The 57,671-nt window shown below is 47.0% G+C and carries 50 protein-coding genes, 1 tRNA gene and 3 pseudogenes (2 of these 54 cut by a window edge); 22 read left to right on the forward strand and 32 right to left on the reverse strand.

Annotated features, from left to right (window positions below):
* Both H5336_RS22105 and H5336_RS22110 read left to right on the forward strand, forming a co-directional pair.
* On the forward strand, positions 1 to 2,295 hold the 3' portion of the coding sequence (locus H5336_RS22105; RefSeq protein WP_185236612.1) for an ATP-binding protein. Its footprint begins 1,344 nt before the window's first position; the window shows 2,295 of its 3,639 coding nt (coding positions 1,345-3,639); its start codon lies off the left edge, out of view; its stop codon occupies positions 2,293 to 2,295.
* 155 nt (positions 2,296 to 2,450) lie between these two features.
* Positions 2,451 to 3,611, forward strand: coding sequence for a Wadjet anti-phage system protein JetD domain-containing protein (locus tag H5336_RS22110; RefSeq protein WP_185236613.1), 1,161 nt, complete (start codon positions 2,451 to 2,453; stop codon positions 3,609 to 3,611).
* Between the two features lie 490 nt (positions 3,612 to 4,101).
* Here H5336_RS22110 and H5336_RS22115 read toward each other — a convergent pair.
* The 7 genes from H5336_RS22115 to H5336_RS22145 all read right to left on the reverse strand — a co-directional run bounded on the left by H5336_RS22115 (position 4,102) and on the right by H5336_RS22145 (position 10,383).
* Positions 4,102 to 4,191, reverse strand: a tRNA-Ser gene (locus H5336_RS22115).
* Positions 4,192 to 4,376: 185 nt separating this feature from the next.
* Positions 4,377 to 4,571 (reverse strand): carbon storage regulator CsrA, encoded by a 195-nt coding sequence (gene csrA, locus H5336_RS22120; protein ID WP_185236614.1) that lies wholly within the window; start codon positions 4,569 to 4,571, stop codon positions 4,377 to 4,379.
* 264 nt (positions 4,572 to 4,835) lie between these two features.
* Positions 4,836 to 6,059, reverse strand: coding sequence for an aspartate kinase (locus H5336_RS22125; RefSeq protein WP_185236615.1), 1,224 nt, complete (start codon positions 6,057 to 6,059; stop codon positions 4,836 to 4,838).
* Positions 6,060 to 6,176: 117 nt separating this feature from the next.
* Complete coding sequence (gene alaS, locus H5336_RS22130; protein WP_185236616.1) at positions 6,177 to 8,771, reverse strand: alanine--tRNA ligase; 2,595 nt, start codon at positions 8,769 to 8,771, stop codon at positions 6,177 to 6,179.
* 65 nt (positions 8,772 to 8,836) lie between these two features.
* A complete protein-coding gene (locus H5336_RS22135) occupies positions 8,837 to 9,190 on the reverse strand; it encodes a histidine triad nucleotide-binding protein (protein ID WP_185236617.1) in 354 nt (117 codons plus the stop codon).
* A gap of 55 nt (positions 9,191 to 9,245) precedes the next feature.
* Positions 9,246 to 9,446, reverse strand: coding sequence for a Trm112 family protein (locus H5336_RS22140; protein ID WP_185236618.1), 201 nt, complete (start codon positions 9,444 to 9,446; stop codon positions 9,246 to 9,248).
* A gap of 73 nt (positions 9,447 to 9,519) precedes the next feature.
* Positions 9,520 to 10,383, reverse strand: a complete 864-nt coding sequence (locus tag H5336_RS22145) for a M23 family metallopeptidase (protein WP_246439478.1) — start codon at positions 10,381 to 10,383, stop codon at positions 9,520 to 9,522.
* Between the two features lie 94 nt (positions 10,384 to 10,477).
* On the opposite strand from H5336_RS22145, the gene H5336_RS22150 reads away from it, so the two are divergent.
* Entirely contained in the window at positions 10,478 to 11,473 is a 996-nt protein-coding gene (locus H5336_RS22150; protein WP_185236619.1) for a YheT family hydrolase, read from the forward strand.
* A 196-nt stretch (positions 11,474 to 11,669) separates the two neighbouring features.
* Here H5336_RS22150 and H5336_RS22155 read toward each other — a convergent pair whose 3' ends face one another.
* The 3 genes from H5336_RS22155 to H5336_RS22165 all read right to left on the reverse strand — a co-directional run bounded on the left by H5336_RS22155 (position 11,670) and on the right by H5336_RS22165 (position 14,015).
* Positions 11,670 to 12,167 carry a regulatory protein RecX gene (locus H5336_RS22155; protein ID WP_185236620.1) on the reverse strand — a complete coding sequence of 166 codons (498 nt, stop codon included), beginning with the start codon at positions 12,165 to 12,167 and terminating at the stop codon, positions 11,670 to 11,672.
* A 51-nt stretch (positions 12,168 to 12,218) separates the two neighbouring features.
* The gene (recA, locus tag H5336_RS22160; protein WP_185236621.1) at positions 12,219 to 13,286 is read right to left on the reverse strand and encodes a recombinase RecA; all 1,068 of its coding nucleotides are present in this window, start codon (positions 13,284 to 13,286) and stop codon (positions 12,219 to 12,221) included.
* A 228-nt stretch (positions 13,287 to 13,514) separates the two neighbouring features.
* Positions 13,515 to 14,015 carry a CinA family protein gene (locus H5336_RS22165; protein ID WP_185236622.1) on the reverse strand — a complete coding sequence of 167 codons (501 nt, stop codon included), beginning with the start codon at positions 14,013 to 14,015 and terminating at the stop codon, positions 13,515 to 13,517.
* Positions 14,016 to 14,142: 127 nt separating this feature from the next.
* Between H5336_RS22165 and H5336_RS22170 the strand changes: the two genes are divergently transcribed.
* A complete protein-coding gene (locus H5336_RS22170) occupies positions 14,143 to 14,592 on the forward strand; it encodes a DUF4124 domain-containing protein (protein ID WP_221628264.1) in 450 nt (149 codons plus the stop codon).
* Between the two features lie 83 nt (positions 14,593 to 14,675).
* On the opposite strand, the gene H5336_RS23235 is transcribed toward H5336_RS22170, so the two are convergent.
* From H5336_RS23235 to H5336_RS23535, 5 genes and pseudogenes are all read right to left on the reverse strand, one after another.
* Positions 14,676 to 15,464, reverse strand: a complete 789-nt coding sequence (locus tag H5336_RS23235) for an RICIN domain-containing protein (protein WP_221628265.1) — start codon at positions 15,462 to 15,464, stop codon at positions 14,676 to 14,678.
* 152 nt (positions 15,465 to 15,616) lie between these two features.
* Positions 15,617 to 16,156, reverse strand: a complete 540-nt coding sequence (locus H5336_RS22180) for a hypothetical protein (protein ID WP_185236623.1) — start codon at positions 16,154 to 16,156, stop codon at positions 15,617 to 15,619.
* Positions 16,157 to 16,412: 256 nt separating this feature from the next.
* Positions 16,413 to 17,444, reverse strand: coding sequence for an RICIN domain-containing protein (locus tag H5336_RS22185; protein WP_313558363.1), 1,032 nt, complete (start codon positions 17,442 to 17,444; stop codon positions 16,413 to 16,415).
* Positions 17,433 to 17,975, reverse strand: a pseudogene (locus tag H5336_RS23530) (arabinan endo-1,5-alpha-L-arabinosidase); the annotation flags it as partial. The gene H5336_RS22185 and the pseudogene H5336_RS23530, both read right to left, overlap by 12 nt.
* A gap of 13 nt (positions 17,976 to 17,988) precedes the next feature.
* The gene (locus H5336_RS23535) at positions 17,989 to 18,399 is read right to left on the reverse strand and encodes a family 43 glycosylhydrolase (protein WP_185236625.1); all 411 of its coding nucleotides are present in this window, start codon (positions 18,397 to 18,399) and stop codon (positions 17,989 to 17,991) included.
* Between the two features lie 403 nt (positions 18,400 to 18,802).
* Between H5336_RS23535 and H5336_RS22195 the strand changes: the two genes are divergently transcribed.
* Both H5336_RS22195 and H5336_RS22200 read left to right on the forward strand, forming a co-directional pair.
* Entirely contained in the window at positions 18,803 to 19,987 is a 1,185-nt protein-coding gene (locus tag H5336_RS22195; RefSeq protein ID WP_185236626.1) for a hypothetical protein, read from the forward strand.
* Between the two features lie 43 nt (positions 19,988 to 20,030).
* A complete protein-coding gene (locus H5336_RS22200) occupies positions 20,031 to 21,935 on the forward strand; it encodes a RecQ family ATP-dependent DNA helicase (RefSeq protein WP_185236627.1) in 1,905 nt (634 codons plus the stop codon).
* 26 nt (positions 21,936 to 21,961) lie between these two features.
* Here H5336_RS22200 and H5336_RS22205 read toward each other — a convergent pair whose 3' ends face one another.
* The 3 genes and pseudogenes from H5336_RS22205 to H5336_RS22215 form a co-directional block, all read right to left on the reverse strand.
* The gene (locus tag H5336_RS22205; RefSeq protein ID WP_185236628.1) at positions 21,962 to 23,473 is read right to left on the reverse strand and encodes a rhamnogalacturonan acetylesterase; all 1,512 of its coding nucleotides are present in this window, start codon (positions 23,471 to 23,473) and stop codon (positions 21,962 to 21,964) included.
* Positions 23,474 to 23,726: 253 nt separating this feature from the next.
* Positions 23,727 to 23,894: pseudogene (locus H5336_RS23960) on the reverse strand (DUF4156 domain-containing protein); the annotation flags it as partial.
* A gap of 314 nt (positions 23,895 to 24,208) precedes the next feature.
* Positions 24,209 to 25,741: a phospholipase D family protein gene (locus H5336_RS22215; protein ID WP_185236630.1), complete on the reverse strand. Its 1,533-nt coding sequence runs from the start codon at positions 25,739 to 25,741 to the stop codon at positions 24,209 to 24,211.
* Between the two features lie 688 nt (positions 25,742 to 26,429).
* On the opposite strand from H5336_RS22215, the gene H5336_RS22220 reads away from it, so the two are divergent.
* The 8 genes from H5336_RS22220 (at position 26,430) to H5336_RS22255 (ending at position 34,398) form a co-directional block, all read left to right on the forward strand.
* Entirely contained in the window at positions 26,430 to 28,406 is a 1,977-nt protein-coding gene (locus tag H5336_RS22220; RefSeq protein WP_185236631.1) for a DNA topoisomerase III, read from the forward strand.
* 267 nt (positions 28,407 to 28,673) lie between these two features.
* On the forward strand, positions 28,674 to 28,994 hold the full coding sequence (tnpA, locus tag H5336_RS22225; RefSeq protein ID WP_185233959.1) for an IS66 family insertion sequence element accessory protein TnpA: 321 nt from the start codon (positions 28,674 to 28,676) through the stop codon (positions 28,992 to 28,994).
* Positions 28,991 to 29,356, forward strand: coding sequence for an IS66 family insertion sequence element accessory protein TnpB (gene tnpB, locus H5336_RS22230; protein ID WP_185233961.1), 366 nt, complete (start codon positions 28,991 to 28,993; stop codon positions 29,354 to 29,356). The genes tnpA and tnpB overlap by 4 nt, the downstream gene beginning before the upstream one ends.
* A 34-nt stretch (positions 29,357 to 29,390) precedes the next feature.
* Positions 29,391 to 31,028: an IS66 family transposase gene (tnpC, locus tag H5336_RS22235; RefSeq protein ID WP_221628031.1), complete on the forward strand. Its 1,638-nt coding sequence runs from the start codon at positions 29,391 to 29,393 to the stop codon at positions 31,026 to 31,028.
* Positions 31,029 to 31,468: 440 nt separating this feature from the next.
* Entirely contained in the window at positions 31,469 to 32,236 is a 768-nt protein-coding gene (locus H5336_RS22240) for a hypothetical protein (protein ID WP_185236632.1), read from the forward strand.
* 64 nt (positions 32,237 to 32,300) lie between these two features.
* Positions 32,301 to 33,056, forward strand: coding sequence for a hypothetical protein (locus H5336_RS22245; protein ID WP_185236633.1), 756 nt, complete (start codon positions 32,301 to 32,303; stop codon positions 33,054 to 33,056).
* Entirely contained in the window at positions 33,056 to 34,216 is a 1,161-nt protein-coding gene (locus H5336_RS22250; RefSeq protein ID WP_185236634.1) for a CapA family protein, read from the forward strand. The genes H5336_RS22245 and H5336_RS22250 overlap by 1 nt, the downstream gene beginning before the upstream one ends.
* Positions 34,210 to 34,398: a rubredoxin gene (locus H5336_RS22255; RefSeq protein ID WP_185236635.1), complete on the forward strand. Its 189-nt coding sequence runs from the start codon at positions 34,210 to 34,212 to the stop codon at positions 34,396 to 34,398. Before H5336_RS22250 ends, H5336_RS22255 begins: the two co-directional genes overlap by 7 nt.
* 570 nt (positions 34,399 to 34,968) lie before the next feature.
* Here H5336_RS22255 and rho read toward each other — a convergent pair.
* The 4 genes from rho to H5336_RS22275 form a co-directional block, all read right to left on the reverse strand.
* The gene (gene rho / locus H5336_RS22260) at positions 34,969 to 35,931 is read right to left on the reverse strand and encodes a transcription termination factor Rho (RefSeq protein WP_185236636.1); all 963 of its coding nucleotides are present in this window, start codon (positions 35,929 to 35,931) and stop codon (positions 34,969 to 34,971) included.
* Between the two features lie 364 nt (positions 35,932 to 36,295).
* The gene (locus H5336_RS22265) at positions 36,296 to 36,727 is read right to left on the reverse strand and encodes a hypothetical protein (RefSeq protein WP_185236637.1); all 432 of its coding nucleotides are present in this window, start codon (positions 36,725 to 36,727) and stop codon (positions 36,296 to 36,298) included.
* Between the two features lie 78 nt (positions 36,728 to 36,805).
* Positions 36,806 to 37,657 (reverse strand): M90 family metallopeptidase, encoded by an 852-nt coding sequence (locus H5336_RS22270; protein ID WP_185236638.1) that lies wholly within the window; start codon positions 37,655 to 37,657, stop codon positions 36,806 to 36,808.
* A 334-nt stretch (positions 37,658 to 37,991) separates the two neighbouring features.
* Positions 37,992 to 38,999 carry a transposase gene (locus H5336_RS22275; RefSeq protein WP_185236690.1) on the reverse strand — a complete coding sequence of 336 codons (1,008 nt, stop codon included), beginning with the start codon at positions 38,997 to 38,999 and terminating at the stop codon, positions 37,992 to 37,994.
* A 165-nt stretch (positions 39,000 to 39,164) separates the two neighbouring features.
* Between H5336_RS22275 and H5336_RS22280 the strand changes: the two genes are divergently transcribed.
* Entirely contained in the window at positions 39,165 to 39,584 is a 420-nt protein-coding gene (locus H5336_RS22280) for a helix-turn-helix domain-containing protein (RefSeq protein ID WP_185236639.1), read from the forward strand.
* 21 nt (positions 39,585 to 39,605) lie between these two features.
* Positions 39,606 to 40,157 (forward strand): annotated as a pseudogene (locus H5336_RS22285) (IS30 family transposase); the annotation flags it as partial.
* A 764-nt stretch (positions 40,158 to 40,921) separates the two neighbouring features.
* On the opposite strand, the gene H5336_RS22290 reads toward H5336_RS22285, so the two are convergent.
* Positions 40,922 to 41,314, reverse strand: coding sequence for an IS1096 element passenger TnpR family protein (locus H5336_RS22290; RefSeq protein WP_185236640.1), 393 nt, complete (start codon positions 41,312 to 41,314; stop codon positions 40,922 to 40,924).
* Positions 41,315 to 43,284: 1,970 nt separating this feature from the next.
* On the opposite strand from H5336_RS22290, the gene H5336_RS23695 reads away from it, so the two are divergent.
* The gene (locus tag H5336_RS23695; RefSeq protein ID WP_313558321.1) at positions 43,285 to 43,632 is read left to right on the forward strand and encodes a hypothetical protein; all 348 of its coding nucleotides are present in this window, start codon (positions 43,285 to 43,287) and stop codon (positions 43,630 to 43,632) included.
* 42 nt (positions 43,633 to 43,674) lie between these two features.
* A complete protein-coding gene (locus H5336_RS23700; protein ID WP_313558324.1) occupies positions 43,675 to 43,956 on the forward strand; it encodes a hypothetical protein in 282 nt (93 codons plus the stop codon).
* A 171-nt stretch (positions 43,957 to 44,127) separates the two neighbouring features.
* Here H5336_RS23700 and H5336_RS22300 read toward each other — a convergent pair whose 3' ends face one another.
* Positions 44,128 to 44,913, reverse strand: a complete 786-nt coding sequence (locus tag H5336_RS22300) for a hypothetical protein (RefSeq protein WP_185236641.1) — start codon at positions 44,911 to 44,913, stop codon at positions 44,128 to 44,130.
* 745 nt (positions 44,914 to 45,658) lie between these two features.
* On the opposite strand from H5336_RS22300, the gene H5336_RS22305 reads away from it, so the two are divergent.
* The 4 genes from H5336_RS22305 to fdxA all read left to right on the forward strand — a co-directional run bounded on the left by H5336_RS22305 (position 45,659) and on the right by fdxA (position 51,045).
* On the forward strand, positions 45,659 to 47,026 hold the full coding sequence (locus H5336_RS22305) for an IS1380 family transposase (protein ID WP_185234992.1): 1,368 nt from the start codon (positions 45,659 to 45,661) through the stop codon (positions 47,024 to 47,026).
* Positions 47,027 to 47,476: 450 nt separating this feature from the next.
* A complete protein-coding gene (locus tag H5336_RS22310; RefSeq protein ID WP_246439481.1) occupies positions 47,477 to 47,860 on the forward strand; it encodes a site-specific integrase in 384 nt (127 codons plus the stop codon).
* 143 nt (positions 47,861 to 48,003) lie between these two features.
* Positions 48,004 to 50,628: a DNA mismatch repair protein MutS gene (mutS, locus tag H5336_RS22315; RefSeq protein ID WP_246439484.1), complete on the forward strand. Its 2,625-nt coding sequence runs from the start codon at positions 48,004 to 48,006 to the stop codon at positions 50,626 to 50,628.
* A gap of 93 nt (positions 50,629 to 50,721) precedes the next feature.
* Positions 50,722 to 51,045, forward strand: a complete 324-nt coding sequence (fdxA, locus tag H5336_RS22320; protein ID WP_185236642.1) for a ferredoxin FdxA — start codon at positions 50,722 to 50,724, stop codon at positions 51,043 to 51,045.
* Between the two features lie 145 nt (positions 51,046 to 51,190).
* Here fdxA and H5336_RS22325 read toward each other — a convergent pair whose 3' ends face one another.
* The 8 genes from H5336_RS22325 to ispD form a co-directional block, all read right to left on the reverse strand.
* A complete protein-coding gene (locus H5336_RS22325; protein WP_185236643.1) occupies positions 51,191 to 51,355 on the reverse strand; it encodes a PEP-CTERM sorting domain-containing protein in 165 nt (54 codons plus the stop codon).
* 622 nt (positions 51,356 to 51,977) lie between these two features.
* Positions 51,978 to 53,033: an RNA polymerase sigma factor RpoS gene (gene rpoS, locus H5336_RS22330; RefSeq protein ID WP_221628266.1), complete on the reverse strand. Its 1,056-nt coding sequence runs from the start codon at positions 53,031 to 53,033 to the stop codon at positions 51,978 to 51,980.
* A gap of 219 nt (positions 53,034 to 53,252) precedes the next feature.
* A complete protein-coding gene (locus tag H5336_RS22335; protein ID WP_246439486.1) occupies positions 53,253 to 53,861 on the reverse strand; it encodes a peptidoglycan DD-metalloendopeptidase family protein in 609 nt (202 codons plus the stop codon).
* Between the two features lie 381 nt (positions 53,862 to 54,242).
* Complete coding sequence (locus H5336_RS22340; RefSeq protein ID WP_221628267.1) at positions 54,243 to 55,196, reverse strand: DUF368 domain-containing protein; 954 nt, start codon at positions 55,194 to 55,196, stop codon at positions 54,243 to 54,245.
* A gap of 78 nt (positions 55,197 to 55,274) precedes the next feature.
* On the reverse strand, positions 55,275 to 55,916 hold the full coding sequence (locus tag H5336_RS22345; protein WP_185236695.1) for a protein-L-isoaspartate(D-aspartate) O-methyltransferase: 642 nt from the start codon (positions 55,914 to 55,916) through the stop codon (positions 55,275 to 55,277).
* A 137-nt stretch (positions 55,917 to 56,053) separates the two neighbouring features.
* Positions 56,054 to 57,076, reverse strand: coding sequence for a tRNA pseudouridine(13) synthase TruD (gene truD / locus H5336_RS22350; RefSeq protein WP_185236645.1), 1,023 nt, complete (start codon positions 57,074 to 57,076; stop codon positions 56,054 to 56,056).
* Complete coding sequence (gene ispF, locus H5336_RS22355; protein ID WP_313558366.1) at positions 57,069 to 57,539, reverse strand: 2-C-methyl-D-erythritol 2,4-cyclodiphosphate synthase; 471 nt, start codon at positions 57,537 to 57,539, stop codon at positions 57,069 to 57,071. The genes truD and ispF overlap by 8 nt, the downstream gene beginning before the upstream one ends.
* 2 nt (positions 57,540 to 57,541) lie before the next feature.
* A protein-coding gene (gene ispD, locus H5336_RS22360; RefSeq protein WP_185236647.1) for a 2-C-methyl-D-erythritol 4-phosphate cytidylyltransferase crosses the window boundary here: on the reverse strand, positions 57,542 to 57,671 show its end. The gene runs 593 nt beyond the window's last position; 130 of the gene's 723 nt are visible here — the last part of the coding sequence; its start codon lies off the right edge, out of view; the stop codon is at positions 57,542 to 57,544.

A 57,671-nucleotide genomic window follows, 5' to 3' on the forward strand; every position in this document is an offset into this window, starting at 1 on the left:
ACCTCCCCGCTTGAACATTTTTTCAAGAATGTTATGGCGGCGGAAAGCGAGCATCGACGCCTGTGTAGCCATTTACACCAACCACCTTCCGACACGGACAACAGTATTCGAGACCAAGTGGCACTGCTGTTATCGGGCCAAAACCGCAAGCGGGACGACCTACAAACACGCCTGCGCCAAAAACAAAAAGAAATTCAGTTGTTACAAAGCCGTAAAGTTAGCTACCCGGCCTATGTGGAAACCGCCATCGCCGCCATTAAAAAAGTCTGCCCAAAGGCCGACCCTCAGGTACTCTGCGACTATATCGAAATTCTCGACCCGCAATGGCAAATGGCTATAGAAGGTTACATTGGTGGAGCACGCTTTTCGATTATTGTTGAGCAAGAGTACGAAGCCGAGGCCATTCGCATAGTGCGCAACCTGCCCGACGCAAGACGCAACCGCGCGCGCGTAATTCAGGGCTACAAAGCGCAGCGCGATGCCGAGCGTTTAAGCCTGCCTAAAGAATCTATTATTGATGTAATGGCCTTTAGCCACAAAACCGCCGAATTTTACCTGCGTGCGTCCTATGGCACCGTTGTACAAGTAAGCGACGCCGAAGCCCTGCGTTCCACTGCACGCGGTATTACCCCGGAAGGTTTGGGTTCTGGTAGCTACAGCATGTGGCGTTGCGACCTCGCCGACAGCGAACTGGTCTTCGGTCAGGGCGCCCGCGAACGCGCGCTAAAAGCCAAAGAAAACGAACGCGATCAACTGGCCATTGAAGCCAACAGCGCCGAGCAAGAATATCAAACCATTGCCCGCATATTTGAGCAGGTAGAATCAATAAAGCCGGTTCAATGCGCCGAAGTGATTCGCATCATCCTCGACCTGCACCACGACATTGAAACCGCCGAATCGGCGCTTACACGCATGGACCTCAGCGACTACGAACAACTCGAAAGCCAGCTAACAGTACTCAAACAACTGTACACCGAGCTGGAAAATCAAACCCGAGAGCTGGGTCGCGATTCGGGCCGTTTACAAGAGCGAGAGCGCCAGTGCAGCAAAAAAGTGAAAGATATTGCCGACGCCTTAGACGTCTTTCAGCAAGCACAAGAGGTAACCGAAATAGCCATTGAACGCATTGGCGACTGGTACCCCGATTTCGATAGCGACAAAGCACTGCAGCAGGGCGAGAACCGAGCAAAACAAGCTGGCAATGATTTTAATTTTGAAGAAGAGGTACAAACCCTAACCGGCAGTTTGGAAAAAATTGAACGGGAACTCTACCAAACCATTCTCAACCACAATCAACACTGTAACCCCCACGACAGCATTGTTTACGATACGGGTTTTGGTGACCGCCACGACGACGAGTTTTTTCAACGTCTGATTAAACTGCGAAACGAAGTGGGGTTGATTCACAACCGCCTGAAAAACAATGTACTAATCGACAAATACGACAAGCTTGCCGGCCTGAAAGACAGCTTCAATACGGCGTTTATTACTAACCTCTGCCATTCCATTTACCAGGCTATTGGTGAAGGTAAACGCATTCTCGACGACCTCAACCGCGAACTAGAACACCACCGCTTTGGCGCTGACCGAGAAAGCTTTAAGTTCGGCTGTAAATGGGTGCCGGAATATCAGGAGTATTGGCAGTTCTTTAAAGAGGTGATCGACATACCCAACCTCGGCGATGGTACCAGCCTTTTTGATGCAGAACTCACGCCCAAAGCCTGTAACGTACGCGATAAAATGCTGGATATGCTGCTCGATACCGATGAGCAAATAGCCCTAAGAGAACTGGGGCGTATAAGTGACTACCGCAACTACCGCCAATATGAAATCTACAAAGAGCCCGAAGGCAAAGCCCCCATCGCCCTTAGCCAATACGGCACAGGTTCTGGAGGGCAGTTAGAAACACCCGCCTACATTATTCGGTCGGCGGCGGTCACCTCGGCCTTTCGCTTTAATGAGGGCAGCTCCCACCTGCGCATGGTGCTGGTGGACGAAGCGTTTTCTAAAATGGATGAAACCCGCTCGCGGGAAGTGATTAACTACCTGACCGAAACACTCGGGTTACAGCTCGTCTTTATTATGCCGACCAGCAAATCTGGCCCGTTTCTAGACCTGATCAGCAACCAATTTGTATTCAGTAAATGCCCGTCGCCCACCAAAATAGGCGAGCTGGCTACCCGCGTTCTGGTAGACCGTAAAGCCTGTAACCAAGAAAAGATCAAAGAACTCTGGGCAAATCATCGCAAAATGGTACGTCACCAAGGTATGCTGGACTTTATGGAAGGGGTTTAAGGCGGGCTTCGCCCACCGGTGCAGCGACTAACTTAATGCAAGATAGGCCGTCGCCTTCAGAGTACTCGCTATACGCTATTATTGGAGCGCCAGCCAGGCTTACTTTGCAGAGTCTTCGCTGCTGGGAACATGGACCACACCAAAGGCGCAATGCTATGAATATACAAGAACACGTTTTCCGCACGCGTCCACGCTGGGTAGATGAAGAACCCATGGTGGCGGGGCTATTAGATACCTTTCTACACAAGCTGGAGAAGGGCCACAGGCTAACCATGCGGGTAAACAGTAAAACGCTTCCCGAACTCTTCGACTTCGATTCAGGTGAAAACAAATACCTGTGGTCGTTAGTGAAATCACTGAACAACGAATACCACATTGTTTCTATTCGCTATGCCCGCAACAAGCCCTTCCAGGAGCCCTACGACAACGCGCAGCTGGTATTTAACGAAGAGAAAGAAGAACTAGTACGAGAATGGCTAAACCGCCCTGCGTTGGACCCCTACGCACTGGTATGGCAAGACACCCTGCGCAAGCATAAAGATCGGTTTGAAGACCACGGCCAAACCCTGGCCGAGCAGATGATTCGCCTGCCCGACCAAGGCGCCGAACAAACACTACGCGCCTTTGCCCGGCTAGGTGGAGAACTGCAAAAACCGATTACGCTGCGCGCACTGTCTGCCCGATGCTTTTGGGGCGACTCAAAATTTCTCGACCACCGTGAAGAACTGGTACGCGCACTCTACCCGTCGGCAAGCCATAACCTGTTACCGCGACCGGTAATCATGACCGTGTGCCTGAGCAGTAAAATTGACCGGGTTATCTTTATCGAAAACCAAGATAGCTTTCTCGCCCTAACGCAACTCGACTTAGACAACACAACACTCGTTTACTGTGCCGGCTTTCGCGGAACAGCAACCCGCGTGCGCGAACGCGGCAAGGTAGCGTTTACCTTTTTCGGCAACCTACCCACCCCAGCGCAACAGCAGGCATTCGAACAATGGTGGTTTGCTGAAGACGACAATACTTCGGTTAAAGTACGCTTCTGGGGAGATCTGGATTTTGCTGGTATGAGTATTCTTAAAGCCCTGAAGCAAACCTTCCCCGACATCGATGCCTGGCGCACAGGCTATAGACCACTACTAGAGATGCTGGCACAGAGATTGGGCCACGAACACGAAAGCAGCGGTAAAGAACGGCAGAAAGACCCAGAGCTGACAGGCTGTGAACTTGCTGATTTGGAATTATTGCCTGCAATGCGCGAGTCCGGCGAGTTTGTAGACCAAGAGGCGGTTTTAGTTGGGGAGTTGGAGATTTAGATAGTACGCTGAGGAAAAATTAAAACCTGACACACCTCCGATTCAAAACGTAGGCCATGTAAGCCGCAGGCACCTCACGGCGAAACACCCTTTCCGCACAAATCAAAACCCAAAGCCCCCTTCAACCATCGCAGGAATGTGCAAGAGCGGCCGCTAGGCTTCTCGCCCTCCCTCTCCGCCATACAAAAAAACCCAGCACTAGGCTGGGTTTTTCCATAAACTAACATCGTGCAACCCTGCGGGGATTGTCTCAGGCACATCCATGTGCCCGACCCTTCGGGCGCCTTTGGCGGACCAAAACGCCTGACCGCCAGGGATGGCGGAAATGCAATTTTTGCAGGAGCAAAAAACTGCCCAGCGTTTAGTCGAACGACGTGCATGGATGCACTAATGCCGCAAAGCACATGGATGTGCAAGAGCGGCCATGAGGCTTCTCGCCCTCCCTCTCCGCCATACAAAAAAACCCAGCACTAGGCTGGGTTTTTTTGTATGGCGGAGAGGGAGGGATTCGAACCCTCGATACCGGTAAAGATATACTCCCTTAGCAGGGGAGCGCCTTCGGCCACTCGGCCACCTCTCCGTATTCTTTAAATTCTGCTTGAAAATCAGCCTATTAGCGCTGTTTTCTGTGTGGGCGGGGATAATAGCAATATACTGGGAAAAATCAACGCTTTATTCTACGTTTTAATGAAGAAAGCCAAAGTGAGGATCGCCCACTTTGGCTTTTCTTGAATTCATTCTCAGCAGCTTGCCAATAACAGTGGATCAACTGTTTCCCGGTTCAGCCTGCTCTTGCTTTTCACGCTGTATACGTTGGTAAATTTCTTCACGATGTACAGCTATTTCTTTTGGTGCGTTTACACCAATACGTACCTGATTACCTTTAACGCCTAACACGGTAACGGTTACGTCGTCGCCTACCATCAGGGTTTCACCAATACGGCGAGTTAAAATTAACATTGCTACTTATCTCCTTCGATTCATCCTGCTCGTGCCAGCGGTTATTGTTTTTACTGCGAGTTGACGCCCGCTGTTGGAGTCTTAACCAATCCTGTGAGTATTGTTATTGCCAAGACCTTCATATGCAGTTTTAGCATGGAAGGAAGATATAAACCAGCCAACTTTTTAAATATAAGGGATTGAGATCCTGAATTGTCACATTAGATGACAGCTTTGTCACCTATTTCTACTAAGATACTCAATCACTTATCACTACATTTTGACTTATGCTTGGTCTAGCCCAAAAGCGGAATGTAAAGCTCTCACCGCTAATTCTAGGTATTTTTCAGCAATAATGACGGAAATTTTTATCTCCGAGGTTGTAATCATCTGGATGTTAATATTTTCAGCTGCCAGTGTTTTGAACATTTTAGACGCAACACCCGCATGAGAACGCATGCCAACACCAACGATTGATATTTTTGCAATTTTATCGTCAGCGACGACTTCTCGAGCTTTCAGTTCATCGGCCACTTTTTGCACGACGGCCTTAGCCTTCTCCATATCGGAGCGATTACAGGTAAAGGTTAGGTCTGCGGTGTTATCCGCTGCAATATTTTGCACAATCACATCGATTTCGACATTAGCATCACCAACCGGCGCCAGTACTTGAGAAGCCACACCCGGTGCATCGGGGACACCGAGGATGGAAATTTTTGCTTCATCGCGATTAAACGCGATGCCAGAGACAACGGGTTGTTCCATTGAACCATTTTCCTCATCAAGAGTAATTAATGTGCCCTGGCCCTCCTGAAAGGAGTGTAGAACCCTGAGCGGTACATTGTATTTTCCAGCGAATTCTACGGCGCGAATTTGTAGAACCTTAGAACCCGAGCTGGCCATTTCGAGCATTTCTTCGAAGGTGACCCTTTCTAATCGCCGAGCACCATCGACGACACGAGGGTCTGTTGTGTATACGCCATCAACGTCGGTATAGATCTGGCATTCATCGGCTTTCAATGCCGCCGCAAGCGCAACACCCGTGGTGTCTGAACCGCCGCGTCCAAGTGTGGTGATATTGCCACCATCATCTACACCCTGAAAGCCTGCCACAACCACTACACGCCCTGCGTCCAAATCTGCGCGCATATTGACCACATCAATATCCTGAATGCGTGCTTTCGTGTGCGCGTCATCGGTTAATATTTTAACCTGTCCACCGGTGTAGGAGCGCGCGTCGTAACCACGGTCTTTCAGCGCCATACACAACAGTGCAATGGTGACCTGCTCACCCGTGGACACCAATACGTCCATTTCTCTCGGATCGGGATGCCCCTGTATTTCGCTGGCAAGGCCGATTAAACGGTTGGTTTCACCACTCATGGCTGACACAACGACAACAATGTCGTGGCCCTGATCACGAAAGCCTGCAATTTTATCGGCTACCGCTTTGATTTTTTCCGTTGTACCAACGGAGGTTCCACCGAACTTCTGTACGAATACGCTCATTGACTTTGTGAACTCAATGTAAAAATAAAATTAGATGTATAACACCCCACATATGGGGCGGCAATTAAACACTATATAGCGGCGATTGTTAATGACTTGGCGCAGAACTTCTGGGATTTAGAGGTTTTCCTCAACCCAGCCGGTAATACCGTTTATAGCGCCAGGTAGCGCATCGAGGTCGCTACCACTGCCCTGAGCCATGTCCGGGCGACCACCGCCTTTACCCCCTACCTGACCGGCAAGATGCTTCATAATGTTACCGGCTTTAATACGGCTGGTTACATCACTGCTAACACCCACGGCGAGCGCTATTTTACCGTCATTCACCGCCGCTAAAATGACAACAGATGTACCCAGCTTATTTCGTAGCTGGTCAATTGTGTCGCGTAAAGATTTCGGGTCTACGCCTTCAATAATTTTTGCGAGTACCTTCAAACCCTTAATGTCGCTGGCTTCGTTCAGCCAATCATCAGCAGAAGCCGCCGCTAGCTTACTCTTTAGTGACGCCAGTTCTTTTTCTAACTGCTTGCTGTGATTAACCAATTGCTCGAGCTTTTCGGTGAGCGTATCGGGCGAAGCCTTGAGTAACCTTGCAGCAGAACTCAGCGTTTCTGTCTGCTGGTCGACCACCGCAAGCGCCCCGGCCCCGGTAACCGCTTCGATTCGTCGCACGCCTGCGGCAATGCCCGATTCAGAGGTTATACGTATAAAACCAATATCACCGGTACGCTTAGCGTGTGTACCGCCGCAAAGTTCTACGGAAAAGCCGTCACCCATAGACAGTACGCGTACTTCTTCACCGTACTTTTCACCGAAGAGCATCATCGCGCCCTTCTCTTGAGCGGCATCCATATCACATAACTGTGTAGTCACTTCGGTATTCAGGCGCACCTGCTGGTTAACAATGGCTTCAATTTCAGCCAACTCTTTCGGTTTTACGGCTTCAAAATGCGAAAAGTCGAAGCGCAGGCGCTGGGAGTCAACCAATGAACCTTTCTGCGTCACATGACTGCCCAACACTTGGCGTAACGCCGCATGCAAAAGGTGCGTAGCCGAATGGTTCAGCCCCGTGGCTGTTCGTACACTCGAATCAACCGTTGCGGTAACTTCGTTGCCCTTGGCAATACTGCCACTAAGCATCACGCCGACATGAAGATGGTTGTCGCCGCTTTTTTGGCAGTCGCGCACTTCAAATTTACCGGCAACCGTTGCGATAAAACCAGTGTCGCCCACCTGGCCACCCGATTCACCATAAAACGGTGTTTGTGCCAGTACAATCACCCCTTCATCGCCTTCATTAAGCTGCTTAACCTCTTTATCGCCTTTGAGCATGGCAATAACTTCACCGGCCGTTTCCAAGCTGGAATAGCCGAGAAAATCCGTTTTGCCATCTAATGACAGGTTCGCCGTATAGTCCACCTTAAAACCACCGGATGCACGTGCGCGCTGCTTCTGCTGCTCCATTAAACTTGCATAACCGTCCATATCCAGCGATAAGTTGCGCTCACGGGCAATATCGTTGGTAAGGTCTACTGGAAATCCGTAGGTGTCGTACAAGGTGAATACGGTTTCACCGGGAATAACGGTACCTTTTAAGCCCTCTAGGCGATCTTCCAACACGCCCATGCCTTTATCCAAGGTTTTGGCAAACTGCTCTTCTTCGGCCAAAATAATCTTTTTGAGTTGCGCTTGCTGTTGCTTAAGTTCTGGGTAGGCATCGCCCATTTGCTCAACCAACGCGGGCACTAGGGTGTTAAAGAACGCTCGAATTTGCCCCAGCTTATGACCGTGGCGAATGGCTCGGCGCATGATACGGCGCAAGACGTAACCACGACCTTCATTCGAAGGTAATACGCCATCACAGATCAAAAACGCACATGAACGAATGTGGTCGGCAATTACCCGAAGGGATTTACTCTCAACATCTTTTGTTCCAGTAGCTTCTACCGCGGCGCTCAACAACGCCTGAAACATGTCAATTTCGTAGTTGCTGTGAACTTTTTGCATCACCGCCGCAATACGTTCCAGCCCCATCCCGGTATCGACAGAGGGCTTGGGCAGCGGTACCAATGAGCCATCGGTTTGACGCTCGTATTGCATGAATACCAAATTCCAAATTTCGATATAACGGTCTAGGTCATCGTTCTCGCTGCCGGGTGGACCGCCGGGAACATGTTCTCCGTGATCGTAAAATATCTCTGAACAGGGGCCACAGGGGCCGGTATCACCCATTTGCCAAAAGTTGTCTTCGTCCAAACGCGAAAAGCGACTGGGATCTACACCCAATTCTTTCAACCAGATATCGGCGGCTTCATCATCCGACACATGCACCGTTACCCATAAACGCTCGGGTGGTATCCCCAATACACCGGTTAAAAACTCCCAGCCGAACTTTATCGCATCACGCTTAAAGTAATCGCCAAAACTAAAGTTACCCAGCATTTCAAAAAAGGTATGGTGGCGGGCGGTATAGCCAACGTTTTCAAGGTCGTTGTGCTTTCCACCGGCGCGTACGCAACGCTGTGAACTGGTTGCTCTACTATAGGCTCGCTTCTCGCCGCCTAAAAACACATCTTTAAATTGCACCATGCCTGCATTTGTAAACAACAGCGTTGGATCGTTACCCGGTACCAATGAGCTACTGCTGACAATTTCGTGTCCGTTTTTTTCAAAATACTGTAAAAATGCTGCGCGAATTTCTGAGCTTTTCATAAAAATCTATTGTAACAATGCTTGAGTGTTTGAATAAAAGTAGGTGTTTTTTCAGGCTTGGGCGACTAGCTTATTCCCAAAGAACCTTCGTCGAAAGTTGTATTACCCAGTATGTGCAAATGCAAATGAAATACCGTTTGCCCCGCGGATTCTCCGTTATTAATCACCACACGGAAGGCGCGTTCTATCCCCAGTTCCCGGGCTATTTCGCCTACCTTTAGCATTAAATGGCCGAGCAGTGCTTTATCGTCCTCGGTTGCATCTACCAACCGTGGAAGCGGTTTGCGCGGAATTACCAGTACATGGGTAGGTGCTTGCGGGTTTATATCCCGAATACAAATACAGTGATCGTCTTCAAACAGAATTTCGGCGGGAATATTGCCGTTAATAATCTTGGTAAATAGGGTTTCTTCACTCATGGGGAAGGTCCTTGTCTAGCGACACATCGGTAAGGGTATAACCATTCGCATGCTTTTATTGTTTGGAGCGGTAGTGTTCTTTTTCTTCAGTTGTTAACTGTCGTGCTTCGGTCTCCAGCATTACCGGAATACCGTCACGAATGGGATACGCTAGCGAACTGGCAACACAAACAAGCTCCTGCTTGTCTTCTTGGTACTGGAGCGGCGCTTTACTCACTGGGCATACGAGGATGCTGAGCAATTTTTGATCAATCATATTCTATCCAGAAGAGTCCAATCTCAGTTCGAGGGGGGAGGCGAATAGTACACTGGGAGGGAGCTTTTGTCTGCTACTTGGCCGGTGTTGTCTCAGCCTTGGCGGGTAACAGCAAATACGGGTCGAGCCGTTGATCAAACCAGTTTATGCGCCAGTCTAAATGTGAACCCGTCGCCCTACCGGTGGCACCCATTTCGGCAATAAGCTCCCCCTGCTTTACGGCTTGCCCCACTACAACCCTCACTTTACTCAGGTGAATAAAGGTGGACGATATTCCCTGGCCATGGTCGACAAGCAAGGTTCCACCCGAATAGTACATGTCGTTATCCACCAAGGTTACTACACCACTGGCGGGCGCAATGATGGGCGTGCCCACTGGCCCGGCGATATCCAAGCCGTAGTGCGGGCGCTTGGGCACGTCATTGAATATACGCTGGCTTCCGTATACGCCAGTAACGGGCCCTTCTGCCGGCCAAATAAAAGGTTGAGCAAAATACGGTAGACTGGAATGCGTCTCGCGCGCTTTGCGAATACGCGCAGCTTCACGTCTAATTCGCGACAATACGTTTTCAGGCGGAGAAACATACTTTTTCGCCACGCCGTTTATACGCTGTAGTTCATAAGTGCGACTTGAAACTGAAAAGCTCTCAGTGCGAATGCCGCCCTCAGCGCTAACCTGCAATTCTAGGTTGCCTTCAAAATCTCGTCCAAGGCCAAAGACAAAACGCCCATGACCGTCTGCCGTAAGCTCTCGACCCTGCACAGAAATACGCGCCCCGGCCTGTGTTTTACCAATTAACATACCGCCGGGCGACCACTGCCCTTCTACCTCAAGCGGTACAAGATCTGTAGCCCATGAACCGCTAAAGGCGCAACTCAGCGCAGTAACCATTAACATCGACACCCACAAAGAGCGTTTTTTATAGTGATTCAACATGTTTTTCCAGATTAAAATGCCCACTGATGGCGCTATTTTCGCTCAGCCTCGACCAACACACAAACCAGGCAACAACTAAGGTGCTTTTCTAACCATGTCGAGTGACACCTATGTCCCACCACTTTTACTCGCAAACCCGCATATTCAGGCAACACTTTCGAGTTCTAGGATTCGACGACGCAGCCTAGCCAAACGCCACGCTGTTTTTCTAACGCAGGCTGAAACCCTTATTTTACAAACAAAAGACGGTGTGCGCCTAGCCGGAGAACTGAACCTTGCGGAACCGAAACAACCGAATAAAACATTGATTATACTCTTCCATGGTTGGGAAGGCTCCAGTGCATCGAATTATGTCGTGTCCGCCGCCGCCCAGCTCACCTCCCAAGGGTTCGACACTTTTCGATTAAATTTCAGAGATCACGGTGACACTCACCATTTAAACAAAGGCATTTTTAATTCAACATTGGCAAATGAAGTGGCCGACGCCATAGAAGCCTTGAGCGAAAGCCGAACCTACACCAGCATGGGAATTATGGGCTTCTCCCTCGGCGGTAGCTTTGCTTTAAGGGTTGGCCTAAAAGCACAAAGCTTATCTGCGCCGCTGAAAGCCATACTCGCCGTGTGCCCGGTATTGGACCCAGCTCATACCATGCATGTATTGGAGACGGGGCCCTTTTGGTACGAACATTACTTTGTAAAAAAGTGGAAGCGCTCACTGTTTAAAAAGCTAGCGTTATTCCCGGAATATGACTACCACCAAAAGCTCGCTAAAATGAAGCACCTAGGAGAAATGAATGACTATTTTATTCCTCTTTACACCGGTTACAGCACTGTAGAACAATACTTTGATGCCTACACCATTACCGGCGACAGACTTGCAGCAACATCCTGTAAAACCCGTATTGTATCCAGCGAAGACGACCCAGTAATCCCTATAGCGGATTTAGATAAAATTAAACAGCCGAGCCAACTATCAATATCACGCCAACAATACGGATCACATTGCGCGTTTTTACAGGGCTTAAGTTGCCCAAGCTGGATTGACGACTACGCTGTACGGTATTTTGATGACTTAAAAAACACTGAATAGTGCAAAATTGAATGGTACAGGGCTGGGCAGAGTAGCTGGGCAGAGTAGCTGAGCTGAGCTGAATTTTGGTAGCCTGTTGTGTCTGTTCAGACGTGCGCAGATTTCCAGTTTCAAGTGCCCGAGCGTTAAGATTTTCCCCGCAAGGCTAAAAACAGCTCAGTATTTTATTAAAATAATTTGACCGCAAACCGAGCGTTTAAATTTCTCTGTTTAATCGTTCAAACAGCGCTTCTATTTCTGAAAAACCGAAGCCTCTGTAGCGAAGAAACTTCATATGCTTTGCTTTTTCGGCATAGCCTTGCGGGTTTTGTTTAAATTTCTTTCTCCATACGGTCTCTATAACCTCCGGCCATTCTTCTACTTTGCCGTCCAAAGCCTCTTCTGCTATTGCTTCATCAACACCCTTTTCCGCCAACTCCATTCGCAGCCTCTCGCGACCAAAACCCCTATTCATACGCGAGCGCACCCAAGCCTCGGCGTAACGGGTATCGGAAAGGTAACCCTCAGACTCTAGCCGCTGCAACGCCGCCTCTACATCAGCAGACAAAAACTGATCATGTGAGCCAAATTTGGTCGTAAGCTTAGTATGCAGCTCTTTCTGGGAATACTCGCGCCGGCCAAGCAGTGCAAGTGCCGCGTTATAGATTTTACGGCTTAAATCCACATCGGAGGAAAATAGAGAGGAGTCGTTCATAAAAGGGAATGAGCAGCCGACTTGTGGGCCAACTGCTATGCATTATAGTGTTTATGCTTCTTCGGCACTGGTTTTGGCTTTAGTTTTGTCTTCGGCTTTGGCTTCACCGGAAGCTCCACCCTCAGGCTCGTCAGTTCCTAAAAGCTCGTCCTTAATTTTATTCTCTAGGAACTCCGCTATTTCGGGATTATCCCTTAAATATTGCATAGCGTTGCTTTTGCCCTGGCCAATTTTGTCGCCATTGTAACTGTACCAAGCACCCGCTTTGTCGACCATTCCAAGCTTAACCCCGTAGTCGATAACTTCGCCCAGACGGTTGATACCCTTGCCGTACAATATTTGAAATTCGGCTTGTTTAAACGGAGGCGCAACTTTGTTCTTAACCACTTTAACCCGCGTTTCAGAACCGGTAACTTCGTCACCATCTTTTACCGAGCCAATACGGCGAATATCCAAACGTACGGAAGAGTAGAATTTAAGTGCGTTACCACCAGTAGTGGTTTCGGGGTTGCCAAACATAACGCCAATTTTCATACGAATCTGGTTAATAAAAATGGCCAAACAGTTTGCATTCTTAATGTTGCCGGTAATTTTACGCAGTGCCTGAGACATAAGGCGCGCCTGCAAACCCACGTGGTGATCACCCATATCACCTTCGATTTCGGCTTTAGGGGTAAGCGCCGCTACCGAGTCAACCACCAAAACATCAACGGCGCCGGAGCGAACGAGCATATCGGCCACTTCGAGGGCCTGCTCACCTGTGTCCGGCTGGGAAACAATCAAGTCATCAACGTTTACACCCAGCTTGCCGGCATAAATCGGGTCTAGGGCATGCTCAGCATCAATAAACGCACAGGTGCCGCCAGCCTTCTGCGCTTCAGCAATAACCTGTAACGTTAATGTGGTTTTGCCCGAAGATTCAGGGCCGTAGATCTCAACGATTCGCCCCTTGGGCAGGCCACCTATACCCAACGCAACATCTAGGCCTAAAGAACCCGTTGAGATAGCAGGAATTTTTTCCAGCTTTTTATCGCCCATACGCATGACCGTGCCTTTACCAAACTGACGATCAATTTGCGACAGCGCTGCTTCTAGTGCTTTTTCTTTATTTGCGTCCATTGTTTACCCTCTTCTGTGCCTGACTGCGACCGCCATTCCGTGGGTCGCGATCTATAGTTGAAATATGCGAGACACCCTCCCGCCAAAGTACGACGCTAGCATACAAAACAAATACTGTACGCGCAACCAGTAATATATACTTGTACAGTGTTTATCGGTATGCCACCCCAGTAAAGACTAGCCGCTGTTGGCAAAACTCCACGCGAAACCGCGTCAACGGGGTGTTGCTCATTGGTCCTGCCGGTTCAGCTGCTCTATCAATTGAGTAAGTGCAAATACAACCGCTTGCTCACGAATCTGGGCTCTATCACCGGAAAAATAACGCGTGGTTGTTTCAATATCGCCGGCCGCGCCCCACCCAAAGCAAACCGTACCCACGGGTTTGCCCGGTACATTGCCGCCTGGCCCGGCAATTCCGCTAATCGCCACGCCAATATCGGCGCTAGAGGCCTCCAACAACCCGGCAACCATGGCCTCTACCACCGGCTCACTTACCGCGCCATGGGCACTCAACAGCTCATGGCTCACCCCAAGCGCCCGCCGTTTCATTCGATCGCTGTAAGTAACGGCTGCATATTCAAACCAGCTGGAGCTCCCCGGAACAGCGGTAATAGCTTGCGCTACGCCACCGCCAGTGCAGGACTCAGCCGTTGCCACTGTCTTGCCTAGATGGTTAAGCCGTTCGCCCAAGCGAGCAGCGAGTTGAAATATTGCGCTGGGGAGTGTCATAGGAGAGAAAAATAGGGGAATGAGCGCGGAGTTGCAACGCCTAATTTTGAAATTTGTCACCCTCGCATGCAAACCGCGCTTCACCTACAATATGCATAGAGCTGCGCACAGAAAAGGGAGAGGGCAATTGGGTAAACTGGTTATAAAAGTTGTTGTGATGATGGGGTTAATGCTGGGTATTTCCAACTATATGTTTTACATCATGACCGGGAAATCACCTTTTTTTGATGGCTCTACGTCTCTGTCCGCACCGTCTTTATCCGACTTCACACCAAGCCTGCCGGTCGGCAAAGACACCGCGTATAAGTGGACCGACGAAAAAGGTGTTGTGCATTACAGCTCAGAGCCACCGCCCGATGTGACCCAGCAAGTCAAAAAATTGGAAGTAGACCCTAATACCAACTTGGTACAGGGCCTTGAAGCCAAGCCCGTGGTACCCGAGGCAAACGAGCAACCTGTCGCCAACACGGCCCCTATGGTTCCGGGTGGCGCCCAACAGTTACTCAAAGACGCGAAGAATGTGCAGAAACTGCTAGATGACCGCTATGAGCAACAAAAAAAGGCGATGGGCGATTAGCCTGAAATTAAAACGTTGCTACTGTCTGCCCTATCGGGTGGAAGCTTCAATTTGGGGGCCCTCGATGGAGCCCCCCAAAAAGGCTATTGACGAATCAATTCAAAGATCTGGTTATTATTGCCAGAGATACATTCCCACTGAACGAGGTTAGCGCCATCGCCTGTGGAGAGGCCATCAACATCCGCGCAAAGTTCGCTGTTGCGGTTAATCATTCGCCACTTACCACTACCGGCACTCTGGAAGCGAAACTGCTGATTCCAACCACCCCAGTACTCCCACAACATGATGTTCGCACCATTGCTGAGCGACAGTGAATCAATATCGAGTGATTTAGTTGGTGCATTGACCGGTGAAATACGATGCCAATCACCGTCTACCTGGGAGATATTCCATTTCTGGCAATCGTTGTCCATCCAAGTCCACTGCAGTACGTTTGCGCCGTCATTTTGGTCGCAGTAGTGTACGTCCAGCGCCTTACCGCTGTGCCCGGGCATAATACGGTAGGTGCCATTCACTGTGCCGTTAGTGGTTGAACCACCGGAAGAGCCGCCCGGCGGTGTACCTGCGGCATCACAACCAGAAACACGCAGGCTGGAAGTATCCGTGCGAACCAACTGACAATTAGGGTTACCATTACTCACCGAGCCGGCAAGCACATGGGTATTAAAGGCATCCTCAAGGAAGATTCCCTGAGACGTCGTTGTATCGATATCCACATGGTTAACCGTGGTGCCGTTACTGCCAGTTACACTGAAGAACCCACGACCTGAGTTACGAGAATAAACACGGTTAACCGAGACATTGGGGCCGTTGTTGTTGGCTACCCGAAAAGTAGCGTAACCGCCACCCCAGTTATTGTAATGGCCAACCACATTGCCAACGGTTCCGTTGCGGGAGTCATTTAACAGTAGCCCGCTGCCGCCGGAATTGGTGACCGTTACATCACCAATAGTGAAGCCGTCGACGCTGTAGGTTTTGATGGCGTGGCCAGCCGAACCGTTAATATTGGTATTACCGCGAATGGTTAGGTTATTGGCCGGGCCGGTAGAGCCCCGTCTACCCGAATACCCAAGCCGACCGGGCTATTGTTGTTGAGGTTCATGGTAATGTTTTCGAGCGTTACATTGGAGCAACCTCTAAACCACACACCATAACGCGGGTTACCGACTACGTGCATATTATTGCGCACGGTAATATTGTCACGCCTATCGCAATACACAGGCACTACCAGATCGCCACCATTGGCGTTTACTTGATGCCCATGGAAATCCAGCGTTTGGTTTGCCTGTGGGCGCATCGCATAAACATTTCCGCCGTCTGAACCACTATCGCCAGAATTGCGAATAGTAATGGTACCGGAACCCATATTATTGGCAGCCGCATTCACAGCTTCGAAATAACGCGACCCCTGATAAACGGTATTGCCGTCTACTCGCGCCAGCCAACTGCCATCGCCATTGCGTGTTACCTCGGCATCCGCCAACACCACGGAAGGCAGGCCAATAGCACACACCAATGCCACTTGAGTAATGAGCGAACTCATTTTTTTATTTAACAGTTTCATAGTTTATTCTCTTCTTTTTGAAACGATTTATTGTCGTAAGTTCTGTATCCCTAACCACAGGCAACCCATTCCCCAAGAGCGATAAAAGACAACCTCCCTCTGTACAGGTACAACACATTCAAGAGTTATGGGCTTATAGCTAACATCGATTGCTCAGCGTGAGCGAATAGAAACTCGCTGGTGCTCCAATGCACCAACGAACCTCAATTTGAAAGTATTTTTATTATTGTTTACCCAACATTAAATATTTGTAGGGTTAATTACTGCAAACAGCCGCTGCTGGTTCGGCACCGGTTAGCGAAAGATTATCGATATTCCCCAACCCTGCGTCACCGCTAGCCTGTAACCGCAGCGTATTGTTACCTGCCGTTAGGTTCACGCTAACCGACGCGCTATCGGCATAATTCTGCCAAGCACCAGTACCGGCAAAATCAATAGCATTTACCTGAGTTACACCGTTAACCATCACCAGTGCAGGGCGTGAAGAACTGCCATTTGCATAGCGCCATGACAGCTGGCAACTACCCGTTTGTGCAGCATAAACAGACCAAACCACACCATTACCGTTAGCGTTAGCGTTACTGGTATTAGCATAACCACTGCCGCTGTAACCGGAGTGATCACTTTCCACAGCACCGTCTACAGAACAAAAGCCCACTGCGTTTTCTTCGACTACGATAGTCCAAACATCCAGATCAGGTTCGGACGTAGGCTCAACAGAAGGTTCAGCCGTGGGTTGTGGCGTTGGCTGAGTACTATTAACGTACTGGAGGTTCCATAATTGTGGCGCACCAGCCCAGTAACTCCACTGCAGAATATCGCCACCGTCTTCGGTACTGTATTCAAATACATCCAACGCTTTTCCACTGTGGCGGGACAAAATGCCATAGTTACCATTACCCTCATCAATAAACTGCCACTGCTGGTTTTCACCCCCTAGATAGCTCCATTGACGAATTTCTCCACCGTCTTCGGTGCTCCATCCATAGACATCCATACTGCTTCCGCTATGGGCAGCACGAATAGAGTAATACCCCTGGCCTAAATGTTCGATATCCCACAATTGGTTGTCGTTACCGAGGTATGTCCATTGAATAATGTTGGCCCCATCTTCCGCACTGGCGGCCTCCACTTCCAAAGCTTTGCCACTGTGAACTGAAATCAAAGATACTCGGCCATCGTCCAGCAGTGCCGGCGAGGGCTCCACTGTAGGTTCGGCTGTAGGCGTGCTGCCATTATTTAAACTGAAATTACGGGTAAAGGTTGGCCAACCACTTACCATGTTCATTTCTAGAATATCCAACCGCCCCGGCCAACCGTTAGACGTTGTACCATCGTAGTAATGGATACTAGCGAGATTCTGGCCGTTGTTATTCAAATAACCAAAGTGACCCGGACCAATGTAGTTACCGTCGGTGGACAACACCGTGCTGCCACCATAGTTCCATAGGCTCACACCGTTTTTGTCTAGGTACGGACCCGTTGGCGAAGATGAACGACCAACAACGATATAGTAAGTACTCTGATTGCCTGCACAGCATTCACCTAAGTTCACGAACATATAGTAATAGCCATCGATGTATTGAACCTGTGCAGCTTCATACTCGTGCCAGTTTTCATTATTACCCACCACCGGGTAGCGACTGCCGTTCATCAACAACCCGCTACTGGGGTTAAGTTGGCGCATATAAATACCGGCATAGTGAGACCCGTAAACGATCCACACATTGCCGCTAGCATCACGAAATACACCGGCATCAATAGCATTCACTGGCTGCCCACCGGAATTAGGCTCATCCTGGGTGGAAACCAACATCCCTAAATCTTGCCAGTTAGGGGTTGTTCAGCGAATCTGTAACCAAAACACCTATGGCGGAGTTCATACCCGAGGTTGAAGAAAAAGCCGAATAGTAGAGGTAATAGCGACCGTTCATTTCGATTAAATCCGGCGCCCAAAAATTACCGTCGAACCCCGGCACTTTACTGTTAATCCAATTCGGGTATGTATTGGCCGGAATGGGTGAAGGACCGCGACTCCAGTTAACAAGGTCATTTGAGTAAAGGGCATTTATCGGGAAATTACTCGCTCCTCCGCCTGTGCCGAAAGTCCAATAGGTACCGTCCTCATTTACAATGGTGGAAGGGTCATGCATATCGGTTGTGCCGTACAAACCAATAGCCGAGGCGGGTGTACTGAGGCACATCAGGAAATAAAGCAAAGTAAGTACGCTGGTAACGCGCATAGGAGTCTCCTGTTTCGTTATTTTTAGGCAGGATGAACCAGAAGCGATGATACAACTGTCGACCTTAATATATACTATAATATTAAATTATCGTCACAATCTTACCTTCAAATCAATTATATCCACGCCGTTTTTATACTTTTTCCAAATAATTACGCCTGTTTAAACCTCTCTACTGGCAAGCATTACCACAATAATGGCGTCCACCAGGCTCGTAACCTACTGATATTAAACAACTATTACCCCATCCTTGGCTTATAACAATATCGATCGGGCAAATCCCGAAAAACTTCACTTTGTGATCTACTGCCGTGTGCAGGCCTAAGATTTTTCAGCGTCTGTACTCGAAACCAAAGCCCAAGCACACTACAATTCGGCTTTTATTGCACTCAGGCTCAAAATCGTGTCGCTTACCAAACAACCGCAGAAAAAACGAAACCCAAAAAAGAAGCTCACCCCGGAAGAAGTCTTCCAAAGGGAGTGGCAGCGTGTGCAAAAGCTGCAAAAAAAGAACGGTAACCAACAGGCTGAAATAGAGGCCTTGATTAAACAGATAAGGCCCTTTATTGAGGATAACGAACGTAAACTCGCCACCACTTTTTACCATCAAACCGAAAAGATGCTCGTACTTTTTCAGCGAAAGTCTTTACCTCAGTGGTGTAAAGAAGAACTAGTCGACTGGCTGAGCTTCAATCTTGACACACTCCTCCAACAGCCATTTACCGACCACCTTGATTTAGCCGCGCTGATCAAGCAAGTTAGAACGCTATACAGTTCGCTACTACCGGAACCCGGCCCAGAATTTTTCGACGCTTTCGACGAAGATCCACAGCAACAAAACCAACGCAGCGAAAATGACAGCAAATCCAAAGCTGAGCAAAAAACCGATAAACACCGCAAAGCGCCAATAGATGATATGTTTGACGACCTGTTTGACGAATTTGGTAACGCGCAAGAACAAGATGCCGAAGACGACGCTGCCGACGACGATTTTTTTGAAGACATGTTTGAGCAATGGGAGCAAATGTTTGACGCGGAAGAAGACAAGGAAAAACAAAAAAACAAAGAGCTAGACAAGCTATTACGGGCTTCCAACATCAACAAAATATTCCGTAAAATTGCCCGGATTCTTCACCCAGACAAAGAAGCCGACCCAGAGAAAAAAGAGCTCCGTCATCAGCAAATGAGCGAATTACTTAAAGCCCGTGACGAAAAAAATATAACCGCGCTATTCGGCTTATACGCCGAACATGTGGGTAAAGCCCCACTAGAAGAATTGGGTGAAGATATTGACAGCGCCACACGCTTACTAAAACACCAGGCGCAAGCCCTGCGCGAAGAGCAAGATAAATTTGAAACTGGCGACCCTCTTAAAGCTTACATTTTCCACCACTTCGGCAAACTCAGGCAGAAAAAAATGCCCGCGATAAAGCAGAGCGTGAAACGTCACAATCAGTTCATTGAAGAAGCTTTAGGGGAACAACGACACCTACTAAAAAGCATGTCGAGCATACGAACTATAAAACCACTACTAGATGACCGGCGCGAATTCCGCATGATTGAAGAGATGGGAATGGAATTTTTCTAAGAAAAATTGCATAAAAAGGGAATAAAATATTAATACCATAGCCATGCAGCAGGCACAGCAACTGCTAGAAGACACCTTTAAACTACGCGAATTTCGCTCTGGCCAACAGCCGATAATCGAAGCGCTACTGGCCGGCCACTCGGCATTGGCGGTGTTTCCCACCGGTGGAGGAAAAAGCCTTTGCTACCAGCTACCGGCGTTAATGCTGGAAGGCTTAACCCTAGTAGTTTCGCCTTTAATTGCTTTAATGAAAGATCAGGTAGATCGATTACAGGCATTAAATATTCCCGCCGCGCGTCTCGACTCCAGCGTTAGCGCTGACGAACTTCAAAACATCTATAGGCAACTGGAAACTGGCCACATCAAGCTGCTCTATGTGGCACCCGAACGGCTCTCGAACGAGCGCTTCCGTACCCGCTTACAGCGGCTAACCATCTGTATGATGGCCGTAGACGAAGCCCACTGTGTTTCCGAATGGGGGCACAATTTTCGGCCCGACTATTTGAAACTGGCCGCACTCGCAGGCAACTTAAACGTAGGTCGAGTACTGGCCTTAACCGCCACCGCAACACCGGCCGTTGGCGATCAAATTTGCGACAGTTTTGGTATAAATAAAGCCAATCACATTCAAACCGGGTTTTACCGAGCCAACCTCGCACTTACCGTTAGCACCAATGGTGGCCAGCCCCGAGAACAGCAGCTGCTAGCACAGCTCAATGCGCGGAATTCTGAGCCAGCTATTGTGTACGTTACCTTGCAAAAAACCGCCGAAACCGTAGCCAAGTATTTAGTGCAACACGGCTATAAATCGGCGCCTTATCATGCAGGTTTAAAAGATGAACCACGCCATCAGGTTCAAGAAGATTTTATGGCCGGTAACATCGATGTTGTAGTGGCCACTATTGCCTTTGGTATGGGTATAGACAAAGCTGATATCCGCGCTATATACCACTACAACTTACCAAAATCCTTAGAAAACTACATGCAAGAAATTGGTCGCGCGGGGCGTGACGGTGGGCCCGCCCACTGTGAACTTTTAGCAAATACAGACGACCTAACGGTATTAGAGAACTTTACCTTTGGCGACACACCCGACGACCTTGCGTTACACCAGCTTATTCATTGGCTACTAGAACAACCACCTCAGTTCGATATTGCCGTGCAAGAACTAGCCTACCAGTTTGATGTGCGCCCACTGGTGATAAACACCCTGCTCACCTACTTAGAATTGGAAGGCGTGATCAGCGCCACTGCACCCTTTTACACAGAATACAAAGTAGCCTTTAACCAGAGCATGGAAACCGCGCTTGCCCAATTCGACACCGCCCGCGCAGAATTTCTGCAACGATTGTTTGCTACCGGTAAAACGGGCCGCATATGGTTAACCCTGCGGCCTATTGAGGCTGCGCAGCAACTGGGTGAAGAACGGCAGCGTATTTTGAATGCGTTAGGCTATTTGGAACAACAAAACCTAGTGAACATAAAAGTCGCTGGTGTGCGGCAAGGGTATCGGATTGGCAAACTTCCCCCCTCCACCAATGCCTTGGTAGAACGTGTTCAAACGCAATTCAAACAACGAGAGCAACGTGATATTCAACGCCTGCAACAGGTGTGTGACTGGGCACAAACACGTGGCTGCCTGCAACAAACATTGGTGGGCTACTTCGGTGAAACGCTAGCTTCTGACTGCGGCCAATGCAGTGGCTGTTTAGGCAACCTGGCAACCCTACCTCAACGACATCAGCAACCGGTTGACCACTCCGTTATTCAAACCCTTCGCCAGGAAGCTAACGATGCCCTAAAAAGTCCACGGCAGCTCGCGCGATTCCTTTGCGGTATTAACAGCCCAAGGGCTAGCCGTGCCCGCCTAGGCAAACACCGCTACTTCGGCGCAATGGCACAGAGCGCTTTTGCTGAAGTACTGGCTGCCTGTGAAACACAAATCTAGCCATTACCAACGGCCCTGCTACCCATTTACAACCCGAGCATCGGTGCCAATTCGGAAGCAACGATTTTCGCATTAAGCTGCGCACCGGTTTTACTGGTATGAGTGTGTTTGTCGGCAAACAGCTTATTCACTTTTTTCTTGCCCAGTTGTGCGTATTCAACCGAAACCTGGGTATTTAAATCGATAAATTCAATACCACTCTGCCTTGCCACCTGCTGAGCCCATACGGGGTAAGAATTCTCTTGCTGCTGAATAAAGCGTCCCTCCCATATTTTTCGGGGTACCGGTGAGCACACGATTACCCGCAAGCCTTTTGCCCTTGCTGCCCCCACCATTTGCCTTAAATACCAACCGTAGGTATGAACGGTTTCCGCTGCACCGGTTAGTTGATTAACAATGTCTATTCGCTGCTCTCCTACACCGTTTATTGTTCCCCGCGCACGTTTCGCATCATTAATTGCAGCGGCATCGTTGTGGCCAAACTGTATGAGTAAAACATCACCGGGCTGTGCGAGCATTAGAGTACGTTCAAACGGCCCCTGCGTATAAAACGTTCGACTACTGAAGCCCCCAATCGCTCTATTGACGAAATTAAATTTATCCGTTCCCAGTGCTTCCGGCAAATAGTCCCCCCAACCCCACTCGCCATTAGCACCATCGCCGGCGCCATTGCGCACGGTTGAATCCCCAATCATAAATACCGTGGGTTTGTTTTTATCGACGGGAAAGGGCAACCGAAGCCATGCCCAATCCTCTTTGGCAACGGCTCTACCTTTATCGGAAAGATGTGAAGAAATATCGACACGTTTCAAACCTTTTAAGGCCGCCACTACATTTTCAACATGCAAACGTGCCCCCTCAAGATTAAAGTGCGTATGATCCTTAATATAGAGCGCAGCCGTGCCTTCCTGACCGAGATACTCAAGCTTATCTGCAACGGCGTTGGTTACATCTATGAACGCCGTGTTGGTTTCCCAGGCTATCTGATACGCCCACCCACCAAAATTACCCGACCCCCTCTCGATACGCCCGGAGTGCCAAATATTGCGGGCCGTAAGAGACAGCAGAACAGGCGTTGCGCCCTTAGCCTTTACATCCTCAATCATTCTGCGTAAGTAATGACCAAAGCTGAATACGCGCTCTTCCTTTTTGGTCAACCCGTTAACTATATCAACCCACTCTTCACCAATACCATGGATGGTGCCACGTGCACGACGATTATCATTGATTTCACTGGCATCATTGTGGCCAAACTGAATAAGAACAATATCGTTTGGACGTACATCATCAATTAAGCTTTGCCATAAACCTTCGCTTATAAACGTGCGCGTACTCCGCCCGCCTCTTGCACGATTGTCCACTACGGCAACAGCTGGGTCGATATAGTCTTGCAGCAGCGCTGCCCAACCCTGCTGGTCGGGTTTATCATAACCTGCGGCGGTAGAGTCTCCGGCAACAAAAAGGGTACTGCCCTGCCCTGCATTCGCCAGTAACATCATACCCAGCACGAGATAACGAATAAGCAATTGTATTTTCATCTACACTCCCGTTTTACATTGACCGTGGCTACCTAACCGCTAACCGCTAACCCCTAACCCCTAACCCCTAACCCCTAACTCCTGTCAGATACGAGCTAAACGCCACAGACATCTACTTTAAAAGAGGCCGCAGTAGAATTATATGCACGGCTACATTCAACTTCTTCAATCAAACTGTACGATTGAGATTACCCTAACGCTATACAAAGCTACGAATGGCCTAGCATTTATAGGCCTCCCCCAGCAATGTAACCTAATTAGTAAAAAACATATTACTATGAATATGGACAGCTTTGGCCCCCAACTTTTGTGCCTGATTTTTAATGTCGTTAAGAGCACCTTGCGTAATATTTTTATTAGACATAAACAGGTAGTTATACCAGTGACCTTCTGTGCCAATCACCTCACCCATAAACTGACAGTTTTCAACTTGCTCCTAGGCCTCGTATAATCGAACGTCCTCAGCCTGCTGATTAACGTCACTAATTGTAACCAAGCTACAGAAAGGCAATAGCAAATAAGGGCATATAGCGAGTGCCATGCACACTTTTCTTGCCTTAACACAAAATATACTATTTTTGTGCATCATACTTACCTTCTGTATGCCTCGATTAATTGACTTTAGTCTCCACTCTACCAGGCAAACGAAGTTCAAGTCGGCCTGCGCAAAGGAAGCCCGACTGCCCTTTTAAGCAGCCCAACACTGCAACAAGCCCTACCAGACCACCCCCTTTATTACAGCTGGCCCTCAGGGAGCAATTTATACACATTAACGGTAAAACGACGCCACCAAGTTGTTTGCGGTTCTTTTTGGTGAATTACCGTCTTGGAGAAATCACGGCCATGCCATTCAATTTCATTGTCTTGACTAAGATGTAACTGGTAGACAATTTTTTCGAAAACAGCATCGCGGTTAGCCAGCAACTTCTCTGCCAGCTCTTTTGAATCGATTAATATCCCCATCTCCGTATTAATAATGACCGAGCGAGGGTCCATATTAAGGGAACCTATAAACGCATAACGCCTATCGACAACAATTAGCTTAGTGTGCAGCGTAGACACCTGGTCAACGCCCTTAATAATTTGCATTGCATCGGGCCGAGCTTCAAATAAGCTAAAGCCCATTTTCAGTAGGTCTTTACGGTATTTTTCATAGGCAGAATGGACAGGCACATGATTGGTCGATGCGAGTGAATTGGTAATCAATGACACCTGCACACCATTATCAATAACCTGCTGCCAAAACGGCATACCCTTTTTGGTGGGTATAAAATAAGGATTGAAGATGACCACTTCCGCCTTTGCATTCAACAGAATATCACCGATCTCCCGGCTCAGGCGCATTGAGCTATCGCCCACGGAAAGCTCCAGCTTTTTAGGGCTTTCGGATATGACATAAGCGTCTGCGACAAAACTGTCTATTCGCTTTTCAATAAGATCATCAAGTAGGCGAGAATCAATCGCGCGTCGATAAATATCGATACCCTCACTCTGCATAACCTGCTCAATTCCGGCTTTCGCGCTATCGAGATGCGCTTCACTCGGTTTATCGGCTAAATCCTCGATAGGCACAGCTTTACTATGACCCCAAAATTCATCAAAGCTGTCGGCCACATCTTTTACAACGGCTCCCATCGCCAATACGTCTAAATCAAAAAATTCAGAATTTTCTTTAAGACTAAAATATTCCGAACCTATATTTCTTCCACCAACGATGGTAAAACAACCATCAACGGTAAATGACTTATTATGCATACGCCGATTAGCTCGGCTAAAATCGCTAATATAGTTTAAATGTCTAAATCCCCTTCTGGCTATCGGGTTAAATAGCCTAACCTCAATGTTTCTGTGCTGATCAAGCACATATAAATCCACATCGGTTATTGTGGTAAAAATATCATCCAGTAAAAAGCGTACCCTCACCCCCCTATCGGCTGCAGCCAATAGTTTGGATGAAAATAAATGCCCAACGACATCGTCCTTCATCAAAAAATATTGGACATCTATGCTCTGCTCAGCCGCATCGAGCAAACGCAATCTTGCACCCAACGCATCCAATCCCTCCCTAAGTGGATAAAATGCCGATTTACGGTACCCGTGCTCTTTTCCCCACGCCTGCGTATAAACCCTTAAGCTTGATGAGCCACTCCCGCCTAATACTTGAGCTTGAGCTTTTCCACCTTCAAAATTGGCTTCGGCGCACGCTGAGAGCAAAAACAAACCAAGCGCTAGGCATAATGACCTGCATCGCAAAAAAAACTTAGCCATACACGCTTTCCCAATGGGTTCCGGCAAAATTATTTTATGTGTTTTAACAGAGGAGAAACACACACACCCAAGTATTTTAGGCCACCTCTGTTAACTCATTTTAGTGCTGCGCTGCCTACCAAGCCTTAGCGCAACTCGCCCTGCGCAGTACCTTTCCAAACACATCAGCACCGTTTTGGCATCATAGATGAGCCAACAACCAATTGCCACGACAGTAGAAAACTGATCGCCCCCAATACGGATATCATAGCGCGCGCCTTTAGCGTATCCATACCTAGCCTACTCGGCCCAAAAGGCAGCCCTACTAATGGCTTTTAGCCTCTTGTTTTGTGTTCGGTTTGTGCGCAAGGAAAAATTTACAGGCATGCTAGCGGCCTCGCGAAAAATTTTAACACCGTGCATAAATCGTCCAAAAAGCCCAAACGACCCGGCCTAACAAACCCTGTTACAGCGTTGGCCTGCTTGGAAAGGCAACCAGCCTTCCGTTATGCAGCCCGCCCTAAACTAAGGCTTGCCAGACTAAGCCGAGGCTAAAATCAATTCTTAGAGATGCCCTTAAACTATAAAACGCTTCATGCAAGGCCTTGGCTTCCAATTTGGCTCTTTTGCGCCTTACTGTTATGCTGTATATAACAACAGCTTTGTGACTAGCATCCGAACAGCCATATAAAAACAGTAACCTACCGCTATGAAACTTTATATCGCCGAAAAACCCAGTCTTGGTCGCGCTATTGCCGAGGCGCTACCCAAACCGCATCAGCGCGGAGAGGGGTTTATCCGTGTAAGCAATGGCGATGTGGTCAGTTGGTGTATTGGGCATTTACTAGAGCAAGCCGAGCCAGAAGCCTACAACAGTGCCTTTAAGCCCTGGCGAATGGAGCATTTACCTATTGTCCCTACGCAGTGGCAATTACAGCCAAAAGCCAGCACTCAAAAACAATTGAGTGTATTGCGCAAATGGGTAAAAACAGCGGATACGCTCATACATGCTGGCGACCCCGATAGAGAAGGCCAACTACTGGTTGACCAAGTGATCGACTTTTTGGGGGTAAGCCGCACCAAGCGTGGGGCCGTTCAACGCTGTCTTATCAGTGATATGAATACCGCTGCCGTGAGCCGCGCATTAAGTCAGTTGCGCCCTAATAGTGAGTTTGCGGCACTATCCACTTCGGCGCTGGCTCGCTCCAGAGCCGACTGGTTATACGGCATTAATATGACCAGAGCCTACACCTTGCAGGGGCAAAAGGTAGGCTACCAAGGTTTGCTGTCCGTAGGCCGTGTACAAACACCTATATTAGGCTTAGTGGTACGACGAGACCAAGAAATAGAAGCGTTTGTGTCCAAGCCTTTTTATCAAGTACTGGCACATTTACGCACCCCCACCGGCGAACAGTTTAGTGCGCGCTGGCAACCCAGCGATGCTTGCCAACCGTATATGGACGCCGAAGGCAGGGTATTAAATAAAGCCTTAGCCAACAACGTTATTACCCGAATTACCGATACTCCAGCAAGTGTTAACGCTGTAACCGAAGTAAAAAAGAGTTCTGCGGCTGGGTTGCCCTACAATCTTTCTTCGCTACAAATTGATGCGGCAAAACGCTTCGGTTACAGCCCTAAGCAAACCCTGGATATTTGTCAGGCGCTTTATGAGCGCCATCAACTCATTACTTACCCGCGTTCCGATAGCCGGTATTTACCCGTAGAGCACTACGCACAGGCAAGCCAAGTACTGGCCACTATTTCCGCGAATAGTACGTCGTTAACCGAAGCTGCGCAGGCAGCGAATCCCCGCCTTAAATCGAGGGCCTGGAACAGCAGTAAAGTGGATGCCCACCACGCGATTATCCCCACCCTTAAAAAATCGGATTTTTCCCGTTTAACAAAGCTGGAAATTAATATTTACGAATTAGTCGCTCGCCAATACCTCGCGCAGTTTTATCCGAAATGGGAATACAGGGATACCACCATTGAAGTACTTATTGCTGGCGGCTTATTTGTCGCCAAAGCACGCGTTACCCATAAGCCCGGCTGGAAAGTACTGTTTGAACGCAAACCTAATGCTACCGCGAGCAACAATACAGACACTAACGAAGAAGAATTTAGCGCAATTGACCTTCCCACACTCAAAAAGGGCGATTCACTGCACTGCTTAGAGGGGGAGCTGCTGGAAAAAAATACTCAACCACCAAAACATTTTACTGATGCGAGCTTACTCGCCGCAATGACCGGTATTGCCCGTTATGTAAGTGATGAGAGTATTCGTAAAATACTAAAAGAAACCGACGGGCTTGGCACAGAAGCCACGCGCGCGGGAATATTAGACTTACTGTTTAAGCGTAGTTTCCTCGTTCGTCAGGGCAAGCAAATTCGTTCAACCGAAGCAGCCAGAGGTTTAATTGCCAGCCTACCACACAGTGCCACACTGCCTAACATGACCGCGCAGTGGGAGGCTTCGCTGAATGCTATCAGTCAAAAGCAGGCCAATTACGCTGCCTTTATGGAGCCTTTAGAGAAAAGCTTACGAGAACTTATCAATCAAAGTCAGAATGTGCTGCCTACCGCGCTTAAGGGCATAAAAGCAAACGTTAGCGCAAAACGTTTCAAGAAGAAAAAACCCAGCAAGCCCACAAAGCGCTCTTCAAAAAAATCAAGCGCTATGGGCTAGTAGAATTTGCTTGTAGGTTCGTCAATATTGACGTTATTGATCATAGGTTCTAGGGCTTTGTGTTTTATCACTAGATTTGTACCCACACCATCATCATTCTCTAAAAATAGCAACTAGCCTGACACAGAGGACTAGAGCGACACCTTCAAAATTACCTACCAGCATTAATCATCATTTAGCTTTATATCGTAAGCGCCCATTAACCCGGGTAATACCCAGCCAACAATCATCAGCTCATAATGGCCCCCCCTAACCAAGGAGTCCATTATGGAAAAACAAACGCGTACCCCCCCAATTGACTGGCGGGTCGAACTCAAAGCATGGCGAGAATCTGGTTTACCACTTTCTCAATTTTGCCGAGAGCAAGGCTTGGTCGCTCACCAGCTGTCATACTACAAACGCAAGTATGAACCCCAAGCACTTAGCCCAGATGCGCAATCAACAGGCTTTAGCCAAGTTAGTGTTTTGAGCACCAATGCCATCGGCGCTGAATGTTTAAGTTTACGCCTGGCCAGCGGACATACAATCGAAGGGATAAGCACACAAACCTTACCGCTAGTGAGCGCATTAATGTGCACGCTACAATGAACGAAGTAATGCGACCCTCGCGGTCGCTACCCGTTATCTACCTTTATCGAAAGCCTGTAGACTTCAGGAAATCGTTTAATGGACTCAGTGCCATTGTTGAGCGGGAGCTGGGGCATAACGTATTTGAAGGGCGCCTTTATGGCTTTACCAACAAGCGCCGCAACAAAATCAAATGCCTATTTTGGGAAAGAAACGGTTTTGTCCTGTATTACAAGAGCTTAGCCGAAGAAAAATTCAAGTGGCCTAGGCAGGGGGATGACATTATCACCCTCAGCGGACAACAATTAAATTGGCTGCTGGATGGCTATGATCTGAGCGCGATGAAACCCCATAAAAAACTGCATTACGAAACAGTATTTTAAAAATAGCGGGGGATAATTTGGTATAATCCACGCCATGACTTCACCTCCAAATACTCAGAATGTAAGCGATAGCGACTCCACTTTTGATGAAGGTTCGTGGCGCGATCTGCTGCTGGAAAAAAATACGCAGCTCGAACAAAAAGAAAATCTACTTGACGAAAAAGATCAGGTCATTGGCAAAAAAACTCAAGTCATACAGTCGCAAAAAGCTCGAATTGCCGTACTGGAAGAGCTGCTTCGGCAACAAAAACAAAAACTGTATGGCCGCAGTAGCGAGCAACAGCCTAATCAGCTGGGGATGTTTGATGAAGCAGAAGCCATAGAGGTTGAGCAGGAAGCCGATGATGAGCCCAAGAAGAAAAAGCCCTCGGGCCGCAAAGGGCTAAATCCCACTATACCGCGTGTTCAGCACCGCATTGAACTCAGTGATGAGGCAAAAGACGGCGCTATCGACACCTACTTTGTCAAAGTTAAAGAAGAGCTGGATATTATCCCGGCACAGGTTCAAGTGATTGAACTGATGCAAGAAAAAGCGATTTTTATCGACGACGAAGATAAAAATATTGGCGGAGAAAATAAGCGTAGAATTGTTTCTGCCCCCTTACCTAAACACCCGCTACCGAAAGCTGTTGCCAGCACCAACACATTGGCCTACATCATTACTGCTAAATACATGGATGCGTTGCCACTCTATCGTTTAGAAGGCATTTTGGGGCGCTATGGTGGCAGTGTTACACGCACTACACTGGCCAATTGGCTAATACGTTTATCGTTACAGCTTGCTCCGCTAATCAAGCTAATGCGAGAGCATCAATGGAATGGTGATCTTATACAAGCCGATGAGACCCGCGTTCAGGTGCTCAAAGAACCCGGTCGGAGCGCAACCAGTGACAAGTGGATGTGGTTAACCCGTGGAGGGCCTCCAGATCATCCCAGTGTTTTGTTTGAGTATGATCCATCTCGAAGTAAGGATGTGCCGTTGCGCCTGTTAGAAGGGTTTAATGGCGCTCTGCAAACTGATGGTTATGCTGGCTACAATGCTGTGGTGAAAAAGCAGAAACTCCAACATGCTGGGTGCTGGGATCATGCACGCCGCAAGTTTGACGAAGCCGAAAAAGCAGCAAGCAAAGATTTAAAAGCTAACGCAAAATCGAGAGCTCCCAGCAAGGCCCGCATGGGATTATCGCTTATCAACAAGCTTTATCTGGTTGAGCGCCAGATACAAGGCAAAACAGCCGAAGAAAAAATCCAAACCCGACAGCAGGAAAGCGTCCCTTTACTCAACACACTAAAAACTTGGCTAGAAAAAAATGAAAGTCGGGTATCAAAAGAAGGATTAACGTGGAAAGCTATTAGCTACACCTTAAACCAGTGGGAAAAGCTGACCTTATACTGCGAGCAGGGGGAAATCCCCATCAGCAATATTCTAGCGGAAAACGCCATACGACCTTTTTGTGTTGGTCGACGTAATTGGCTTTTTAGTGATACTCCGAAAGGGGCAAATGCCAGCGCGATTTACTACAGTTTAATTGAAACGGCAAAAGCGAATGGGCTTGAGCCTTATGGTTATTTTAAGGATATGTTGAAAAAATTGCCTTACGCAGAGACGATGGAGGATCTTGAAAAATTATTGCCGTGGAATTTTAAATGTAAGGATGTCAAGACACCCTAGTTAATGGGCGCTTACTTTATATCGAAAGCAACCCTCTCGTTCATCCAATAAAAGTACTCCGTAATAGACGGTATTTTCCCTAGTAGAAATCCGTTCATATCATATAAACCTTTAGCTTTATAATTTGGCGCGCATCATTCCGCAATGACCGGTAATCTATTGTTCACCACAATATTTAATAACTAAAGCTAATGATTACTAAAGTGATAAATCGGATTATCTTGTGTAATGTATTCACAGCAAGGCACGCACATCGCCTTGTTGGCGCACCAGTTTTCTGTCACATTTTTCATCAGTGTTTCATCAGCCACATTTATTCGCCTACGTCACATTGTAACGATGAGATGATCACATATTATATTGACCAACATTCATTCTATGTATTATCGCCATCTCATTTTCCATTCCATATAAACCTAGAAAAACGGCGAGCAACAAAAATGGACGTAGAATTCAACATAAATTACGATAGATTAAGACTCACTACTGATGCAAAACTGGATGGTTTTATCGAGCGAATATATAGTGAAATCCCCTACGCCAGCCATCAAAAAGATGCTGACGAAATAGATATGGAATACTACAAACGCCACAGCATTGAAACACCTATACGCATAAAACTGAAACGCACTATTGATGCATTAGTCATCCATTATTTCACCAAAAACAATCCTAAAGCAGCAAAAGACTGGGCAAACTATACCGACGATGAAATGCTTCATGGGCACATGTTCGCCAAAGACATCGAGCGTCTATGGGGATTAACCTTTGAAGAAGTAATGGCTCACGAGCCTCTATTCGCCACCCAATTATTGAATGGATACTTTTACTTCCACCTTGAATATGAAGGCCCAATGGCAGCCATTGCCTCTGCCTATTTACTTGAATATGTGACCGCCAGAACTCAACCCGAGTGGCTAGACAACTTGCAAAGTAAATTAGGTGAGAAATCAGTAGCGGGCGCTCGTGCCCATGTAAACTTGGACCTTGAAGAAGATCACTCTGGCTTCGTGTGGGACACATTAATGACCACGGTGCACTCAGCAGAAGATATCGAGAAACTAAACAAACATTTTGACCGTATTTTTGGCCTGTTTTGCGCTTACCTAGTAGAAGTTTATCAGTCTACCGCCGGTAAAAAAGAGGCAAACCCTCTTATGCAGGCCCCAATTGCAGCGGTAAATTTTGCCCAAGCGGCTAACGCATAAAATATTTGGCCATACTGGCTAACGCCAGTATGGCTCCCCTTCGGCTATATTTTACGAGTTCGCCATGACGACTATTTCCAACCACGCCTCCATTTTGCCTACGGGCCTGAATATGATGTGCAACACAAAGCGGCGTATGGGTAACCCCGTACTCAAAGCTATAATGTTGCCAATTTTGCACTCGATTGCCAAACGCTATATGAGAGGCCCAGAAAAACATAAGCTAACGTTTGGTATTGTTGATAATCGTGAGAAATGGGAAAAAATCCGTGCGCTAAGGCTATCTGAATATACAGAAATACTGCCGTATATGATGGACGTACTGAATAAAGACGGAACGGACCTATACGATTCTAGGTCAGTAGTATTTGGTCTTTGGGACGCAGAAAAAGCTATCGCCACTATTCGATTCACAGCCGCACCATACGAATTCTCCTGCTTTCTCAGCTCGGAAGACCACAACAATTCACTAAATAATCTGTGTGCTGAAACTACAGTCGAGTTTTCGCGTTTAATTGTTGCACGCAAAACCCCCTACAAAGGTGTAGTGCAGGCATTAATCATCTTCGCTGGCCTTAATATTTTATGCTTCACAGACTACAGACACTATATTGGATACACCAAACTAGGCGTTTTCAAAAAATTAAGGAAGTTTGCAATCACCGACCTAGGCATAAGCTTCTCTATACCTAGTCGGGGTGACCACAGCTACTGCATGTTATCGGGTGATTTCAGAAACGATTTAACGCTTATGTTTAAAAAAATGATGCCTAAGCCTCTGCCATTTTTCGCCACTAAAAAGGCGAGCGAGGCAGAATAATGAGCGCCAACGATACAAAACATCGCCCATTTTTTGATGGCAAGCTCAATGGATTGTGGGATTCCATAAAAAACTCCCCCTACCCCTTGCATTACACGCTGCGTTGGCCATGGTACTTTAAGAATCCGTCGGTGCGTAATCACAGTGGAATAAAGATAAAGAGCGATTCTTTCAATACTTTTGTCCCCATAAAAAAAGGCGATATTAAATTACTCTTCGCCGGAGATATAATGGTGCTTAACGGTGATAAACCGCCCGTCTTAAGCCCCAAATTATGTAATCTTATTTCTAGCAGTGATTTATTTATCGCAAACTTGGAAGCCCCCCTTGGCAATCACAAGCCAGTAAGCGACAAAAAGTACGCCTTTAGATTTCATATGCCCGTCGAATTTCTTTTGAATATTCAAAAACAGATAGGCCTACCTTTTAAAAAATGGGTGTTAACCAACGCCAACAATCATTCCGGCGACATGGGTGTAGACGGATTCAATACATCTATCCATTTACTTGAAGCGCTCGGAGTAAACCACGTTGGTCATCGCGATTTCACATCCCCTTTTAGAATCATTGAAACTCAAGGAATTAAAATTGCCGTAGCCGGATGGACACATTGGCTTAATCGAGACCTAAACAGCACAGTACAACCGGTCATTATTCCTTCAGATATCAACCACACGGACATCAATCGATTTAAACAAGAAAATGCCGTTGATTTCGTTATTGGATTGCCACACTGGGAGTTTGAATTCCAACACTTCCCGAAAAAAAATACCAGAAAATCGGGAAATATTTTCTCACAAATTGGATTTGACTTATTGGTAGGCTCACACCCGCATGTACTCCAACCATACGAAATATTCGACGATAGGTATTGTTTCTATTCTCTTGGGAATTTTTGTGGCCTCGGTGTAGCAAAACCGGTGAAAATAATTCCACTACTTGAGCTACACCTTACCAAGAGCATGGATACAGATACAAAAACTTCAATTTCCAGCTTTAAAATTCACTACTTTTATCAGCACCATCATGGGGACACTATTTCTATAGTACCCCTTGAAGAAATGTCTTGCGACGTAAAGTTAGCCGCAGAAACCCGCATTAACAAAGTAATGGAAAGAAAAAACTTACAAAGCGACAACAGGTGGAGCCAGGCATGCTAATAGAAAACAATATTAGAGACGAAATATGGGAGTGTGGCATTTGCGGCTACCTTTACGATAAAAGTAAAGGTTCCGCTCGGGATGGAATTAAGCCCGGAACACCTTTTAGTGAATTGCCAGAAGACTGGGTATGCCCCGACTGCCAAGTAGGGCAAGAGTTCTTTGAGCCACACAACAACTGAATTCAGAAATGGCAGAATCCTCTACAAAGCGCACCGTTTTTACAGCTACAATATCCGCACTATTTTATGGCGGCTGGGCACTTTACATCAACCAGGACTCTAACCGTCTATGGCAATCTGTACTGACACAAGTAGTATGTAGCTTTATCGGCGGTTTATTGGTGGCTGGGCTAGTAGAGAAGACTTTTAGTGCCCTAGCTCCGCCTTGGCAGGTTCCAGTAGCTGCCATTGGGCCCTATTCACTAGCGCTTCTACTTTTTTTGTTAGCACATTTAGCCATTGGCTCAGAAAATCCATTACTTCTTTTGCTGCCCAATAGCATAATAGGCACCAGCTACTTTTTCGCCTATTCACTAAGACTTAAATACCAGGAAGAAAAAATCCTTAGCTGCAACTAACGATGCATATAAAAATAAAAAAATCTTTTCTACAGAACCCATATTGATTCACTTACCGCACGACAATGGGTTTTCAATAGGCGCTTTAGATATTAAGCATTAATACTGCAATCGTCTAAAAAAGAACCAAAAACACTTTCAGCGAAAATGAAAAAACCTGGAAGGAAAAGCATTAAACTTGGGGCGAAAAATGGCTCAGTAGCTCTGCATTTGTAGGGTATTTTTTTAGTAATTCAACTAGTTTAGTTGCCCCATCTAAAGGTTTAAGGTTTGAAAGAGCCCTTCTTAAAACTCTTACATTTTCGATAGTTTTCGGACTAATAAGAAGCTCTTCACGGCGCGTACTACTTTTAGCAATATCCAGCGCCGGAAAAACCCGTTGATTCGCAATCTCCCGAGATAAAACTATTTCCATATTACCCGTGCCCTTAAACTCTTCAAATATTACTTGGTCCATCTGGCTGCCGGTATCGACCAGTATGGTCGCTAAAATGGTAAGCGACCCGCCATTCTCAATCTTTCTAGCGGCGCCAAACAGTCTTCGGGGAATTTCCATGGCTCTAGCGTCAAGCCCTCCCGACATGGTACGACCGCTACCCCTTCGCTCTGCATTATGTACTCGCGAAAGCCTTGTAAGGGAATCAATAACAATCATTACATTGTGGCCTTCACCGGCTTGTCGGCGGGCGATATTAAGAAGATCGTCAGCCACACGAACGTGTTGAGCATAGCTTTCGTCCGAAGAAGAGGCGTGTACTTCTGCCGGTACACTGCGCTTAAAATCGGTCACTTCTTCCGGTCGCTCGTCAATAAGCAAGGCATAAAGCTTTATCTCAGGGTAGGCTTCTCCTACCGCCTGGCAAATGTGTTTTAAAATGGTCGATTTCCCAGAGCCTGGTGGCGCAACAATCAATCCACGCTGGCCCATACCGACCGGCGCAATCAAGTCTATCGCGCGTATGGTAAGTTGCTGAGAACCTGACTCTAGGTGAATGCACGGAGAGGGGTTTATGGCTACGCAATTCAAAAAACGCTTTTGAGGGTCTTTTTCATCAGATCCATCCTTAACCACGTCATCAGCTGGTTTAGGGTCTTTGTTTCTTTTTACCTTCAATCTTAATGTTTTTTTCGTCATGATATCAGTTTACAGTTCTAGGAAATTATGTATTTTTCGACGCTTTTAAAGTCACCTAACCTGCCATATACAGAAAATTTGGTGTAATCGATACACTCTTATTACATCACACAGCTGCAGAATACCCACAACCTAATAGGCTAAGCCCCCCTTAATAGGGCGCTGTGCTATTTTGTCTATGGCAAGCAAAAAACATCATTAATCATCATGAAAATGACCCCCAACCCCAACATTCTGCCAATATATCACTGCCGAGACCGCCTTGCATTAACGCTTGCCAGGCCATGCAGAGGCCAACAATCCTTAATAGCGATGCCCCACAGCCTACTTATAAGTAAAGGAATTCAATGGTCGACTAAAAAAACTAATCTTCATGATCATATTGATCGGTATAACCCTCTACCTTAGAGGCCTCGTTGAAAACTTTTTCATCCGCGTCATCTTCGCTTGATGGGTCTTTTTCAGGCTCGCCGTGGTCGCCTTCTTTCATCGCTACTTCGTCATCAAAATAGTGCTCTATGGTGAACTCACACTCTACTGCGCTAACATTTCCACCGGAATAATAGGAATAGTTAGCGACAGATTCTGGGTGCTCCCAAACCTCTAATGTAATAAGCATACCTTGAGTACATGACGTGCAAGGGGCATCTAACCGGGCGATATAGCGTATAAATTCATCATCTTCAGATTCTGGGCTAGTATCCTCGTGGAACGCTAAAGACTTTCCCTCAACGTTATAGGTTTCTTTACAGTGGGTGCATATATAACTTACATATCCGTCAATTGTGACGTTCATAAAATGATTACCTTTGGATAATATTGGTTATCCGTTTTTCTCAAAACCAAAAGCACAGGCTGAATATAAGTTATAAAACTAGCTCGCGGGGAGACAACAGCGCTTATACTTTTTACCACTGCCACAGATACAGGCCGCGTTGCGCTTTGGCTGTACATCCTGCTCGATACGTAAAACATCCTGCTGATAAAATTCGCTAAGCGCATCAAATAAATGCGGGTGCTTATTTTTAAGCATTTTAGGCCGTTCAAAAAAATACTCCGAAGCCACCGCAAAAAACTCTGCCCTATTGGTTGCACCATAGTCACGAATATTACTTTTTCGGGCATGGATAGCCTTTATCTTTGCAGCCACCAATTCAAACCAAGGGATAGAGAACGCATGCTCTTTTAGACGTTCAGGGTAACCGTCACATTCACCGTCCATCATATCAATTAGATGCACAAACTCATGAATACCCACATTATGCTTGTCTTTAGTATTTTCAAAACCCTGGTATAAGGCAGGTCGGCTAAGCACAAGCTTATTGGCCATTTTACCGGAGCCCACCATGCCGGTAATACGCGAACTAGGCTGACCAAACTCAATATCTTCATTAAATGCCGCTGGCAGTAAGTACACCGTTTCAAGGTTAAAATAGTGCCATTTTTTGAACCCCCACACAGGAATAATGGCGCTAGCGGCAACCAATAAACGGTCATTATCAGAGACCTCAAACTGGCCAGATTCAACACGGGTTGTACTTAAAAAAAGCAATACCCGCTGATTAAACAGGTTTTTGTCATCCTCTGTTAACACGCGATAAAAAGCGACTTTCGCCAACAAAAACGCCGTCCATTCCGGTAACCAAACGGTCGATACTTCATTAACTGTGTTCTTAGCCCCTAAACCAAAGAAAGCGCTAACCACACGTTTGACCCAACCCAGCATAATATTTACCTTAAAAATAACGTTTTACCAACTTTTACAATGTGCCCTAAAATAGGCACACCCTACGCAGAAATAGCAAAAGCCGCCTTAGCGGTCATTATACATCGACACAGGCTGGTAAAGCATATGGCGCGTTTCGCCACGGTAAGTAGGGCTGTACAAGATAGGGAGAAGCGGAAAACGCTCAGATATGCGGATGTGACAGCTAAGACTGGCGCCATTTATACTTCAATCCGCGATAAAAAACATCCACCTCATCTTGAGCAGACAAAAAGTGTTGTTTGCGGATTTCCTATAGGCATCCCTCTGTAATGCTATCAATTGCAAAGGGGGGCTAACCCGTATTTAAATAAAGTGCTTGCGAACACGCCACACCCTTGCCGCAATTACGCTCAAACATCTGCGCATAATCGGCCATGCGCGCCACCGAACCAGCACTGGAACCGTAACGGCGACCAAAGTTTTGAACGTGGTCGATCCATTTATTTGGATTAATACCCAACCTCGACACAATAGCCGGAAGTTCGCTGGCAATAGCCCCGCGTTTATCGTCTCGCAGAATACGGCCGGTGGTATCCACCAACTCAAAATAATCTTCACGGGTAAAGGGTAAGGCATGGTGAGTATCGGTATGGGAGGAACCATCAAAGGGCATTAACGGCGCCTCGGGTAAGGCATCCAAACCCATTTCAGCTTTAATTTCACGCTGCTTTTGAATACGAGCATTCAATTTCTGCTCGTCTTTAGATTTGGTATTTTTGTATTTTACGTAATCGAATAAACGCTGCTGTATGGAGGTGAAATCACTCTCCATAAGATCTGTTTCCATCGCCGCCCGAATGGGGTTGAGGTCGACATAGGTCATGCAGCTTAGTAGTGCGGCCTCATCCAATAGGGCCTGACTTTTAAAACGCCCCTCCCAAAACCGGCCTTTACAGTTTTCTTCCTCGTTGGCCATACGGGCTATGGTTTCATTAACGCCGCGCATCAGCGTGCCCTTTGGGTAAAACCAGCTGATATCGTATAAGCGTTTACGCCACTTCTCAATAATCTCATCCACCACCGCTTGCGTAGCCACATCTATAGCCTCCGGGTTCCCCAGCCAACGATCAACCAGCATATGGCCGCTATACAACTGCATCCAGCGCTCGGCCACTTCTTTATTACTCCATGCCTGCGCCCTAGCCTTATCCGCATGCAGCACCACATGGTAATGATTACTCATTACCGCATAAGCGCACACATCTACCGCATACACATACGACAAAAAACGCAAGCGAGATACGATCCACTGCTTACGGTGATCGTAATTCTCACCCGTCGAATGATCTTCACCACACAAATATGCACGCCGAACACAGCGTACATAACAATGGTAAAACGGCGTTGAATCCAGAGAAATTAATGTTTCGCGGCTTTGGGTCATGGTTGCATAAATTACAAGAGGCCTTATTCAAATTCGAAGTGCACCACCTAAACTCTAAGTATCTGATAACTGGAGATAAATATGGGACTTCTTTATTCACATTTGTCACTTCACGAACGGCAATTAATGTTTAATTGGCATCACTACCACAGCATACCCATTCGAGAGATTGCTCGCAGACTCGGTCGTTCTCACTCTACAATTTCACGAGAACTGAAACGCAATATCTCAAGCTACTATGTACCAACCTGGTACCCACACCTTGCCCAATCGATGTATGAGCGGAAAATGAGGGTTAGAGCGCAACGGGAAAACCTGAAAAGTAGCAACATTCAAGTCTACGTCATTGAAAAACTCAAGATAGGATGGACACCAGAGCTAATCTCAGGCCGTTTAAAGCACCATGAAACTCTACCCTATGTTTGCCATGAAACAATCTACCAATACATTTACAAAGAAGCACCTGAACTAATTTCCTGTTTGGCACGAAAACACAAATAACGTAAAAAGAAATATCCTGCTAGAAAATACAAGCAAGCAATCAACAACAAAACATCCATCCTAGAGCGCCCCGAAATAATCAATGACCGACTTGAATTTGGTCACTGGGAAAGTGACTCCATCATCTCTGCAGGTCAAAAACCTGGCTGTAACGTTGTTATTGAGCGCTGTACTCGCATGGTTCATATCACTAAGTTGAATGCAAAAACGGCAGAAGAAACGGAAAAGGCCCTTGTAAACAAGCTTATTCACCACCCATGCGATTTCGTAAAATCCATTACTTATGACAACGGAACCGAAAACTCTAACCACTTAAAAACTAATGATCAGCTAAAATGCGACTCGTTTTTTTGTCAGGCTTACCACTCATGGGAAAAAGGTGCTGTCGAACAAGTGAATGGCTTAATTCGTCGTTTCTTACCCAAAAAGACCGATATCACTCAAATTTCAGATAAGAAAATATTAGAGATTGAACATATTCTAAACTCTCGCCCAAGAAAATGCCTTAATTACCGAACACCACTCGAAGTATACGAACAGTATCGCAAAGATCTTCCAATAAGCTCAGCCTAGAATGAAAAAGGCCGACTAGAAATTAATTTCTGTCGGCCTCAACTTGTCACGGCCATCGGCTCCTCAGCCTGTACCGCTAATTTAGCGTAGTACAGCAGGATTAACTTGTCCAAAAATACCTGCGGGGTTTGGGGCGGCAAGCCCCAAGAGCTAAAACACAAAACAACTATCTCTTAGTGTCGATTGGTATAAGCAAACCATTGATCCAGAAACTAAAAAGTAGTTAACTTGTGCTGCCGGTGCACTTTAATCTTGAAGCTGGCGAGGCCGGAAGACTTGTCAAGTTATTGGATGTCCTTTTATTGTTTCTGGGACGCAAATAATTGCACGTCTGCCAACCCATTCCCCGAATGTGGTGCCGAAGCGCCCAGCCCACCGAAAGGGCAGCCAGCTCAAAAATCGTATAAGGATTTCAACACCAGTTGGCCATTGAATTCATGGAGTGTGACTGAAAATTCCAATGGCTATCAAACGGCTTATCTACGGTTACTGTCTAAATTTGTTAATTAGCCGCTAAAAAACGAAACGGACGCGAATAGTATCACCGAGGTTATCCGTCACGCCATTACCATCTACAATCACCTGCTCTTTGAACGCAGAGACGATAACGCCGATATTCTGTTGCGGCTATAAAGCCGCAAAAGTAAAAAAAGTCGCCTTCACTTAAATTATGAGGGCCCAGGCAACACCAAGGAACAATCCTATTTCGGGGCCAATAGCATGGGAAGTGTTTAGGCCGTGACCACAGTCGCTTGCTTACATTTTCACTCTTCATAGCCTGGATATTGTTCTGGATTAACGCCAGTTGATTTAATAATTCTTGGATACTTCACTTTAGCTTCTGCGGCTAGCCGTTTCCTTGATTTTTTTATTTGAAAGAGCCAGCAATCTCCAAAATCGAACAGGTAATATAATTTCAATCCAGTAATGGGGTATATTTCGTTGAGTTTCACATTTTCCGGAATAGCACCGGACTTATTCCTCGGATTCTTTCCAAGATAAAATTCATGCAAGTGATCATCATCAAAGGCCACTATCTCTTGAATATAGTTATGCAATTGACTAAGAGTAAAGCACTCTGTTACTTCTATTATCCTAACCCAAGGAACATCCTCTTCACTATATGGAAATGAAACTTCTAAGGTAAATATCTCCATGAATTCCTCTCTATACTGATTGGGGTGCAAACGCCCGCTTCAGCCGCAGCTGGTATGGAGCTTTTTTGTGTTATTGCTTGAGCGATAGCGATTAACACAAAATAGCGTAGCATTATTTATCTTAGTTAGGATGTGGTGCCCGTTAAATCGGGGGAAGTTCAAGGTTAGATTTACTGGCTTTGTATGGCAACTACTATGGCATTAGGATACATTGAGCAGTTGTCTCAATGGGCATTGAATCTTGATCTATACCATACCTCAAAATCAGCGTGGAACACTCGGAACTTTGCCACAGCTTGCAGTAATTTAAAGAGAAATGGCAAGACTCGTTTATGCACCCGAAATTTACTTGATCCCACTTACTTCGTATATTTTCAGAAAATATCATTGAGGCAACATGACCGATACTATTTTCAACATAACTTTCGCAACTCCAATTTTCGTCTGATATATTGAGACTGGCGCTTTCCATTAGTTTTACTAAATGCCTATTCGGTAAGTCCGCACTTCCAAAAGATCGATACAAGAGCGCTGTGAACACTAGGCTTGCAACAACTAATCCAGCTAGAAAACCAAAAAACAACTTTACCATTGATACTTCCGATAAATTATTTCCTAACGCCCTGCAGCAGCGGCCGAAGTGTAGGCCATACTGGCTGAGTTTGTCTTGAATATTGTAAAGAACTTTTTCAAAATCATCCCACGGACCATTCTCAACAAGAACAAGCCGCCACGGGTTTTTTGCTACAAAGTCTATATTCACTCTATTCTTACGAAGCTAACGCCCTGCAGCAGCAGGCTGGAGTACAGGAGTTTTTTTCGGTAGCGTAGCGTTTTACAGAAAAAACCAGCTCCGGAACGGAAGTCCGCCAGCTGAGATGGTTATGTTTGACCACGACCTCCGGAACTACTCGAATTACTGATCCAACTTTGCGCACGATACATTTGTTCCATTTCCTCCAGAGCGCGCGTTACACACATAGTCAACTCCTTTGCAGGAGGCAGTCCAAGTTTCCGTATACCCATCTGTTTTTTCAACAACCTCTATATCTTCCGGCAAACAACCAATTTCACCTGACGCGTAGTTTTTCCACCTATGCTCTTTATGCTCTAGGTTCATCTTTTTCAACGATTCCACCGAACATCCGTATAGACATATGGCAGCTAACAATATTGACATCTTTTTATTCATATCATTATTCCCTTGATTGCTATTTGTAACTTAATGAAAGAACATAACGCTCCGTTCAGCCGAATTTTTGAAGGAGCCCGTTTGTGCTATTAAGCACAAAAAGGAGCGACGCAAAAAATATCGGCTGGAACGGCTTGTTGAACAAAGCCGCTACGCGGCAAGAACCCCCATTGTAATCAAAACTTTCCTTAGGCGCCTCAACTTCTGATGTGCTGTTTTTTAAAGAGGAAAGTACCATGAATTCGCAAGAAAAACGTAAATTCAAAACTAAATACGACAAATTCGAACAACTCCAACAACGCTTTCGGACACCCACACTAACACTTGAACCCCGCCGCAAACCACTGTACATTACAACAGCAAAAATAAACTCAAAGAACGAGCCGTGCCCCGCCCAAGGAAGCAACAAATATCCCTAGAAGCCACACCCTACTACCACTCGGCTTTGGCATCCTGCGTCGCTCTGCGTCCTGCAGTCGTGTACCTCTCGCTGTGTACGCAGAGCCTTTCTCTGTGGCCTTGATGCGCTAACAGGCAAAGATGACGAATACCGCCGTCAATGGGTTGAAGACCGTATTCTATTTGTGGGGGAGGTTTTCTGCATTGACGTGTGTGCCTATGCGGTAATGAGCAACCACCACCATGGGTGCTACACATCAATATGGCTGAAGCCCAAAGCCTAAGGGACCTAGAAGTATGCGAACGCTGGCACAAGCTTTACAAAGGCACCCTCTTAACTCAGAAATTTTTAAAGGGTGAACTAGTCGACGAAGCCTAGGTGCTCGCCGTCAAGGAAAAGCTCGACCAATGGCGCCTTGAATTAGCCAATATCAGCCGCTGGATGTGGGCCTTAAACGAGCCCATTGCCCGTATGGCAAACGCCGAAGATCAATGTACAGGGCGCTTCTGGGCAGGTTTTTGCTCCTGCAAAACCTGCATTTCCAACATCCATGTTGGTCAGCGCCGGTTTAAATCACAAGCGTTGCTCGATGAAAAAGCCTTAGCCGCCTGTATGGCCTATGTGGATTTAAACCCCATTCGAGCCAAAATGGCAAAAACCCCAGAAAGCTCTGACCACACCTCAATAAAACGCCGTATTGATACCCTAGAAACAGATAACCCATAACCGTTAAAGCTCCCCGAATTTGTGGGTAACCCAAGAGAACCCATGCCCCAGGGCCTACCCTTTCATCTACAAGATTACGTGCAGCTTGTAGATATTACCGGCAGGGCTATTCGTGAAGACAAACGTGGCTTTATCGACAACAACTTACCTCCTATTCTTGAGCGCCTCAATATCTCCAGCCGCGAATGGCTTGTACTGACCACCCAGTTTGAATCCAAATTCAAAAGTTTGGTTGGCTGTAAGGAGAAGCTTATGCTTGCAACAAAGGCATTAGGGCTGCAAAGAAGGCCGGCTTACGCCAATTGTGAAGCGATACTCCACTAACACTCCCAACCGATATTAAGCCCCGCCTCACTTTCTTCTTTAGAAAGAATTAGTCTCGTTCAAAACTTGGCGAAACAAAACATATCGCGCCAAAACAATACTCGTAGCCAACCGAGAACAAAAACAACGAATTAACCGGAAACCCTCGAAACAAACTCGATCGCATTTTTCTTAGCGTGGCTGTCCAATATTCTCTGAATTCTCTATAGGGTCAAAGAACCAATATTTTTCATTGCTGCCACTCAAACTCTTAACCTCTTTGATTAGTCTCGAATAGTACTTATTTAAAGTACCCACTTTCCAAGCGTTGATGTACGCCCTTCCTTTGAGGGACTGAACAAAAGGCTCGATCATGTCATCTTTACCTGCCCTTACCATCGACGCCTTGATTAGTGCCATCAAGTGGATGTGATTTTTAAATAATGCAGGAGAATCTGAAAACTCTTTGAGAATAGATGACTTACTATAATCGAACGACTCCACTAAATACTTGTGAGTAAATTCGTGCAATACCAAAGGAATATTGGCTGATATAGGGGATCGCATATTCTTTATTCTACCCATATGGCTTCTTATACTTACTACTAACGGGCTACTTCTAGACCCGTAACCACACACAGAAGTGTAAACCGTCAACTCCCTTCGGGAGTACTCTCTACCAACAATGCTAATCAACGCCGAAAGTAACTCAGCGCCCTCTGTATCCCACTGCCCCTGCAATATGGGTGTGAGAGAGATTGCTTCTTTCATGACATCTTCACGCGTAGAGCCACGCGCAGTCAAATCGGTAGCTAACCTCTTGCATTTAGAATCTGAAACAATACCATACTCAAATACAAGCTTAGGAATTTCTACTTTAACCGCAGCCGCCTCGGTTGACACGAAAAATATTCCAAGCAACAAAAATGTATTCCGTGTCATAAATATTTGCTCCAATCGACCTAACCGGTGATTCATAACGCTCGGCTCACCTGCGGCCAAGCCGGAGTGGTTTTTGTGTTAAAGTGTAGCGAAGCGCAACCACAAAAACCGCTTAGGTTTGGACGGGTCTGGTTTACACACTTGTTATGTGCCGCTCTTATTTGACATATATTTGTTTATTAACACTGCTAACCCAAATAAAATTATACTCACAAACAAATAAACGAAACCGAACTTTGTTGGATCCGAACCATCTGTTGATACTACTTTATAGAATTGATGGCCGCCACCTTCGGATTCCCCCCCTCCAAAACTTATCCCCTCCACTGGAAGGAAATCACTCCCGAAAGCCAACAGAGCTAGAACCATAAATATGGCCGCAATAATTTTAAGCATTACGCTTAGTGCTCTCATTTTAATACATTCCATTACTCAATCTATTCGACTTATCACTCAGCCACATAACGCCTGTGTATGAGGCATTTTTTATGTAGTGTAGTTTTGGGGTATAGTGGCGTAGCCACCCCAAAACGAAGCGAAGTAAAAAATGTCCTTATGACACACTTGTTAGCTTGACCCTGTGAATGCATAAACAGTAAGAAAACCCACGCCCAACACCTATAAATGGAGCTTGAAAGGCTGGTTTCGTGATGTATTCTGGATTTCACTCTGAGTGAGTTCCAGAGCACATAAAATCCATAAATAAATAAAAAAACGGCTCAAGTTTTTGTTACTATTTTTTCACCACAAAAAAAAGAATAAAAACAAGAGCCGTTTCGATATGAAGTATAGCAAGACCGAGATTAACAGTAAAACCCACGCCGTCCCTGACGTCCGTTTTGACGACCAGAAACTCACGTCGTTTGGGGGTTTGGTCATATTTCAGTTGATGCTAAAATCGCTTAACTTAAAACATCGCTTAAGGCAATGCTTAGAGCGCGGCCAACCGAATCAGACATACGGGCAAGCGACATTAGTTATACTCCTTATTGTCCATATCACCCTAGGTTATCGTAAGTTAAGTGATATAAAGTTCTACCAGCATGATCCTATAGTAAAACACCTGCATGGGCTCAACAGTCTGCCTAATGACTCAACGCTTAGCCGTCGACTGAACGCCGTTACAGGTCAGCATATTGAAAAAGTCTCACTTTTATCTCAGCAATTGGTCGTGGATCGCTGCGTCGAAGAAAAATTATCTCGCATTACCCTGGACTTTGATGGATCTGTAATATCAAGTAAACGCTACGCAGAAGGCACCGCCGTTGGGTACAACAAAAAACACAGGGGTGAGCGAAGCTACTATCCTTTATTCTGTACAATCGCACAAACAGGACAAGTCTTTGACGTATTACACCGCTCTGAAAATGTTCATGATTCAAATGGCGCCCATAAATTCATTCTTGCCAATATCCGTAGAATAAGGCATTTTATGCCCAAAATTGCGATTGAAGTGAGAATGGATAGCGCCTTCTTTAGCGATGAAATCATTAGCTTACTGAGTCAGCAGAAAGTTGAATTTACCATCAGCGTACCCTTTGAGCGGCACCTAAAGCTTAAAAACATTTTAGAGAAAGAAGAGGGTTGGTCCAAAATAGACAGTACGTATAGCACGACGGAAATTGACTGGAAACCCAAATCCTGGTCTAAGTCATTTCGCATGATTGGCGTTCAAAGAAAAGTCTTTATTCAACACAAAGGTGTTGTTCAGCTCGATCTATTTATACCCTATAAAACTGGGGTTGATTATACCGTCATTGTCACTAACGCCAAGAGAAGTGCTAAAAAGGTGATGGAATGTCATCAAGGGCGCGGTTCTCAGGAAGGTTTGTTTGCGGAATTAAAGTCGCAGGCTCAAATGGACTACATTCCCGTTAAAACAAAATTCGGAAATAATATGTATTTGCTTTGTGCCGTCATGGCACATAACCTGAATCGTGAGCTGCAAATGAAAACCCATGATAAATCGCGTAAGGCGAACGCAAAACGCGCGGCTTTCTGGGTATTCGAATCTTTGAGCCGAGTAAGAAATACCCTTTTTATTCACGCGGGAAGATTGATTCGCCCAAATGGCCAGTTAGTGCTGAGCATGAACTCAAATGACACACTAAAAAATGATATGGATAAGTATTTCGCGTGCCTAAGTTAGCCAGATTTATGCATAATTAGGGTTTAGTGACCCTCCGAAAGGAACTAAAGAAAAAGCTATTCCTATTAGCAGGATCACAGAAACGATAATTGATAGTAATTTTTTCCGATTCATACTCTTCAAGCTAACATTTGAATATACGTCACAACGACATATATTTCCTAATAGTACGTCAAGGTGATGTATATTCCTAGAATCCAACTCAAATCTTCGTTTAATTCCGCCAAATATGGCGAACTTCCCCCCTAAACCCAAATTCATTTGGTCAATAGCGGCTTTTGGGGCTGCTATTTCTTGCGGCAGCATTTGACTTATAACTCACTGAATTTCTTAGTATATTTTAAATAGTCAGAATCCAGTGATGCCTAATGTTAGTACACGCAAACAAAAAATAGTTGCAACTGCTAAAATGGGATTTACTGTATGTAAAAACAGCAAAGGAGTTTGCATATGTTGGATGAAATTCGCGGCCCTTTGCCGCGCAAGCCAACTAAGCTAATGGACCAATTAAGGGCACCAATGCGCTCTCGGCAAATGGCGTATAAAACAGAAAAAACCTATTGCTATTGGATTGTCGACTTTATTTATTACCACAAAAAGCAACACCCCAAATTTATGGGTGCGCGGGAAGTTGATGCTTATCTCAGCCATTTGGCTATTGACCGTAACTGCTCGGTGAACACTCAGAAAACGGCGCTTAACTCTCTGGGATTTCTTTATACCAAATTCATGAGCGTAGATCTCAACAGCAAGATGAGACACCCACCCAAAATCCAGAAAACAGGCAAATCCCACTGCTGGATTAGCCCCGCAACCAACACCCCAAACATCTAAGCCACTCCCTCATACCAAGAGCACCCAATAGCTCCCCAAACACCCACCACAAATTCCCCGTGCAATTTCCCCAAAATTCATTACACTTTGCCCTCCTCCAGTTCAGCACCCCCTTAAAAACCCTTTAAAAACCAGACAGTTACATGACAACCAAAGCCAGTACTACCAGCGCACCACAACACACCCCGATGATGCAGCAATACTTCCGTATCAAGGCCGATCACCCCAATGAGATGGTGTTCTACCGTATGGGTGATTTTTATGAGCTGTTTTTTGATGATGCCAAGAAAGCCGCGAAACTGCTGGATGTAACACTGACCGCACGCGGGAAGAGTAATGGTGAACCTATTCCCATGGCAGGCGTGCCTTACCACGCAGCGGAAAATTATCTGGCCAAGCTGGTTCGGCTTGGGGTTTCGGTGGCAATTTGTGAGCAGGTGGGCGACCCGGCTACCTCCAAAGGCCCGGTTGAGCGCAAAGTTATGCGCGTGGTCACACCCGGTACGGTAAGCGACGAAGCACTGCTAGATGAACATCGCGATAACTGGTTAATGGCCATTAGCGGGCACGAACAGCGCTACGGTATTGCCTGCTTGGATATGGGTAGCGGTCGTTTTTTTGTCTTTGAGGTAAGCGGGGAAGAAGCCCTTATTGCTGAAGTGGAGCGCTTACGCCCAGCCGAAATACTGGCACAAGAAAGCCTGCTAATACCCGCAGGTATAAATAGTCGCGCGGGCTTTCGCAGCCGCGCCGAATGGGAATTTGATTTTGAAACGGGCGAGCGCCTGCTTACGCGGCATTTTGAAACAAAAGATCTACACGGTTTTGGCTGTGAAGGTTTAAATTTGGCGGTTGGCGCGGCCGGCTGCCTATTCGGGTATGCCAAGGAAACCCAGCGCACCGAGCTTGGTCATATTTCCAGCCTTACCATAGAGAACCCTGATGACAGCGTTACGCTGGATGCGGCCACGCGCCGTAATCTGGAAATTGACATCAACCTGACCGGCGGCGAAGACAACACGCTTTTCAGCGTTCTTAATACCAGTTCTACGGCGATGGGTGGCCGCTTGCTACGTCGCTGGCTTAATTCACCGCTACGCGACCAATCTATACTGGAAGCACGGCAATCGGCGATTACGGCGCTGCTCAGTAATTACCTGTACGAATCGCTTCGACAGTCGCTCAAACATATTGGCGACCTTGAGCGCATTCTTGGGCGTATTGCCTTGCGCTCGGCTAGGCCTCGCGACCTTTCGCGGCTGCTCAGTTCTATTGCTCGCTACCCCGAAATTCAATCATTGCTGGCCAATGAAAACGCACCAAAAATTCGACATTTAGCCGATCACATCAGCCAGTTTCCCCAGCTTGTTGAACTACTGGACAAGGCCCTCATAGAAAACCCGCCCGTGGTACTTCGTGATGGCGGCGTTATTGCCGAAGGTTTTGATAGCGAACTGGACGAACTGCGGAACATCAGCACTAACGCCGGCGACTTTTTGGTAAAGCTGGAAACCCAGGAGCGCGAGCGCACCGGGCTTAGTACGCTTAAGGTTGGCTACAACCGTGTGCATGGCTACTTTATTGAAATCAGCAAATTACAGTCCGATAAAGCCCCGGTAGAATATATTCGCCGGCAAACACTGAAAAATGCCGAGCGCTATATTACGCCAGAACTCAAAGAGTTTGAGGATAAGGCGCTGTCGGCCAAAAGCCGGGCATTAACCCGTGAAAAAGCCCTGTACGAAACATTAATAGACACCCTTAACGAACACTTACTGGCCCTGCAAAAATCGGCTGCTGCCGTTTCCGAACTGGATGTTCTGAGCACTTTCGCCGAGCGTGCCGACCGATTAAATTTTGTCTGCCCCGAATTTTCCAAGGAACAAGGTATTCACATTGAGCAGGGCCGCCACCCGGTGGTAGAGCAGGTACTCGATAACCCCTTTATCCCCAATAACCTCACGCTAGACAACCAACAACGTATGCTCATTATTACCGGCCCCAACATGGGCGGTAAATCCACCTATATGCGCCAGACCGCACTCATAGTGCTGCTCGCTCAGGTTGGCTGTTTTGTGCCTGCACACGCTTGTAAAATGGGGCTTGTAGACCGCATATTTACCCGTATAGGCTCTTCCGATGACCTTGCCGGTGGCCGCTCCACCTTTATGGTGGAAATGACCGAAACCGCCAACATTCTCAATAATGCCAGCGACAAAAGCTTGGTGTTAATGGACGAAATTGGCCGTGGCACCAGCACCTACGATGGCCTCTCCCTTGCTTGGGCCTGCGTAGAGCACCTTGCGCAAAACCTACAGGCCTTTACGCTGTTTGCCACGCATTACTTTGAAATTACCGCACTGCCCGAACAGCTTCCCACAGTGAAAAATGTGCACCTGGACGCAACCGAGCACAACGACAACATTGTGTTTCTACACAACATTCAGAGTGGCCCCGCCAGCAAAAGCTTTGGGCTTCAGGTGGCCAAGCTTGCCGGTATACCGGCAGACGTTCTGGAAAATGCTAAAAACCAACTTCACAGACTGGAAACGGGAGCGCCCACCGCAGCCCATACCCCACCGGCGACTATACCCACCGCTGCAATCACTAAGGCTCCGGCGGCTTCGACATCACCTAGCCCACAGGCAGACCTGTTTGCTTTGCCGGAACCCAGTAAAAGCGACCAAGCGCTTAAAAAGCTTAATCCCGATGAATTAACCCCACGCCAAGCATTGGAACTTATCTACAAACTAAAAGAACTTATGTAATACGCACAATATGGGGCTGCACAAAGGCTAGGCGAGTGAGCACCTTCCTGTTAAAATGCCGCGCTTTTCAAGATCAGCCAGAGGTTACGCCCCATGACATTCGTAGTTGGAGATAACTGCATTAAGTGCAAACACACCGATTGTGTTGAAGTGTGCCCGGTTGACTGCTTTTACGAAGGTCCGAACTTTCTTGTGATTCACCCAGACGAGTGCATTGATTGCGCCCTGTGTGAACCAGAATGTCCGGTCGATGCGATTTTTTCTGAAGACGAATTACCGTCTGATCAGGAAGCCTTTCTTGAGCTTAATGCCGAATTGGCCGAAGTATGGCCTAATATCACCGAGAAGAAGGATGCCCCCGCCGACTCTGAAGAATGGGATGGCGTAGAAGGTAAGCTTAAATACCTCGAACGCTAAGGCATCAAACCTTTGCATGCAGAATAAAAAAGCCGGCTCCCGGCTTTTTTTGTGGCTGAAATTAATGACCTGCGCTGTGCATATATAACAGGCACAAAAAAACCGCCCGTTGGCGGTTTTTTAATATTTGGTGCTATGTAATCTATTATTGTTTACTTCTACGGCGCGTTATCAGCAACCCCACTACTCCCAGTGCAATCAGTGCCAAAGACGATGTCTCTGGTACTTCAGCAACCATTGCGTTTGCGCTAGTTGCGAACGCGCTTAACAGTACTGCCACTATGGCTTTATCCATGTACTTCCCACTCATAACTACTCTCCAATGTTTTCCATATTCTGCCTAAAGCCAAACGCTCAAGCTGCAGAATCAACTGTCGCGAAGCAATATGCGAGCCAATCAAATATTTTCCATTTATATCAACACGTTACCAATTCACAGAAAGCTTATCACACGCCACCTGTAAACTTTGCCGACGCACTGCAGCAGTGCGTTTCTCGCACAGAGCCCGGCCGGTATTACTGTCATAGAGGAGGCGGCGCTTTTGCGGAATATTTTTAGCCGTTCACACTAAGCCGATACACGATAAACATTCAGATTGAATGTTTAATGAATGAGTTCAATTTACACTGCATTCTGGGTAATGCCCTTGAACGCAGAAGTGTGTACGGCCATCATAATGGTCGCCAACCGGCCAACATAGTTGACGTCGAATAGGCGTGACATAACTCGGTGTGCAAGAAGGTTTTAGTCTTTTTACGGACAGCTGTGCATGGGGAAACGAACGTGCCATACAGGACAATTACATCGCTGAACTATGTGGAATCGGCGAGCACGCGCTGAGTGTTGCGCACAACAAAAAGCCCGCCGATTATCGCGGCAGGCTTTTAAGTTGGACGTTTAAGTTGGACTTTTGGAAAAAGTGAAAGACGCGTTACATTGCACCAAACAATGCGGTTGCATCCAAACCTTGCTTCTCCAGAATATCGCGTAAACGACGTAGGGCTTCTACCTGAATTTGGCGAACACGCTCACGTGTTAAACCAATTTCACGCCCTACTTCTTCTAAGGTGCTTGTCTCATGACCGCGAAGGCCAAATCGGCGCGCAACCACTTCGCGCTGCTTCTCACTAAGTTCATCTAGCCAACCATTGAGGCTGGTGCTTAAATCGCTGTCCTGCAGAAGTTCAACAGGGTCGGACACCTGCTGGTCAGGCACAGTATCAACCACGGTCTTTTCGGATGACGGGCCGATGGGCACATCCATGGAGGTAACACGCTCGTTTAACGCCAGCATACGCTCTACGTCTGCTACCGGCTTGTCGAGCAAGTTGGCTATTTCTTCAGGGGAAGGCTCATGATCAAGCTTCTGCGAAAGCTCACGGGCAGCTCGAAGGTATACATTCAACTCCTTCACAACATGAATCGGAAGGCGGATAGTCCGCGTCTGATTCATAATGGCCCTTTCAATGGTCTGTCGAATCCACCACGTTGCATAAGTGGAAAAGCGGAACCCTCTCTCTGGGTCAAACTTCTCTACTGCTCGTATCAACCCGAGATTACCTTCTTCAATAAGGTCGAGCAACGCGAGACCACGGTTAACGTAGCGGCGGGATATTTTCACTACCAAGCGCAGGTTACTTTCTATCATACGCTTGCGCGACGCTTCATCCCCTTTCAGGGCTTTGCGCGCAAAATACACTTCCTCTTCTGCACTTAGCAGTGGGGAGAAGCCAATTTCATTCAGATAAAGCTGAGTAGCATCAAGGTTACGCTGATAGGTATCGTCGACCTCTGTTGTGCTGCGAACGACTTTAGCCTTAGGTTTAGCCTTGGCTTTTGGTTTAGCTTTTGCTTTTGCGGATCGCTTGGCGGGGGCGCTGTCGTTTTCAGCAATGTCATCTAGACCGAAGGTGATATTTGGGTTGGAAAGTGCCTCTTGCTCTACTTCTGCATAAGACAAAACTGTATCGAGTTCTTGAACTGCCATGACCTGACTCCTGTTTACCGAGAATATCTAAGCGAACTCCGAGTTCGCATTATTAGCAGGTTGGGCGCTACCACTGCCCCCCTTCGGTTCTTATATTTCCCTTCGGAGAGTCTTTAAGAGACAAATCCGTAACCGGTTAACTAAATGTCGGCAGGATTAATATTTCTTTAAGCTTTCTGAAGAAAATTTTAGTGCTTTATAATTAATACTGTTTTAGCACTATTTACGGGGCAACAATGAGAGGGGATCGATCGGTTTACCGTTATAGCGTATTTCAAAATGCAGCTTCACAGTGTCCGAACCGGAGGAGCCCATCTCGGCAATCTTGTCGCCAGCCTTTACCTTATCGCCCTCTTTGACTATGAGTCGCCGATTGTGTGCATAGGCACTAAGGTACTTTTCACTGTGCTTGACGATGACTAACTTGCCGTAACCTCGCAAGCCACTGCCGGAATACACAACACTCCCTGCAGCGGCTGTATACACAGGCTCCCCCAAATTACCCCGAATATCAATACCTTTGTTTAGCCCCCCGTTTGAGCTGAAAGTAGCAACTAGCTTTCCTTTTGCGGGCCACTGCCATTTATTGGGGGACGAAAGTGTAAAGTTTTGTGTTTCTTTACGCGCTACTACCGATTCTTTTTCCGAATGGCTGGGGGGGGCTAGGGGGGCCGCGGTTTTAGCGGAAGGCGTGGTTTTGGCGGTTTGATTAGGCCTGTTAGGCGCTTTTTTGAGCGAGAGCTTAGGGTCGAGACTTAATTTCTGCCCAGGGAAGATATGATAGCTGGAATCCACGCCATTCAACTGCGCCAGCAATTTGTAGTTCAAATTGTAACGCCACGCAATCGAATAAAGAGTTTCCCCTTTTGCAACTATATGGAATGTAAGCTTCTCTCCGGGCGGCGGGCTACGGTCACTCACTTGTACCTTGGGGTCGTTGCTACCACAAGCCGTAATGATAAAAATGACAGCGGTCCCAGTGATCAATATATTGATCGGTCTGACCAGCCCATATAAAGCGACAGCCAGTGGTTTCCAAATAATATGCGCCGTGTAGATGTACATTTTCCAACCAACACTAGAAGATTTGGTGCTTAATACGAAAGTCTTATTAAAAATAGATCTATAGTCTTAGACCAACCTTTAAACAATTTAGCCCTTTATTCGAACTTAGGGATACGTAACCACATAAAAAATCGGGCGAATTAACTAGTTAATTGAATAACGTTTAGATATTTTTTCAACTAAAAGGACTAAACCAAGCCCCACTAGCACAAGAATCAGTGCAGCAATGAGCTGTGGCTCCTGCCCCACCAGCGTCTCATACTGAGCAGGTGAAATATTTTTCTGAACAAGTGGTATATGCTCGCCATGCCTATTGACAGCCGATTCCAGCGTTTGCTTCCAGGGCCAAGTTACATTCAATGAACCTATTAAAAAGCCTATAAGCGTCGCTAGGGTGGTTTGATGAAAGTTATGCAGTAACCATGAAAGAAAACGTGAAAACACCAGAAGCCCCGCTACGCAGCCCAACCCGAAGCTTGCCAGCGCGATTAAATCGAGATCGGTTATCGCCTGTAAAAATACCGGGTATAAACCGACCAAAAGTAGAATAAAGCTGCCGGAAATACCCGGCAGAATCATTGCGCATATCGCCACAAACCCGCCGAGGAAAAGTATCCACCAGGCTCCGGGCAGCTGCGCCGGGGAGGCCACCGATACACCGAAAACAAACGCTGCCCCCAGTAAGCAGGCCAAAATTTGCCGCCAATGCCACTGTTTTTGGTGCTTGAGCAATAAAATAATAGAAGCCGCTATAAGGCCCGAGAAGAAAGCCCATACCAGTAGAGGGTAGTTATCAAGGCAATAACCAATTAACGATGCAAAGGTTTTCAGGCTTATCAGAATCCCGCCAAATACCGCAAGCAGGAAGCTTCCATTGATAAAACGCCATGCGCTGACAAAACCTTCTTTAAATAACACGCCCACGGCAGCGGGGCCAATTTGTTTTAACGAGTGCAATAATTCGTCGTAAATACCGGTTATGAACGCAATGGTTCCGCCGGACACCCCTGGAACAACATCCGCGGCCCCCATGGCCATGCCCTTACCGAGTAATAATGCATAGTCGCGCACACCGCGCTTGCCTGAATTGGTATTCATAACGCCCCAGAAATGTAGTGTCTATTTTGTTTATATGTTCAGCGAATTGATTAACGCACCTTTGCAAACCGAAGTTCGTTAACGTGTGGTGCCTGCAACCAAGGGAACGAAGCGCACCGGTTCAAGGCGCTGCGTTTTATATTCATCGGTATCTTCTATTCGGATTATCATTGTAAGGGTTTGGGTGTCGGCCCCTACGGGGATCACCAATACACCGTTGGGTGCCAATTGCTTGAGCAGGCCTTCGGGCACTTCACGCGGCGCCGCCGTGGAAATAATGCCGTCAAAAAGTTGATCTTCGGGCCAACCTGCATGCCCATCGGCGTGCCGAAGGTGTACATTTCGCAACCTCAGCAGGCTCAACCTCTGCCGTGCCTTATCTTGGAGCGGCCTTATTCGCTCCACGCTCCAAACTTCATCAACAAGCTGAGCCAGTATGGCCGTTTGATACCCACAACCTGTTCCCACTTCGAGCACTCTCGAAAGTACACCGCCCGCGCCTAACAATATTTCCGTCATTCGCGCAACGATGTAGGGCTGGGAGATAGTTTGACCGTGACCTATGGGTAAAGCTGTGTCTTCGTAGGCTCTATGGGAGAGCGCTTCATCGAGGAAGATATGCCGCGGAGTATTGGCCATTACATCCAGCACTCGCTGGTTGCTTACACCTTGATCGACCAAGCGCTGGATAAGCCTGTCGCGGGTGCGCTGGGAGGTCATGCCCACGCCTTCTAAATTTATTGGATTCACACATTCTTCCGATTAAAACTGGTTTGTACTCGAGGTGGTTAAGCCCCCCCCGAAACGATAGCGCAAACAGGGGAAACTATACCACAGGCGCCACACCCCTCAGCCTGCTAACCCGACGGGGTATCTGACACCTCGGGCCCGGTAGATTTATTGCTCAAAAACGCAATCTCCCTGAGTACAGAAGTGGCAAATGCACCCGGTGGAAGCCCAAACGCCAAGTTCAGCCCACCACCTTTCTGCTCCCAGCTAAATCCCACTGGCTTCAACACCAATGCTCGCCTTTCCTGCTGCAGACCAACGTGCTCCAGGCCCCGTAGCCATGCCGCTTTACCTTCCAATGCCTGCATTTCAATCTGTGCCAGTGCATCGCTTACCTGCGATCGACCCCTGCCCCAAAGAGGGCCACTTGCGGAATCCGGGTCTTTATCCACTATTTGATCCCAACTGCCATTAGCTACCCTGCCAGCCAATACTCGATTGAAAAGATAAGATCTAGCGGCTGATTTGGCCATCACCTTTTTATTGCGGTTTCGTATCACCTCTCCCCGATCAAACCAGCGACTTGCCGAGTGCAGATTACTCTGGTTACGGCCGAACCGCTGTTCACCAAAATAATTAGGCACGCCCTGCTCAAGAATGCGGTTTAGGCGCAGGTCTAACCCAGCGAAACTGGCAACATGGCGCAGGGTAACCTGGAAAAAGTTCGCTTCATGCTGGCCTCGCCTTAGCTTTTTAGTGTGGCGCCCCGAAGTCAAAAGTTCTACCTGGGCTTCGGTGCCAGCAAAAAACGCCGCTAAACGGGCAGCATCTTCTTCGGGATCGGATTTAGGTAAATAAAGGCTAAACCACTGACTGGTTTGCGCATGGCGGTCTTTCAGCCCACAAAAACCTACATCCATAGTTTTAATGCCGAAAAAGTTAGCCAGCTGTTCGGCAACCCATGCGGTATTCTCCCCGCGCTTGCGAATTTGCAGCATTAAGTGCTCACCTTCGCCATCCGGCGTAAACCCGAGCTGCTCGTCTACAACAAAGTCTTCTGGTGAACACCTGAAGTCCGCTGAAGTGTCTGGGGAGCCAAAGGCATAGGGGAACGCTATATCAAACGCCGGTATCGGATTATCTTCAGCCATTCAGTAGCACCACTGCCATGGCCGAAATACCTTCGCCCCGGCCATTAAAGCCCAGCTTTTCAGTTGTGGTGGCTTTGACATTTATATGGCCAATATCTGTTTCTAGGTCCGCGGCAATATTGGCCCGCATAGCGTTAATGTAGGGGGCCATTTTGGGTAGCTGTGCAACAATCGTCATATCGGCATTACCCAAACGATACCCTTCCGCCTTGAGCTTTGCGTACACCATACGCAATAGCGCACGGCTGTCGGCGTTTCTGTACTGAGCATCGTTATCGGGGAAATGGTGGCCAATATCACCCAATGCAGCAGCCCCCAACAAGCCATCGCACAGCGCGTGCAGCAATACATCACCATCTGAATGAGCAACAAGCCCTCGACTGTGGGGAATTACCTCGCCACCAATCACGATTTTGTCACCTTCACCAAAGGCATGGACATCAAAGCCCTGGCCTATTCTCACCATTACAGATCCCCAGTGCTCGCTTGGTTTTTTAAAATATATTCGGCCCAGCCCAGATCTTCTGGCAGGGTTACTTTAATGTTGTCGCGTCTGTCGGCCAGTATCCGTACTCTGCCCCCAACGGTCTCGATT

It is taken from the genome of Teredinibacter franksiae (assembly GCF_014218805.1).
GTDB lineage: Bacteria > Pseudomonadota > Gammaproteobacteria > Pseudomonadales > Cellvibrionaceae > Teredinibacter > Teredinibacter franksiae.

What these genes read in the sequence shown, in the direction of transcription:
- H5336_RS22110 (WP_185236613.1), top strand. Translation starts at nt 2,451, where the DNA reads ATGAATATACAAGAACACGTTTTCCGCACGCGTCCACGCTGGGTAGAT.
- csrA (WP_185236614.1), bottom strand. Translation starts at nt 4,571, where the DNA reads ATGTTAATTTTAACTCGCCGTATTGGTGAAACCCTGATGGTAGGCGAC.
- H5336_RS22125 (WP_185236615.1), bottom strand. Translation starts at nt 6,059, where the DNA reads ATGAGCGTATTCGTACAGAAGTTCGGTGGAACCTCCGTTGGTACAACG.
- alaS (WP_185236616.1), bottom strand. Translation starts at nt 8,771, where the DNA reads ATGAAAAGCTCAGAAATTCGCGCAGCATTTTTACAGTATTTTGAAAAA.
- H5336_RS22135 (WP_185236617.1), bottom strand. Translation starts at nt 9,190, where the DNA reads ATGAGTGAAGAAACCCTATTTACCAAGATTATTAACGGCAATATTCCC.
- H5336_RS22140 (WP_185236618.1), bottom strand. Translation starts at nt 9,446, where the DNA reads ATGATTGATCAAAAATTGCTCAGCATCCTCGTATGCCCAGTGAGTAAA.
- H5336_RS22145 (WP_246439478.1), bottom strand. Translation starts at nt 10,383, where the DNA reads ATGTTGAATCACTATAAAAAACGCTCTTTGTGGGTGTCGATGTTAATG.
- H5336_RS22150 (WP_185236619.1), top strand. Translation starts at nt 10,478, where the DNA reads ATGTCGAGTGACACCTATGTCCCACCACTTTTACTCGCAAACCCGCAT.
- H5336_RS22155 (WP_185236620.1), bottom strand. Translation starts at nt 12,167, where the DNA reads ATGAACGACTCCTCTCTATTTTCCTCCGATGTGGATTTAAGCCGTAAA.
- recA (WP_185236621.1), bottom strand. Translation starts at nt 13,286, where the DNA reads ATGGACGCAAATAAAGAAAAAGCACTAGAAGCAGCGCTGTCGCAAATT.
- H5336_RS22165 (WP_185236622.1), bottom strand. Translation starts at nt 14,015, where the DNA reads ATGACACTCCCCAGCGCAATATTTCAACTCGCTGCTCGCTTGGGCGAA.
- H5336_RS22180 (WP_185236623.1), bottom strand. Translation starts at nt 16,156, where the DNA reads ATGAAACTGTTAAATAAAAAAATGAGTTCGCTCATTACTCAAGTGGCA.
- H5336_RS22185 (WP_313558363.1), bottom strand. Translation starts at nt 17,444, where the DNA reads ATGAACATGGTAAGTGGTTGGCCAACCTTTACCCGTAATTTCAGTTTA.
- H5336_RS23535 (WP_185236625.1), bottom strand. Translation starts at nt 18,399, where the DNA reads ATGCGCGTTACCAGCGTACTTACTTTGCTTTATTTCCTGATGTGCCTC.
- H5336_RS22200 (WP_185236627.1), top strand. Translation starts at nt 20,031, where the DNA reads ATGCAGCAGGCACAGCAACTGCTAGAAGACACCTTTAAACTACGCGAA.
- H5336_RS22205 (WP_185236628.1), bottom strand. Translation starts at nt 23,473, where the DNA reads ATGAAAATACAATTGCTTATTCGTTATCTCGTGCTGGGTATGATGTTA.
- H5336_RS22215 (WP_185236630.1), bottom strand. Translation starts at nt 25,741, where the DNA reads ATGGCTAAGTTTTTTTTGCGATGCAGGTCATTATGCCTAGCGCTTGGT.
- H5336_RS22220 (WP_185236631.1), top strand. Translation starts at nt 26,430, where the DNA reads ATGAAACTTTATATCGCCGAAAAACCCAGTCTTGGTCGCGCTATTGCC.
- tnpA (WP_185233959.1), top strand. Translation starts at nt 28,674, where the DNA reads ATGGAAAAACAAACGCGTACCCCCCCAATTGACTGGCGGGTCGAACTC.
- tnpB (WP_185233961.1), top strand. Translation starts at nt 28,991, where the DNA reads ATGAACGAAGTAATGCGACCCTCGCGGTCGCTACCCGTTATCTACCTT.
- tnpC (WP_221628031.1), top strand. Translation starts at nt 29,391, where the DNA reads ATGACTTCACCTCCAAATACTCAGAATGTAAGCGATAGCGACTCCACT.
- H5336_RS22240 (WP_185236632.1), top strand. Translation starts at nt 31,469, where the DNA reads ATGGACGTAGAATTCAACATAAATTACGATAGATTAAGACTCACTACT.
- H5336_RS22245 (WP_185236633.1), top strand. Translation starts at nt 32,301, where the DNA reads ATGACGACTATTTCCAACCACGCCTCCATTTTGCCTACGGGCCTGAAT.
- H5336_RS22250 (WP_185236634.1), top strand. Translation starts at nt 33,056, where the DNA reads ATGAGCGCCAACGATACAAAACATCGCCCATTTTTTGATGGCAAGCTC.
- H5336_RS22255 (WP_185236635.1), top strand. Translation starts at nt 34,210, where the DNA reads ATGCTAATAGAAAACAATATTAGAGACGAAATATGGGAGTGTGGCATT.
- rho (WP_185236636.1), bottom strand. Translation starts at nt 35,931, where the DNA reads ATGACGAAAAAAACATTAAGATTGAAGGTAAAAAGAAACAAAGACCCT.
- H5336_RS22265 (WP_185236637.1), bottom strand. Translation starts at nt 36,727, where the DNA reads ATGAACGTCACAATTGACGGATATGTAAGTTATATATGCACCCACTGT.
- H5336_RS22270 (WP_185236638.1), bottom strand. Translation starts at nt 37,657, where the DNA reads ATGCTGGGTTGGGTCAAACGTGTGGTTAGCGCTTTCTTTGGTTTAGGG.
- H5336_RS22280 (WP_185236639.1), top strand. Translation starts at nt 39,165, where the DNA reads ATGGGACTTCTTTATTCACATTTGTCACTTCACGAACGGCAATTAATG.
- H5336_RS22290 (WP_185236640.1), bottom strand. Translation starts at nt 41,314, where the DNA reads ATGGAGATATTTACCTTAGAAGTTTCATTTCCATATAGTGAAGAGGAT.
- H5336_RS23700 (WP_313558324.1), top strand. Translation starts at nt 43,675, where the DNA reads ATGCCCCAGGGCCTACCCTTTCATCTACAAGATTACGTGCAGCTTGTA.
- H5336_RS22300 (WP_185236641.1), bottom strand. Translation starts at nt 44,913, where the DNA reads ATGAATCACCGGTTAGGTCGATTGGAGCAAATATTTATGACACGGAAT.
- H5336_RS22305 (WP_185234992.1), top strand. Translation starts at nt 45,659, where the DNA reads ATGAAGTATAGCAAGACCGAGATTAACAGTAAAACCCACGCCGTCCCT.
- H5336_RS22310 (WP_246439481.1), top strand. Translation starts at nt 47,477, where the DNA reads ATGTTGGATGAAATTCGCGGCCCTTTGCCGCGCAAGCCAACTAAGCTA.
- mutS (WP_246439484.1), top strand. Translation starts at nt 48,004, where the DNA reads ATGACAACCAAAGCCAGTACTACCAGCGCACCACAACACACCCCGATG.
- fdxA (WP_185236642.1), top strand. Translation starts at nt 50,722, where the DNA reads ATGACATTCGTAGTTGGAGATAACTGCATTAAGTGCAAACACACCGAT.
- H5336_RS22325 (WP_185236643.1), bottom strand. Translation starts at nt 51,355, where the DNA reads ATGAGTGGGAAGTACATGGATAAAGCCATAGTGGCAGTACTGTTAAGC.
- rpoS (WP_221628266.1), bottom strand. Translation starts at nt 53,033, where the DNA reads ATGGCAGTTCAAGAACTCGATACAGTTTTGTCTTATGCAGAAGTAGAG.
- H5336_RS22340 (WP_221628267.1), bottom strand. Translation starts at nt 55,196, where the DNA reads ATGAATACCAATTCAGGCAAGCGCGGTGTGCGCGACTATGCATTATTA.
- H5336_RS22345 (WP_185236695.1), bottom strand. Translation starts at nt 55,916, where the DNA reads ATGACCTCCCAGCGCACCCGCGACAGGCTTATCCAGCGCTTGGTCGAT.
- truD (WP_185236645.1), bottom strand. Translation starts at nt 57,076, where the DNA reads ATGGCTGAAGATAATCCGATACCGGCGTTTGATATAGCGTTCCCCTAT.